This window comes from Pseudomonas sp. H3_C08 (assembly GCF_054669455.1).
The window spans coordinates 3,031,049-3,088,719 of sequence record NZ_CP162803.1; the positions used below are offsets into that span (position 1 = coordinate 3,031,049).

The following is a 57,671-nucleotide window of genomic DNA, read 5'->3' on the forward strand; positions in this document are numbered from 1 at the left end:
CATTGCAATCGACTGAGCAGCATCGGGTGCGGTACATGGATATCGCACATAAAAGGGAGTTTTGTGCATTCTCGTGGAGCCGGCGCAAAAAAACGTCTGCTGCGTCGAACCGTAACATCCTGTCGCTAACCTGTGCCCAAGCCGTTGAAGTTTGCCGCTAAAGTGCCGCGCACTCGTACGGATCGAACCAAATCGGCCCCAAGGGACTCTGAGCTATGGCTTTGTTGCAGAGGAAGCCGTTCACGACAGGGAAAACACCCGGCGCTGGGAGCCCGCGGTGTAAAGGTTTGTCAGCCTTAACCGAATTTGCTGAAGAACCTTTTATTTCATGACGATCCTTATGCGATTCGCCAAACGTTTCAAACACCGCGCATATGTGGCCCTGCCTTCCCTGCTGGCCGTCAGTGCGCTGTTCCTGTCGCTGGAGTCCAGCGAAAGCCGCGCGCAACCGGTGGACGGTACCCAGACGCTGGTGTTCCTGCGCCATGCGGAGAAACCCGAAGGTGGCCTCGGCCAGCTCAACTGTCAGGGCCTGAACCGCGCCATCGACCTGTCGACGCTGCTGCCGGAGAAATTCGGCAAGGCCGATTACGTGTTTGCCGCCAACCCGACGCGCAATGTCGAGGAAGGTGAGCTGGATAATTCCTACAGCTACATTCGCCCGCTGATGACCATCAGCCCCGCCGCGATCAAGCTCGGCCTGCCGGTGAATATTGAGTTCTCGGCCAACGACACCAGCGATCTGGCCCGCGAACTGCTGGAAGACAAGTATCACAACTCGACGATCTACACCGCCTGGTCCCACGGCTATCTGCCGGAGCTGATCAACAAGGTGGCGGGCAACGCGGTCGGCGAGAAACAGAACATCACCGATGACTGGGCGGGCAACGATTTTGACTCGCTGTACGTGCTGACGCTGACCTGGCACAACGGCAAGGCCAGTCTGCAGAGCCACAGCTACAAGCAGGGGCTGGATCATGGCAAGGAAACCTGCCCGACCTGAGTGTTGTGTGGCCTGGCACGGCCCTTTCGCGAGCAGGCTCGCTCCCACATTGGATCGGCGTGAAATACAAATCCCCTGTGGGAGCGAGCCTGCTCGCGAAGGGGCCAGCCGCGACAACCTCAAACTTTCTGGCTGGCCCGCTCTCGCAGATACTCAAGCACCGCCCCACGCTCCCCGGCAAACTCGATCCGCCCGCCCTTCTTCTCGCGCTGAAACACATACATCGGGTCGTAATACTCACGCAGCAAGCCTTCGATCCAGCCGCGATGCAAGTCCACCGCCCCACTCCGCCCCTGCTCGATCAACGCCTCTTCCATCAACAGCAGCATTCGCCGATGACGCTCGCCACCGAGGCGTTTTTGCACATTGTTGAGGCTTTCCAGCAAGCGTTCAGAGAACAACGTGAAGCCCTCTTCACCGTGCACAGCCGTAAATTCCGCAGACAGATCCACCACGTAATCACGCAGAATCCGCTCCACGCGATCGTCAAAACTGTCCTCAAGCCAGACCATCGGGTACTGCTGCATGCCCTGATACAGCGGCAGCGGCAAGGCGCAACTGCCGACCACCCGGCTCTCGTCCTCCAGCACGAACTGCGCAAACCCCGCGTCGCGTTTCTTGAGAATGTCGATGGCCAGGCGGTTTTCAAAATCGATGTTCGACGGCTGTCCGGTGGCGCGTTTGCCGAAGCTTGAGCCACGATGATTGGCGTGCCCTTCCAGGTCCAGGCCATTGCGCAACTGCACCAGCACTTCGGTCTTGCCAGTGCCGGTCATGCCACCGAGCAGGACGAAATCACATTGCGCGATGGCCTGTTCAAGGGTGTCGATGAGGAAGTTGCGCATCGCTTTGTAACCACCGCCGATGCGCGGATAGTCGATGCCAGCCTCGTCACGCAGCCATTGCTGGGTGATCTGCGAGCGCAGGCCGCCACGAAAGCAATACAGATAACCGTCAGGATGGGCGCGGGCAAAATCGGCCCAAGCCTCGATACGCTCGGCCTTCACCGCGCCCGAAACCAGTTGATGGCCCAGCTCGATGGCGGCCTGCTGGCCGTGTTGCTTGTAGCAGGTACCGATCTTCTGCCGTTCGACGTCGTTCATCAGCGGCAGGTTGATCACACCGGGGAACGCGCCCTTGTGAAACTCGACCGGCGCACGGGCATCCATCAGCGGCCGATCGTTGAGGAAAATGTCTCGGTAGTCAGTGCAGTCGCGGAGCATCAAATCACCTCGACTGCGTTCGTCTGTCGCTCAACCAGTTCGCCGATTGGCGCAAGGTTCAAGCCCAGTTCAGCGGCGACGGCGAGGAATTCTTCGTGGCCTTCAGGCGTCACCGCGATCAGCAAGCCCCCACTGGTTTGCGGGTCGCAGAGCACGCGTTTGTGCAGTTCCTGCACGCGGCCCACCTTACTCGCATAGCTGTCGAAGTTGCGCAGCGTACCGCCGGGGACACAACCTTGATCAAGGTAATACTCGACGCTGTCCAGACGCGGCACACGGTCATAGGCGATGCGCGCGGTGAGCTGGCTGCCATCGGCCATTTCCACCAGATGTCCGAGCAGGCCAAAACCGGTGACGTCGGTCATCGCCGTGACGCCGCTGAGTTTGCCGAAGCGACTGCCGGGTTTGTTCAGGGTGCACATCCAGTCGCGGGCCACGCCGACGTCGGCGGCGCGCAATTTACCCTTCTTCTCGGCGGTGGTGAGGATGCCGATGCCCAGCGGTTTGGTCAGGTACAACAGGCAACCGGCGGTGGCGGTGTCGTTGCGCTTCATGTGGCGCTTCTCGACCAGACCGGTGACAGCGAGGCCGAAGATCGGCTCTGGCGCATCGATCGAATGCCCGCCTGCCAGTGGAATGCCCGCCGCGTCGCACACGGCACGGCCGCCGCGAATCACTTCACGCGCCACTTCCGGCGCCAGCACATTGACCGGCCAGCCGAGAATCGCGATGGCCATCAGCGGATCACCGCCCATCGCGTAGATGTCACTGATCGCGTTGGTCGCGGCGATGCGGCCGAAGTCGAACGGATCGTCGACAATCGGCATGAAAAAGTCGGTGGTCGAGACCACACCGCGCTCGGCATCAATTTCGTACACCGCCGCATCATCGCGCGAGGCGTTGCCGACCCACAGTTTCGGATCCAGGTTCTGTGCGCCGCTGCCGGCCAGAATCACTTCCAGCACCTGTGGGGAAATCTTGCAGCCGCAACCGGCGCCGTGGCTGTATTGGGTCAGACGAATCGGCTCGCTCATGGGGGAGTCTCAGGCTGTTGATGGGGGCGATTCTAGCAGAGCACGCCGGGTCTATCCGATCGTTCCCACGCTCCGCGTGGGAATGCAGCCCGGGACGCTCCGCGTCCCTTCCGGAGCCGGAACGCGGAGCGTCCCTAGAGGCATTCCCACGCAGAGCGTGGGAACGAGCAGCTTGAGGCAAGGCAAAAAAAAACCGCCCTCGCGGGCGGCTAAAAGTGCTTCGACCCTAAATCAGAAGCCCAGGCTGAAGCTGATGGTCATCGCATGGTCGTTGCTGTCGTTCGACAGTTGGCCGGAGTAGCCGACCCCGAGTTTGCCGGTCGGGCTGATCTGGAAGTCGACCCCCGCTTCGACGATGGCGCTGTCCTTGGCGATCGGCACGCCTTGGGTGCTGAACGAGGCGCCGCCGTCGATGAAGGTCAGATCAGCGTCAGGCTTGGTGTCACCAAACGCATGGCGCCAGCCGAGCGCCGCGCGCGGGGTGAATTGCCCGCCGTTGGCCAGGGTGATGACTTTGCCGGCACGCACACCGAGGGTCGAGAAGGTGATGTCTTGATCGGCATCGGCCTCCAGGCGCCCTGCTCCGCCTTTTTCCTTGGCTTTGTCGCTGTCGTAGTTGACGTAGGCCAGACCGGCGAACGGCTCAAGGGCAATGCCGCCGGCGTCAATCGTGTAACCGACTTCACCGAACACCTGCGCACTGCGCGCGTCGTAGTTGGCTTTCAAGCGGTCGTTGTAGCTGCCGACGCTGACGTTGCGTTTGGTCTCGATGTCGTGCCAGCTGTAAGCCGCGCCGAGGCGCACGGCCAGGGCATCGAACTGCGAGTTGAGGTACGCGGCCAGATGGTAGCTTTCGACGGTGGCGTCCGAGCGACGATCATGGGCATCAAGGTCGCTGCGGGTGTAACCGGCGGCCATGCCCACGCGCCACTGGTCATCGAGTTGCTTGTCGGTGCCGAGCATGAAGCCGCTGAGGTTACGATCGAGTTTCGCCGCATTGCTGTCGCCATCCGACTCACCCCACGCGCCGAGGGCCCGCGCCCAGCCAACCATTTCGCCGTGGCAACCGTTGCTGCTCAGTTGGTTGTCACTTGGCGCCAAGGCACGGCGTGGATCATCCGCCGCGCTGCACGACGGTTGGCGCATGCGATCGTTGACCGCGTCACGCACGTAGCGCGAATCCTCAAGGATGGCGCTGGCGGTGCTGGCGTGGATCTCACCGGACAGACTGTCGAAGGCATTACGCGCACCGGCGACACTGAGGTTGACGATCTCGTTCTGCAACGCCGCGCCCGCCGGACCATTGTTCGACAGCGCAGTAGCAGTCCGGAACTGGTTGCCGGTGGCGGCGACATCGGCGAACGAATTGCCATTGCGGCTGACCACCAGGTTCACTGCGTTGGCGTCATACACCAGTGCCGTGTTGAGGAACGCGTATTGCGGCAGGTCCGCAGCGCTGAAGGTGCCGTTCACGCCACCGCCTGCGGTGATCAGCGAATACGTGGTGTTGCCGGTGAACGGTGCAAGCGAGTTCACTTGCAAAGCGCCGCCCAGCGTTGCGGTGCCACCGATTGCCAGTGGCGTCGCGGTTGGCGAGCTGACCGTCAGGGCCAACACACCATCGCTGGCGTTGGTCAGGTTACCGGCCACGCTCAGGGTGCCTGCTTCGGAGCCCGAGGCGACAACGCCATGGTTGACCACCGAACCAATGCTGCCGTTACCACTCAACCCCGCGCCGTTGGCCACGGTAACTTGCCCGCCCAACGACGCCCGCGCCGACCGGCTGCCGACTTGCAGCACGCCTTGATCGACTGCGACCGTGCCGCTGAATGGCTGATCACCGGTCAACAGCAAGGTGCCGGTACCGCGTTTAAGCATCGCGCCCAGTCCGCGCAACGATCCATTGAACTGACCGTTGAAGTTCTGCACGAAAAACAGCGAAGCGTTGTTGAGGATATTGCCTTGCAGGCTGGTGGTGTTACCGACCAGCGTACCGCCGCTGACGGTGGTGCCACCGCTGTAGGTGTTGGCGCCGCTCAATACCAGCGTGCCGGAATCAAGTTTCTCGATGCCGCCCGTGCCCACCAGCGGCGCAGAGATTTCCGCGCTCCCTCCGGCATTGACCCGCACTGGCGCGAGGCTGCCGTCCGCACCGTTGACCGGGGTCAGTGAGCCACCGGCACCCGGCGTCAGGCTGTAGCCGCCGGCGAGGAATTGCAGGCCGGTGAAGTTCTGATTGCCCTGCACGGTAACCGTACCTGCCTGACCGCCGAACACCGCGAACTGACCATTTGAAGCCAAGGCCTGCGTCCCGCTCGGATCGGTCCAGTTGGTGCCCGGCCCCCACACACCGCTGCCGCCACCGATGCTGCCGTCCGGATTGGTGGTGCCACCGTTCCAGAACTGCACCTCACCCGGGGTGCCTTGCACCAGCAGGTTGATCTGATTGGCAATCGCGGTTTGCAGGGTCAGATTGGCCGCCGACACCGGCAGGCTACCGTAGACCAGACCGTTGTCGGTCAGGCTGCCGCCGTAGCTGAACAGTTGATAAACCCCAGTGCCGAAACCGCCGGCGTTGCTGATGTTCAACGTACCGTCGAGGGTCAGATTGCCGGCGACATTGACCACGGTGGTCGAACTGGCCGCCGAGCCGAGGCTGAAGTCCAGATTGGTCCCCGACGACAGTGCCAGCGAACCGACTGACAATGGCGTTGCCGTACCGCCACCCAGCAGCGTCGCGCCGCTGGCCAGTTGCACGGCACCCCCAAACTGGCCACCGCCGCCGATGCCCGCACCGCTGGCAACGTCGACATTGGCGCTGTTGAGCACGCCGTTGACGATCAGGTTGCCAGCCTGCACCGAGGTGTTGCCGGTGAAGGTGTTGTTGCCAGTCAGCAGCAACTCTCCAGCCCCGGTTTTGTTCAGCGTGCCGGCACCGGTGAGGTTACCGGTGTAGCTGCCGTCGGCGTTTTGCTCGAAGGTCAGCGTTGCGTTGTTGACGATCGCACCTTGCAGGCTGCTGGTGTCACCGCGCGTCGTGCCGCCGTTCAGCGTGGTGCCACCGCTGTAAGTGTTAGCTCCACTGAGAACGAGATCGCCGCTACCGTTTTTCAGCAGACTGCCGGTGCCGGTCACCGCACCGATCAATGTGGTGTTCTGATTACCGGCCAGGGTCAGTTGAGCGCCAAGGTTGATGGCATTGGCCAGTTGCAGCGCTGAAGTGCTATCGAGGGTGCCATTGCCGATCACATTGAGCGCACCGCTGCTGATCGCACTGTTGTTGCCAAGAACCAGCGTGCCGCCGGCGAGTTGAGTGCCGCCACTGAAAGTGTTGCTGCCGTTGAGGGTCAGGCTCGAGGCGCCGGCCTTGATCAGGCTGCCGCTGCCGCTGACCACGCCGTCGAGGGTCAAGGCGTTGGAGCCTGCGACATTCAAGCCACCGTTGAGCACAACATCGTTGCCCAGGCTGACGGCGGCGTTGCTGTCCAGCGCCGTGCCATCGGCAGCGGTCAATACACCGGTGCCAAGCGCCGCGTTGTTGCCGACCACAATCTTGCCGCCATTGAGCGCGGTGCCGCCGGTGTAGCCGTTGGCCGCGTTGAGCACCAGCGTACCGCTGTCGTATTTGCCCAGCGTGCCGCTGCCGTTGAGCGCGACACCGATGGTTGCCGTGGCGTTCGGGTCAACCCGCACCGTGGCATTGCCCAGTGAACCGTTGACCAGATTCAGCGAGCCCGCCGTGCCATTCACCAAGCTGTAGCCATCGGTGACGAACTGCAGGCCGGTAATGGTTTGCGCGCCGTTGACGGTCACCGTGCCGGCCGCGCCCTGGAACACCGCGAAGCTGCTGCCCCACGCTTGGTTGGTGGTGCCGTTGACGTCGGTCCAGTTGGTGGTGCCAGTGCCCCAAGTGCCGCTGCCGCCCTCTACCGAACCATTGGCCACAAGCTGATTGCCGTCCCAGAACTGCACGGTGACGCCCGGTGCGGTGACCAGCAGGTTGATCTGATTGGCCAGCGCGGTTTGCAGTTGTAGATCGCCCGGGCTGACGCTACCCGGCAACGTGCCGAAGAGCATGCCGTTGTCAGTCAGGCCGCCGGTGTAGTCGATCAGGCGATACACGCCGCTGCCAAAACCGCCGATGTCGCTGACATTGAGGGTGCCGTCGAGGGTCAGGTTGCCGCCGACATTGACCAGCGCATTGCCGCCACCGGACACCGGTGTGCCAAGTCCGACGTCGAAGTTTGAGTTGCCGTTGAACACCAGCGAACTGACGTTCAGCGTACTGCCAGTGACGCCAGCCAGATGACCGCCATCAGCCACCGTCACGGCACCGGTCAAGGTGCCGCTGCCACCGAGGGTACCACCGTTGTTGACCAGCACGTTGCCGCTGGCCAGCGAGCCGTTGACCTGCAAGGTGCCGGCGTTGACGTTGGTGTCACCGGTCAGGTCGCTGATGCCGCTGAGGGTCAGGGTGCCCGTGCCGAGTTTGCTCAGGCTACCGTCACCACTGAGAATGCCGGCAAACGTGCTGCTGACGTTGTTGCCACCGAGGCTCAGCGTATTGCCAGTGCCGACCAGCGCAGTGCCGCTGCCGGTGAGGCTCGCGAGGCTGCCCGAAGCACCGAGATTGAGCGCTGCGCCGCTAGCGAGATTGACCGTGGCGTTGTTGCCCAGCGCCCCGCCACTGAGCGTGGTCAGGCTGCCAGCGAGCACATCGAACGTGCCGCTGAAAGTGTTGCTGCCGCTCAATGTCACGTCGGCCAGACCGTTTTTGCTCAGCGTACCGGCGCCGGCAATCACACCGCCAAGGGTCAGGTTGTTGTTACCGGCCAAGGCCAGATTGGCATTGACGTTGAGGTTGTTGGCCAGCACCAGTGGCGCGGAATTGTCGAGGGTCGAAGCACCCGCCACGGTCAGCGCGCCACTGCCCAGCGACGCGCCCGTACCAAGGGTCAACGTGCCGGCATTCAGCGTGGTACCGCCGGTGAAGGTGTTGATGCCGTTGAGTGTCAGATTCGACGCGCCGTCCTTGATCAAGCCACCCGCACCGCTGACCACACCTGCGACGGTCAGGTTGTTGCTGCCGGTGTTGCTCAGATTGGCGTTGAGCACGACGTTGTTGCCCAGGCTCAGCGCGCTGTTGCTGTCCAACGCCGAGGCGCCGGCTACGGTGAGATTGCCCAGACCCAGCGCTGAGTTACTGCCGGCGGTCAACGTGCCCGCGTTCAAAGTGGTGCCGCCGAGGAAGTTGTTGTTGCCGCTGAGGGTCAGGTTGGCGGCGCCGTTTTTGCTCAGGCTGCCGGCGCCGTTGAGCGTACCGGCCAGAGTCAGATCCGCCGTGCCGCCGATGCCGAGATTGCCGGCCAGGTTGACCGCGTTGTTTACCGAAACCGCCGTGCTGGCATCCAGCGTCGTACCGCCCGCCGCGTTCAACGTGCCGGAGCCGAGCGCCGAGTTCGACGCCAGAACCAGCCCGCCGGCATTCAGCGCTACCGGGCCGAGGAAAGCGTTATTGCCGCCGAGGGTCAGATTGGCCGTGCCGGTTTTGATCAGCCCGCCGGTGCCACCAATCACGCCGTTGAGGGTCAGCGCATTGCTGCCGACCACGGTGAGGTTACCGTTGAGCGTCGCCGCGTTAGCCAGTGTCACCGCCGCGTTGCTGTCCAGTTGCGTGCCGGCATTCGCCGTCAACGTACCGGTGCCGAGTGCGGTGTTGCTGCCGACGATGATCTTGCCGCCATCCAGTTGCGTGCCGCCGCTGTAAGTGTTGGCGCCGTTGAGCACCAAGGTGCCGGCGTCGAGTTTGTTGAGAATGCCGCTGCCATCGATATTGACGCCGATAGTGCCGGTGACGCCCGGATCGACCCGCACTGCTGTGGTGCCGCCAGTGCCGTTGATGGCCGTGAGTTGCCCTGCCGAGCCGTTGACCAGGTTGTAGCCGTCAGTGACGAACTGCAGGCCGGTGAACGCTTGCGTGCCGTTCACCGTCACCGTGCCGGCGCTGCCCTGGAACACCGCGAAGTCGCCGGCCCACGGTTGATTGACCAGACCGTTGGCATCGGTCCAGTTGGTGCCGACCGCGTTCCACGTACCGCTACCGCCATCGACGATGCCGTTGGCAATGGTCTGGCTGCCGTCCCAGTAACGGATGTTGCTGTTCGGCGCGGAGACTTGAATGTTGATCTGATTGGCCACCCCGGTTTGCACCAGCAGATCGCCGAGGCCGTAGCCGACCGGCACGCTGGCCACGTCCAGACCGAGATTGGTCAGGGCGCCGGTGTAGTTGAACAGGCGATACACACCAACGCCAAAACCGCCGGCATCGGTGACGTTGAGATTGCCGTCGAGGGTGAGGTTGCCACCGACGTTCATCAGTGAAGTGGTCGACGGCGTGCCCAACGCCACATCGACATTGCTGCCGGCAGCGAGGGTCAGCGCACCGGCGGACAGTTGATTGCCCGACGACAACGCCAGATGGCCGCCGCTGTTGACGTTGACGCTACCAAGCGCCGAACCGGTGCCGGTGAGGGTACCGCCAGTGTTGACGTTGACCTGTGCACTGCCCAGCGAACCGCTGAGATCAACGGTGCCGCCATTGATCGCAGTGTTGCCGGTGATGCCGCTGATCCCGGTGAGGTTCAAGGTACCGGTGCCGACTTTGACCAGACCGCCGCTGCCACTGAGGTCACCGTCAAACGTACTGGTGACGTTGCCGCTGCCGACGGTCAGGGTGTTGCTGCCGGTCAGTTGCACACTGCCGCTGCCGGTCAGCGCGCCGAGGCTGGCGTCACTGCCCAGATTCAGCCCGGCACCGGCACTGATGTTGACCCCGGAGGTGTTACCCAACGCGTTGGTATTGAGCGTGGTGACGCTGCCCGAGACGATATTCAGCGCGCCGGTAAAAGTGTTGTTGCCGGCGAGGGTCAGATCCGACAGGCCGTTTTTGGTCAGGCTGCCGGCGCCGTCGATGATGCCGTTCAGGCTCAAATCGTTGTTGCCGGCAACCGTCAGCCCGGCGTTCAAAGTGATCGCGTTGCCAATGCCGAACGAGGCGCTGTTATCCAGCGTCGCCGCGCCGCCGACGACCAATGCACCGCTGCCCAGGCCGTTGGCATTGCCCAATGTCAGCGTACCGGCGTTGAGCGTGGTGCCGCCGCTGAAGGTGTTGTTGCCATTGAGGGTGAGATTGGCCGCGCCGTCCTTGATCAACTGGCCAGTGCCGCTGGTGACGCCGCCGAGGGTGAGGTTCTGCGTACCGCCCACGGTCAGCGCGGCATTCAGGGCGACGGCGTTGTTGAGGCTGACCAGCGGCGAATTGCTGTCCAGCGTTGCGGCGCCAGCGACGGTCAGCGCACCGGACCCCAGTGCCGAACTGTTGCCGACGGTCAACGTACCGGCGTTCAGCGTGGTGCCGCCGAGGTAGTTGTTGGCGGCGTTGAGAATCAGATTGGCCGCGCCGTCTTTCACCAGACTGCCGGCGCCGCTGACCAGACCGGTCAGGGTCATATCCGCCGTGCCGCCGATATTCAAGGCACCGGCGAGTGCCACGGCATTGTTCAGGCTGACCGCCGTGTTGGCGTCCAGCGTGGTGTTGGCCGCCGCGTTCAACGTGCCGGAACCCAGCGCGGTGTTGCTGCCGACGGTCAGTTTGCCGGTGTTCAACGCGGTGTTGCCAAAATAAGTGTTGGCGCCGTTGAGGGTCAGATCGGCAGCGCCGTTCTTGGTCAGTCCACCGATACCCGCGACCACGCCGCCGAGGGTCAGCGCATTGGAGCCACCCAGGGTCAGAGTGCCGCCGAGGTTAACGTTGTTTGCCAGCGTTGCCGCAGTGCTGGCATCCAGAGTGGTGCCGTTCGAGGCATTCAGTGTGCCAGTGCCGAGGGCGGTATTGGAGCCGACAATCAGCGAACCGGCGTTCAGGGCGGTGGTGCCGGTGTAGGTGTTGTTACCGTTGAGGGTCAGGCTGGATGCGCCGGTCTTGATTAAACCACTACCGCCACTGATCACCCCGCCAAGGGTCAGCGCATTGGCGCCGCCGGCGGTGAGGTTGGCGTTGAGGGTGATTGCGTTGTTCAGGGTCACCGCCGTGCTGCTGTTGAGGGTACTGGCCCCGGCGACAGTCAGTCCGCCAGTGCCCAGCGCCGCAGCGTTACCGACAGTCAAGCTACCGGCGTTCAACGTGGTCCCGCCAGCGAACGTGTTTACCCCATCGAGGGTCAGGTTGGCGGCGCCGTTCTTGATCAGTTGACCGGCGCCGTTGATGACACCGGAGAGGGTCAGACCGCTGCTGCCGCCGAGGCTCAGGGTACTGCTGTTGAGGTTGATGTTGTTGCTCAGGTTGACAGCGGTGTTGCTGTCCAGCGCTGAGACATCGATGACGTTCAATGCACCACTGCCCAACGCGGCCGCGTTGCCCACAGTGAGCGTGCCGGCGGCCAGCGTGGTACCGCCGAGATAAGTGTTGGCACCGTTGAGAGTCAGGTTGGCAAAACCGCGCTTGGTCAACCCGCCACTGCCGCTGATCACACCACCGAGGGTCAGGTCAGCACTGCCACGCACTTCCAGATCACCGCCAAGGGTCACCGCATTGGTCAACGCGGCCGTGGTGCTAGCGTCGAGTTTGGTGCCTGCCGCTGTGGTCAGGGCACCGGTACCCAGCGCCGTATTGGAACCGACAATCAGCGTACCGGCATTAAGCGCAGTGCCGCCGGAGAAGGTGTTGTTGCCGCTGAGGGTCAGATCCGCCGTGCCATTCTTGATCAAACTGCCGACGCCGCTGACAACGCCGCTCAGGCCCAATGCCTGAGTGCCGCCGATGGTCACCCCGCCCGCCAGCGCAACGGCGTTGGCCAATGTCACTGCGGCAGTCGCATCCAGCGTGGTACCCGCCGCCGCATTCAGTGCGCCAGTCCCCAGCGCGGTGTTGCTGCCAACGAACAGGCTGCCGGCATTGAGCAGCGTGTTGCCGCTGTTGGTGTTGTTGCCGCTCAAGGTCAGGCCGGCGCTGCCGGATTTGGTAATCCCGCCAGTGCCAGACAACACGCCGCCGAGTGTCAGGGCATTGCTGCCGAGCACGTTGAGCGCGCCAGTCATACCGATGTTATTGGCCAAAGTGACGTTGGCGGTGCTGTCCAGACTGGTACCGGCGGCGGTATTCAGCGCGCCACTGCCCAGCGAATCATTGTTGGTCACCAACAGGCTACCGGCGCTGAGGGTGGTGGTGCCGGTGAAACCGCTATTGGCACCACTGACGGTCAGGCTGCCGCTGCCGGTTTTGGTCAGGCCACTGCTGCCGCTGATCAAACCGCCGAGGGTCAGCGCACCAGTGCCGCCGGCCGTCAAGGTGCCGCCGAGGCTGATGGCGTTGGCCAGGCTGATGGTGCCCGGTGCGCTCAGGGTTGTCGCGCCGGTGACGTTGAGGGTGCCGGTACTGAACGCCTGATTGTTGCCCAACTGCACCGTGCCGCCATTGAGCGTGGTGTTGCCCAGATAGGTGTTGGCGGCGCTGAGATTAAGCTGGCCGGTACCGGCCTTGGTGAAACCGCCGCTACCGGAAATCACCCCGCTCAGGGTGGTCGCGTTAGTGCCTTGCACCGTCACGCCGCCAGCGCCGAGGGAAATCAGATTGCTGATGTTCAACCCGGCATTGCTGGCCTGCAGAGTCCCGCCGTTGGAGGTGATTACGCCGCTGCCGAAGGTGGCGTTGTTGTTGAAATTCGCGATACCGCCGTTGAGCGTGGTCGCGCCACTGACCAATGGCCCCTGCAAGGTCCAGGTGCCGCTGTTGAGGGTCAGGTTGTTGAAGTTGATGTAGGTGGCGCTCGATGCTGTGCCAGTCCCGGTGATACCGCCGCCGACGCCGGCCGGGTTTTGCAGGATCAGGCTGTTGGTGCCGCCCGCACCGCCATCCACCGTACCGGTCGGGGCGAAGGTCAGGTTGATGCCGATCAAACCGCCGAGGCCGACGCTGATCTGTACACCGTCACCGACGTTGACGCTGGAGCCGGTCACCGCAGTGAAGGTGTTGGTGCTCGCCGCGCCCATCGACACACCGCCGGTAATCGCACCGGCGTTAGTGAAGGTGTTGCCCGCCGCCGACGTTTCGAACGCGATCCGGCCGTTGATCACACCGGCGCTGCTGTTGGTCATGTTGACCTGCGAACCGCCGTAGACGCCGACCACCGGGGTATCCGCCAAGGTGATGCCGCCGATCGAGAGTCCGGTCGAGGTGATGGTGCCGTTGTTGGTGATGCTGGTGGTGCCGGTTGCCGCGTTGTTAACCGAAAGGGCCAGGCCGTCGATGCTGGTCAGGTTGAGCCCGAGCAACATACCCGTGCCGCGAATGATCCCGCTGGCATTGTTGAGCACACTGACCGTACTGGTCGCACCGGTGCCAATGAATGCGCCGCCACTCAACACCGAGACCAGGCCCAGTAGCGCCGGGTCGAGGGTGCCGGAGTTGTTCAGGGAGATGTTCACCCCGGTCAGGTCCATCACATGGCCGCCGAGGGTCGCGTTCATCTGCGCGCCGCTGTTGACGTTGACCGTCAAACCGCTGGTGGCACTGGAAAAGTTATTGAGAAACAGCGGCAGACTCGGCACGCCGGTGCAGGTCACGGTGGAACCTGCCGTGGAGCACGTGGCCAGCGCAGGTGCGCTGACCCCGCCGAACAACAGCCCGGCGACGCTCAGGTGCACAGCAAGGGAAAGAGGGGAAAAGCGCGAAACGAGGGCGACACCAAACCTTGCTTCCACGGGCTACTCCTTGTCGTGGCCAATTTCTTCCTTGAGCGGCGTGCACAAGCAGCGGGCTTATTCGACACGCGAATCAAGACTGCGACGGTCATTACAAAACCGTTCTATTCCTGACACACGCTAGTCGACGCCCTGCGATGGGGCATTGGTTAAATGGCATTAATACTTTGGTGCTAGAGGCCTCTGGATTCAACGTTTCAACCACGCAGCTATTAGCCTCGACGAGATTCAAAACTGTGGGAGCGAGCTTGCTCGCGAAGGCGTCGTGTCAGCTTGCGGATACTTTTCCGCCCCCCTGCCTCCGCGAGCAAGCTCGCTCCCACAAGGACCTGCAGGGTGCGCAAAACCGCATCTGACCGATCAAGCAGGAAATGCAGCAAAACGATCTATTTTTCAGCTTGTTGAAGATTTTGGTACGTCTTGTGCAAACGTTTGCGCAATGGCAATTCCAGCGTTTTCGTAACAAAACCGTACAAGCCCACGGAATCCGGGCCCTGATCCGCAAAAAAGGACTTTGAATGCCCATCGCATGCCCTTTTCGCGCACCTTTCCCGTGCACGCTCGCTGTTTCCCTGCTACTGACCGGCGTTACCGGACTTCTCAGCCCCAGCGCTCTGGCGCAACCGGTCGCCAAGGAAGAATCCGCCCAGGGCGAAGCCCTCAGCCCCGAAGCCAGCCCGCCGAAAAAAGGCGCGTACCTGTCGGACTGGTACAACCAGGATCTGATGCTGATCGGCAGCAAGGACATCAGCTTCGGCCCGCAACCGGCTGATGACATCTATCTGGAATACGAGTACTTCGGCCGCAAAGGCCCGTTCGAGTTATACGGCTACGTCGACATTCCGAAGATCTTCAACATTGGCAATAGCCACGACAAAGGCGTGTGGGATCACGGCTCGCCGGTGTTTATGGAGCACGAACCGCGCATTTCCATCGACTACCTCGCCGGCCGCAGCCTGGCCATCGGCCCGTTCAAGGAATGGTATGTGGCGTTCGACTGGATCTATGACCACGGCAGCCGCAAAGAGAACCGCGCCAACACCCTCTACAGCGGTTTCGGCACCGACATCGACACCCATTCGCGGGTCAATCTGTCGGCCAACCTGTACGGTCGCTATCAGTGGGAAAACTACGGCGCGAGCAACGAATACTCGTGGGACGGCTATCGCGCGCAACTGAAGTACATCGTGCCGATCGACAAATTCAGCAACGGCGCTTCGCTGACCTACATTGGTTTCACCAACTTCGATTTCGGCTCGGACATCCACAAGGACAACCCTGCGCGCACGGCCAACGCAACAGTGGCGACCAACGTCTTGCTCTACTCGTTCACTCACTTGCGCTTCACCCTGGTCGGCCGTTATTTCCACAACGGCGGCAACTGGGAAGACGGCAGCGAGCTGAATTTTGGCGACGGCAATTTCCGCGCACGTTCCAACGGCTGGGGTTACTACGCCGGCGTCGGTTATCAGTTCTGAATCAAGGAGTTTTCCATGCAAGCAATGATGCGTTTGACCCTGGCCGGTGCGGCCCTGCTCTCCTCCACCGCGTGGGCCGCCGAAGCACCGATGCAGCCGAAAGTCGTGCTGATCACCATGTTCGCCCCCGAGGCGCAGCATTGGATCGATCGCCTGGAGCTGAAGCAGGAAATCCGCGTGCCGGGCCTGTCCGCCGAGTACCCGAGCATCCGCTGCAACACGCAGCAGGTGTGCCTGCTGACCACCGGCATGGGCCAGACCAACGCCGCCGCCTCGACCCTGGCCTTGGCCTTGTCGCCGAAATTCGACCTGCGCAAAAGTTACTTCCTGATCGCCGGTATCGCCGGCATCAGCCCGAAACACGGGACTATCGGCACCGCCGCGTGGGCGCATTATCTGGTGGAGTTCGGCACGCAATGGGAGATCGATTCGCGCGATGCACCGTCGAGTTGGCCGACCGGCTACCTGGGCATCAACACCAAAGGCCCGAACGAAAAACCACCGTTGGACTACAAGACCGAAGTCTTTGAACTCAACCCGAAACTGCAGGCCAAGGCATTCGCCCTGAGCCACAAGGTCGAGCTGAGCGAAAGCAGGGAATCCGCCGCGTGGCGCCTGAAATACCCGTCGGCCCCGGCCAATCAACCACCGGTGGTGACCCGTTGCGACACACTGGCCGGAAACACCTGGTTCTCCGGCACGCGCTTGAGCGAACGGGCCGAGGTCTGGACCAAGTTGTTGACCGATAACAAGGGCGAATACTGCACGACGCAGCAGGAAGACAACTCCACCTATGAGGCCTTGCTGCGTGCCAGTCGCGAAGGTCTGGTCGACGTGCAACGTCTGGCCGTGGTGCGTGCCGGCTCCGATTTTGATCGTCCAGAGCCGGGCGGCAGTGAAGTGGACAACCTGCTCAAGTACGCCGATCAGGGCGGCTTCGTGCCGGCGCTGGAGAACCTCTATCGCGCGGGGAATCCGCTGGTGCAGGACATCCTGAAAAACTGGTCGGCGTGGGAAAACGGTGTCCCGCAATCCTGAGCCCGACACCGATCTACTGTAGGAGTGAGCCTGCTCGCGATCGCGGTGTGTCAGTTGATACATGGGTGACTGATACACCGCGATCGCGAGCAGGCTCACTCCTACAGGGGTTTTGCGGTGTTTCAGGGGATGAGGATGACCTTGTCACCGCTGCCCTGATTCACATCGGCGTAGCGCGCCAGGCCTTCGGCCAACGGCGCTTCGACCAACCCTTGCGGCAACGGCAGCAAGCCTTCATCAAAGAACCGCCCGAACTGCTCAAGCATCGCCGCACACGCTTCAACGCCATACAACAACGAATTGATCCCGACCACCGACCCGCCCTTGCGATACAACGCCAGTGCCGGCAGTTGCACGTGCCCGTCCACCGGCGCGGCGATGATCGCGATCCGGCCGAAGGTGGCCAATCCCGCCACCGACGCTGGCAACCAGAAACCGGTGGTGTCGAAAATCACATCGGCGCCGCCGCGATACACCGCGTTGACCTGCGCGCCGAGGTCTTCGGGTTTATCCAGCTGGATCGTCTGATAACCCTGCGCCTGTAACTCCGCCACCTGCTCCGGGCGGCGCGCCGCTGCCAGCAACTGCGCACCACGCACTTTCGCCAGGGCCAATGCCGCCGAGGCCACCGCACCGCCACCGATCACCAGCAAACGTGTTTCAGCCGTCACCAGACTGCGTTCCAGCGCATCCCACGCCGTCGTGTACGGCACGCCGAGGCTGGCGGCTTGGGTGAAACTCAGATGCGAAGGTTTGTGCGCCACGCCATTGGTCGACAGTTTGACGAACTGCGCATGGGAGCCGTCGGCAAAAAAGCCCAGCTCACGACCAGTGCCCCAGACTTCCTGACCGATCAAGGCCTGCGGGCCTTCGACAACGACACCGGCAAAATCCCGACCGGGAATCCGTGGCAGCGTGGTGTAGGGGAAACGACCCAGGACGTTTTTCACATCACTGGGATTCAGGCCGGCAGCCTTGATCTGCACCAGCACTTCGTCAGCGCCGGGTACCGGGGTCGGCACCTCGACGTAGCGCAGGGAAGACAGATCGCCGGTTTTATCGAATTGCAGTGCTTTCATGGGGACATCCACCGAAGGAGAAAAAGAGTTCAGGACAGCCAGCCCGTCACCAGTTGCCGGCCCATCGGCCATAACTGTTCACCGGCAAGCATGCCGAGCAAACCGACCAGTGCGATGGCCGGTGGCGCCGGGGAACGGAAATCCAGCGCGCCATACAGCAGGCCGACGCCCAGACCAATGGCCAGTGAAATCAGGTAGTTCATGGGGAGGAACTCCGCCGTTTGAAGGGAATGGGCAGAGTTTAGGGAACCGGCGGGGATGGCATCGGCCAAGGACTTCTGAATTTCGGACAAGTATCGGATGCACACCACAGAACCCTGTGGGAGCGAGCCTGCTCGCGAAAGCGGTGTGTCAGTGAAGGATGAGTCAACTGATCCACCGCATTCGCGAGCAGGCTCGCTCCCACATTGGATTTATGCAGGTTTGGTTAATCGTGTTCCACTGCAAATTGTGAGGGCGCCACGCCAAGTTCGCGGCGAAACATGTCGCTGAAACTACTGGGTGAATAGCCGAGCTCCCGGGCAATCACACTCACCGCCACGCCCTGAATCAGTTCCGCCACCGCCGTCGCCAACTGCACCTGCCGCCGCCACTCAGCGAAGCCCATGCCGAGGCTGTCCTTGAACAACCGCGCCAACGTGCGCACGCTGGCCCCGGCATTTGCCGCGTGCTGCTCGAACGGAATCTCCAGCGACGGCGCTGCCATTACCGCCTGGCACAGGTTCATCAAACGCCGATCGGAATCATCCGGCATCGGGATCTTCAACTGTGAACGCCTGGCGCGTTTGAGTTCCAGCAAGGCCAGCCCGACCAACGCCTCGTAGTAGGCCGGTTCACCACTGTCGCCCTGCTCCACCAGCCCGACAATCAACTCGCGCAGCAAACCACCGACTTCGATCACCTGCACCGTCTGATCCAGCGTCGCCGCCAGCGCCGGACGCAGGTAGATATTGCGCATCTGCAAATCCGACACCACCCGAATCCCGTGCGGCACCCCCGGCGGCAACCACACCGCGCGCTGCGGCGGCACCACCAGCGCTTCGTGCGGGGTCTCGACCCACATCACCCCGCTCATCGCATACAGCAACTGCCCCCAGACATGCTCGTGCGGCTCGATAAACAAGCCGCGCGGATACGTGCGTGCCAGCGGTTGCACGGGCACATCGGTATCGCTGAGATCGGGCGGTGCGGCAAGGGCCATGGCGAGCATTCATTGGGGTTGGCGGGGAAACCATGGTAACCAGTGCGCCACGGCGTCGCCAACGATAGAGACCGTCGGACAATCCGAATGAATTTTCCCGGTGCGCCGCGATCCCTCTAATACTACAGGGAGGAATACGGGCTTTATGAACAACGCAAAACTCTATGTCATCGAATACACCCTCCACGGCACGCCCAAGTCCTTCATTATCCGCTCGGACAAGATGGACAATGTCGAGGCGTGGCACTGGGCGAGCTGCGACGCCGGCGTCGGTCGCATCCCGCGCTTTGGCCGTGAGAAGGTGCAGAAGACCAGCAAGCCGATGGCAGAAAAATTCGGCGTGGAAAACGTCGTGTGGCGACCGACCAGCTAAGCTCAGCCTGGCGATCGGCATCATTCGGGGGGAATGCACCATGACCAACATCAACAGCCCGGCGCATCTGGACTATGGCCTTGATACGTTGTTCGGGCGTATCACCAAAAGCGTGGATTGCCGCGTTGGGCTGGAGGCGGTCATAGATGATCCGTTTCGCTTCGCGTTGCGAGTGCCGGCACCGCTGCCGGAAGATCTTGATCAGGCGAAAACCGTCGTGGTCAGGGTTGAGGGGCGAAGGCTGCAGGGCACGGTGCGGCATACCGAACGGATGGACGATGAAAGTCTGAAACTGGAAGTGGAGCCTGATTAGGCTCCACTTTTTTATGCGTCGTTCGTCATCCGTGGGCGCATTTACAGCCCTTGGTTGAACATTCCTCACCACTCTTGTGGTGGTGAGCGCAGGCCTCGCAGCAATAGTGTTTGCCGTGGACGGCGTAGGAATGATCGCCTTCCTTGATCGTGCACTTGCAGCTGGGGCAGTCGCATTTTTTATCAGGCATGGGACAGACTCCTTGGGTGGGGGTTGTCTGGGGCTTGAAGGGCAAGCCCTAACACCCAGTGTAGGAGCTGCGGCAGGCTGCGATCTTTTGATTTTTTTTGCGATTGGGATTGGGATTGGGATTGGGAGCATATCCGTGGCTGCGGGTGTTGCCGCTGGCGGTTTCGCTCTTACAGCGAGTCCCTTTTTCAAACGCCAAAAAGGAACCAAAAGGCTTTGCCCCGGCGTACGGCACTTCGCTGAGGCTCAGTGTTCCCTCGCTACGGTGTTCATCCGGGGGCATCGCCTACGGTTGGCTTCGCTGCACCTCCTCTCGATGTATGCGGCTACGCCGCACGGCGCTGCGCGCCTAACCCCCGGATGAACACCTACGCTCGGCCTGCCGATGGGGCAAAAGATCAAAAGCCGAAGCAAGATCAAGAGCCAGATCAAGAGCCAGATCAAGAGCCAGATCAAGAGCCAGATCAAGAGCCAGATCAAGAGCCAGATCAAGAGCCAGATCAAGAGCCAGATCAAGAGCCAGATCAAGAGCCCCTCACCCTAGCCCTCTCCCAGAGGGAGAGGGGACTGACCGTGGTGTTTGGGAGAGCTACGCCGACGTGCGATACCGCGTTGAACTCAGGCTCTAAAAAGCAAAAAAAACAGCCCCTCGCCATGAGGAAAAGGGGACTAATCGAGGTGATTGGGCGAGCTACGCCGACGTGCGATACCGCGCTGAACTCAGGCTCTAAAAAGCAAAGAAATCAGCCTCTCACCCTCCGAGAAAGAGGGGACTGACTGAGATGTTTGGGAGAGCTACATCGAAGTGAAATACCGAGTCGAACTCAGATTTTGAAAAGCCCACAAATCGGCTCCCTCTCCCTCGGGAGAGGGCTGGGGTGAGGGGTGAATCCAACACCAATCCAAAGCCGAACACGCTGTTGCTCCTCACCACTCAACAGGATGAGCGTTAGCTCGGCTGCAGCTTTTGATCTGTAAAGCGACGTCGGAAGGCTGAGTGGAGGGATTGATCCGGGCGTGGGAGCGCAGCGACCGTTTGGCGCAGCCAAACACAGCGGGAGTAGGTGCAGCGAAGCAAACCGGAGACGCTGCGCCCGGATCGATCCCGCAGCGAAGGAACCCCGAGCCCCAGCGAGCGGGCCGCACGTAGGAGCAAGCGTTTTTTTGCTTACTTTTTTTAGGCGTTTGTAAAAAAAGTGAGTCGCCGTAAGGGCGAAACCCTAATCAGCCGTTACCGCAGCAATGGATATGTACTCAACCCAGATCAACCCAGATCACCCAGCCTGACGCGAACTCCGATACATAAACACCAAAGCCAACCCCAAACACCCCATCGCCAAAATCCGACTGGAAGAAAGCTCAATCGCCGGATTCCCCAGCCAGCCAAAATTATCAATCAACATCCCCATGCCCAACTGCCCGACAATAACCGCCACCGTCGCCACAGCAGTCCCCACCACCGGCACCGCCCCGACCATCACCATCATGTAGACCACACCAAACAGCGCCCCGGTCAACTGCCACTTCGGCACATCCAAAAGACTCACCGCATGCGCCGGCTCAAAAAACAAAATCAACAACCCGGTCGACACCGCACCGACAACGAATGTCAGCAAACTACTGCGCAACACCCCGACGCTCTCACCCAAACGCCCGTTGATCGCCGCCTGCACACTCAACACCGCACCGGCCAACACCACTACCGCCAACAAAATAACCAGACTCATCACTCACCCCCGCGCAATCAAAACAAGTGCCGCCACAATCAACCCCAACGCCAGCCACCGCTCGGCATTGACCTTCTTGCGCGTCGCGCCGAACCAGCCGAAATGGTCGATCAACACACTCTTGCCAACCTGCCCGGACAGAATCGCAATCATCGTCATGGCGATACCGATGTGCGGCGTTGCCAGGGTCAACACCACCACATACATCGGCCCCAGAAATCCGCCGATCAACTGCCAGCGCGGCAGATCAGTCAGCGCTGGGCCCTTCTGTGGCCCGGCAAACAACAACAGCAAAAACAGAATCGCCGAGCCGACCCCGAAGATGCTCAAAGTTGCCCACAGATGCCCGACCTGCACACCCAACGGCCCAAGCAATCCCGCCTCCACCGACAAACCCATGCCCGCCAGAATCACCAGCGGCAGCAACAACAGGCGCAACCCCGACTTCTTCACCGGCGCCCCGACTGCGACCTCCTCCAACGTCTGCATAAACAACATTCCACTCAAGTAAACGATGGCGCGGATTATCGGCTGGCGAAGCTGTGCGATAAATGGGAGCATCCGGACAACACTTTTGCGCAACCCGCACAGCAGGACACATCATGCACGGGCTCAATGAACTCGGATTCAAGGCACTCAGGCTGTTTGTGGCGGTGCTCGATCACGGCAGCTTTTCCGAAGTAGCCCGCCGTGAAGGCGTGGCGCCCTCCTCGATTTCCCGGCAGATCCAGTTGATGGAACAGGCGCTGAATCAGCAATTGCTCTATCGCCACACCCGAGCGGTGACGCCAACCGAAGCCGGGCGCATGCTCGGTCACCATGCGCGGCTGGTGCTGGTGCAACTGGAGGAAGCCGAACAGGCGCTGCAGGAACAGCAAAGCGAACCCACCGGCCTGGTGCGCATCAACGCCCCGGTAGTATTCGGTCAGCGCCATCTGACGCCGTGGTTGGGGAAGTTGTGCGCGCGTTATCCAAAGCTGCAACTGGATATCCAGCAGACCGACCATTACATCGACCCGTTGCAGGAAGGCGCCGACCTGCTGTTTCGCATCGGCCCGCTGCACGATTCGAGTATGCAGGCACGGATTCTGGCGCCGCACCGCTTTCAGGTCGCGGCCAGCCCGGCGTATCTCAAACGCCACGGCACACCGCAAAAACCCGAAGATCTCGCGCAACACCATTGCCTGGCCTACAAAGGCGCGGCCGGCCAGCAGCGCTGGTTTTTCCGCCGCGATGGCGAAGACTGGACGCCGTACTCGGTGAAAGGCCCGATCACCGGCAACCACGCCGACACCCTCACCCAAGCCGCCGAGCAAGGCCTGGGGCTGGTGATGTTTCCGTCATGGCTGATTGGCGAAGCGGTGCGCGACGGCACGCTGGTGCCGGTGCTGCGGGACTATCAGGTGTCGAACAGCCTGGAGCCGCAGCAGATTGCGGTGTTGTGGCCGGGGAGCCGCAGGTTGTCGGTGAAGGTGCGGACGGTGATTGATTTCTTTGTCGAATGTTTTGGTGAAGTGCCTTACTGGGACAGGCCTTGATATGCGTGAAGATCAAGAGCCCCTCACCCTAGCCCTCTCCCGGAGGGAGAGGGGACTGATTGGGGGATATTGCAGGTATGCACCGACCTGAAATCTCTGCTGTGAATCCATAATCGACTCGATTTCTCAGGTCGATGTATGGCGCAAGACAACTCGGTCAGTCCCCTCTCCCTATGGGCGGTCCGACGTTTCGGGAGGGTTAGGGTGAGGGGCTTTTCAAGCGGTCAAATACGGAACTGACCCACGAGTTTGCCCAGTCGCTGCCCCAGTTCCGCCAAACTACGCGAAGTCTGCGCCCCCAACTGCGTCTCATCGGCCACGCTGTCCACCGCCACCGCAATCTGATGCACGCTGCGGTTGATCTCCTCCGCCACCGCCGTCTGCTCTTCCGCCGCACTGGCAATCTGCGCGTTCATCGAGTTGATCGTCGCGATCAACTCGGCCATTGCATCCAGCGAAGCCCCGGCCTGATTGGCCTGCTGTGAAGTGCCGTCGCCCGCCTCACTGGAACGACGCATGGCTTCAACCGCTTGCTGCGTACCCGCCTGCAAACGATCGATCATCCCCTGAATTTCCTGCGTGCTGATCTGCGTACGGCTGGCCAGCGCCCGCACCTCATCCGCCACCACGGCAAAACCACGTCCGGCCTCACCGGCCCGCGCCGCTTCAATTGCGGCGTTGAGCGCCAGCAGGTTGGTCTGCTCGGCGATCGAACGAATCACCCCGAGCACGCCGACAATCGACGTCACGTCTTGCTGCAGGCTGTCCAGCGACACGCCGCTGCTGCGGATGTCATCGACCAGCGCATGAATCTGCTTGATGCTGCCGGCCACCACGCGTTTGGCGCTCTGGCCTTCTTCGTCGGTCTGCTGAGCGGCGACGGCGGCGTTCTGTGCGCTCTTGGCCACTTCCTGCGCGGCGGCAGACATCTCGTTGATCGCCGTGGCAACCTGATCGGTCTCGTGGCGCTGACGCTCCATCGCCTGATCCGAACGCTGGGCCTGATCGGACACTTGCGTCACCAGACCGGTCAGTTGCGTGGTCATCTCGGTGATCTGCCGCACCAGACCATGAATCTTGTCGACGAAACGGTTGAACGAGCCCGCCAGTTCGCCAAGTTCATCCTGGCTGGTGATGTTCAGGCGACGCGTAAGGTCGCCCTCACCCGCTGCAATGTCGTCGAGGTTGGCTTTCATCAGGGTCAACGGACGCAAAATGGTATTGGCCAGCAGCATCCCCGCCGCCGCGATCACCAACAGCACCACCACCGCGACGCCGACGATGCTCAGCACCACGCCTTGCATACGTTCCTGCACCTGCGCTTCGACCAGCGCCACTTGCGCTTCGATGCCGTCGAGGTTGACCGACGTACCGACCGCCATGTCCCACTTCGCCAGGTATTCGGTGTAACCGAGCTTTGGCACCAGCACGTTGGCGTTGCCCGGCAGTGGCGAGCTGTATTGCAGATAGTGGGTGCCGTCCTTCGCCACACTCACCAGACCACGATTGACGTAGACGCCATTCGGGTCGCGGTTGTCCTTGAAGCTTTTGCCCACGCCTTCGGGGTCGTTGGCCTTGAACAGGCGCACGGTCTCGGAGTCGTAGCCGAAGAAGTAGCCGTCCTTGCCGTAGCGAATGCCTGAGAGCAATTTGATCGCCTGCGCCCGCGCCTCAACGTCACCCGGCGCGGCCGCGTCGTACAGCGGCTTGATCGTGGTCATGGCCACGGCGACGTAGCTTTGCAGAGTGGCTTTGGCATCGCCGAGCAGACGCTCGCGGGTCTGGTCGACCTCTTTGTGCGCTTGCTCCTGGAGGATGAACAGCGTGGTCAGGCTGATGACCAGGGCAAAGAGCAACACCGGGAGAACGGCGAGGGAGAGGACTTTAGCCTTGAGGCTCAGGCGCATTGTGGGAGCTCACTCTTTTGGTTTTATTGGCGTGGTTAAAGGCTTTAACGGCACGTCATTACAAAAGTTGAGCAAAGGTATTACCCCATTCCCCTGTGGGAGCGAGCTTGCTCGCGAAGGCGTCGTGTCAGTCAACCATCAAGTCGCTGATACACCGCTTTCGCGAGCAAGCTCGCTCCCACAGAAGATCGGCGGGGTTCAGAGGACCATCGCGGCCACCCAGCCGAACGCCAGCAACGGCAGGTTGTAGTGCAGGAACGTCGGCACGACGGTGTCCCAGATATGGTGATGCTGGCCGTCGATGTTCAGGCCGGAGGTCGGGCCGAGGGTCGAATCCGACGCTGGCGAACCGGCGTCGCCCAACGCACCGGCGGTACCGACGATGCAGACAATGGCGATTGGGCTGAAGCCCAGTTGCACGCACAGCGGCACGAAAATCGCCGCCAGAATCGGCACCGTGGAAAACGACGAACCGATGCCCATGGTTACCAGCAACCCGACCAGCAGCATCAGCAACGCGCCGACGCCTTTGCTGTGATTGATCCACGACGCCGACGACTCGACCAGGGTCTGCACCTCACCGGTGGCCTTCATCACCTCGGCAAACCCGGACGCGGCGATCATGATGAAGCCGATCATCGCCATCATCTTCATGCCCTCGGTGAAGAGGTCATCGGTCTCGCGCCATTTCACAATGCCCGACACCGAGAAGATCAGAAAACCGACCAGCGCCCCGATAATCATCGAGTCCAGCAGCAGTTGCACGATGAACGCAGCAGCAATCGCCACACCGGCAATCATCAGGCTCAGCGGGTTGTACTGCACCGCCACTTGCTCGACCTGCTCGATCTTCGCCAGGTCGTATACGCGCCGCTTGCGATAGGTGATGAACGCCATCGCCAGGCCGAAGACCATGCCCAACGCCGGAATGCCCATGGCGTGGGTGACATTGATACCGCTGATGTCGACACCGCTACGGGCAACGTTGGCCAGCAGGATTTCATTGAGGAAGATGTTGCCGAAGCCCACCGGCAGGAACATGTACGGCGTGATCAGACCGAATGTCATGACACAGGCGATCAAGCGGCGGTCGAGTTGCAGCTTGGTCAGTACATAAAGAAGCGGCGGCACCAGCAGCGGAATGAACGCAATGTGGATCGGCAGAATGTTCTGCGAGGCAATCGCCACCACCCACAACAGGCCAATCAGCAGCCATTTGACGCTGCCACCGCCGGTCGAGTGCTGGCGATCGACCATTGCCAGCGCCTTGTCGGCCAGCGCATGAGCCAGGCCGGACTTGGCAATCGCCACGGCGAAAGCGCCGAGCAAGGCGTAGGACAACGCCACGGTCGCGCCGCCGCCCAAGCCGCTGTTGAACGCCTTGAGCGTGGCGTCGATGCCCAGACCACCGGTCAGGCCGCCGACCAGCGCGCCAACGATCAGAGCGATCACCACATGCACGCGGGACAGGCTGAGCACCAGCATGACGCCGACCGCCGCTATGACTGCATTCATTTCACTTCCTCGAAAAACACTGCGGTGGAAAACCGACCGCCAGACAGAATGAGTCCGCCAAAGCTTAACCGGCGGATTTGCAAAGAGGGTCTTATTAGAAGGGCGCGCACTGTGCCGCAGAGTGGCGGCGGTGTCAAAGCGAGCGCTCCCGGGTGCGTCAATCCGCCATATTGTGTTTCAACGATAAAGAAAGCCGAAACGCGGCCGTTACAGTGCAAAGTCTCAGATATTTATCGAATAAGGACGTCTCCATGTCGCTCAGACAACTTTCCATCCAATGGAAAATCACCCTGCTCGCCGGCCTCTGCCTGGCCGGTATCGTGACCCTGTTGGTAGGTCTTTCGCTGTATCGCATGGAGCACAGTTCTGAACTGGTGAAAGCTTCGAGCATGGAAATGCTCACCGAGTCGGCGCAGGCGCGCATCGAATCGCAAGGGGAAGTGCAGGCGGCCGGCATTCGCCAGCAGTTCATGGACGCCTATCAGTACGGTCACGGCTTCTCGCGGCAGGTACTGTTTCTGCGCGAGCAGGCCGAGAAGCGTTTCCTCGATGCCTTCGACCTGCGCGAAGACATGACCCGTCAGGTCAAATCCGCGCTGCAAGCCAACCCTGACCTGCTCGGCCTGTCGCTGGTATTCGAAGCCAACGCACTGGACGGCAAGGATGAACTGTTCGCAGGTCAGGCTGAACTGGGCAGCAACGACAAGGGCCGCTTCGCCCTGTACTGGTCGCAACCAACGCCAGGCAAAGTCACCTCGATGGCCCTGCCGGAAAGCGACATGGCCGACACCAGCACCGGCCCCAGCGGCCAAGCGGCCAATGCCTGGTTCACCTGCCCGCGCGCCACACTCAAGCCATGCGTGATCGAACCGTACTTCTATGTGATCGACGGACAGAAGGTGCTGATGACCAGCATCGTCTTCCCGTTGATGGTCAACGGCAAAGTCATCGCCTCGCTGTCGGTCGACATCAACCTCAACAGCCTGCAAGCGATCAGCCAGGGCGCGAGCAAAAAGCTCTACGACGGCCAGACCGCCGTGAGCATCATCAGCCCCGCCGGCCTGCTCGCCGGGTACAGCCCGGATGCCGGCAAACTCAGCCAGCGTCTGGATGCTGTCGACAAAATCAGCGGCGCCGAACTGCTGAGCAAGCTCGCCTCAAGCACCAGCGTGAGCAGCCTGCACAGCAACGGCCAGTTGAAAGTGCTGTCGCCGTTCCAGCCGATTCCCGGCGGCCCGTCGTGGGGCGTGCTGCTGGATGTGCCGGAAAAAGTCCTGGTCAGCCGCGCCGAAGCGCTCAAGCAACAGCTGGACGCGAGCAATAATTCCGGCACGTTGATCGAACTGAGCCTCGGCGTGCTGGCCGCGTTGATCGGCCTGCTGCTGGTGTGGCTGATGGCACGCAGCGTGACCAAGCCGATCCTCGGCGTGGCGCACATGCTCGAAGACATCGCCAGCGGCGAAGGCGACCTGACCCGCCGTCTGGCCTATGACAAAAAGGACGAACTCGGTCAATTGGCCGGTTGGTTCAACAAGTTCCTCGACAAGTTGCAGCCGATCATTGCCGAGGTGAAACGCTCGGTGCAGGACGCCCGCAACACCGCCGACCAGTCCTCGGCCATCGCCACCCAGACCAGCGCTGGCATGGAACAGCAATACCGTCAGGTCGATCAGGTCGCCACCGCGTCCCACGAGATGAGCGCCACTGCACAAGACGTCGCCCGTAGCGCTGCGCAGGCTGCCGAGGCCGCCAAGGATGCTGATCGCGCTACCCGTCAGGGCCTGACCGTGATCGATCGCACCACGGCGAGCATCGACACCCTCGCTGCCGACATGAGTGCGGCGATGGTGCAAGTCGAAGGGCTGGCGGCCAACAGCGAGAAGATCGGCGCGGTGCTGGAAACCATTCGCGCCATCGCCGAGCAGACCAACCTGCTCGCGCTCAACGCCGCGATCGAAGCGGCGCGTGCTGGTGAAGCCGGACGTGGATTTGCCGTGGTCGCCGATGAAGTCCGCAACCTCGCCCGCCGCACGCAAGAGTCGGTGGAAGAAACCCGTCAGGTGATCGAGCAACTGCAAACCGGCACGCAGGATGTAGTCGGTTCGATGGGCAACAGCCACCGCCAGGCTCAGGGCAGTGTCGAACAGGTTGGCCAAGCGGTGACCGCGCTGCGCCAGATCGGCGATGCGGTGACGGTGATCAGCGATATGAACCTGCAGATCGCCAGCGCCGCTGAAGAGCAGAGTGCGGTGGCCGAGGAGATCAATAACAACGTGGCGACGATCCGCGATGTGACCGAGTCGTTGTCCGGGCAGGCGAATGAGTCGGCACGGGTGAGCCAGTCGCTCAATAGCCTGGCGAATCAGCAGCAGAGTTTGATGGATCAGTTTCGCGTTTGATTTGAAGGTAGTGGGGTGTCAGGTAGATCCTTACCCCCTCACCCCAGCCCTCTCCCCCAAGGGGGCGAGGGGAAAGGGAGCCGATCTTCGTGCCATTCAAAACTTGAGTCCGTCTCGATATTTCAGGTCACGGGAAAGCTTTCAAAACCTGAGTTCGGCACGATATCTCAGGTCGGTGTACCTCGAACAAACACCTCGGTCAGTCCCCTCTCCCTCTGGGAGAGGGTTAGGGTGAGGGGCTTTTAGAGGCTCACCGCCGAGGCAACTCAATCACCACTTTCAACCCGCCCCACTCACTCTCGCCCAACACCAGCAACCCGCCCCACGTATCGACGATGTCGCGCACAATCCCCAGCCCCAACCCATGCCCGTGGGTCTGCTCATCCAGCCGCGTGCCCCGGCTGAACACCTCAGCGCGCTGCTGTTCGGGAATCCCCGGGCCGTCATCTTCCACGCTCAGTGCAAAACCATCCGAACGTTCAATCACACTCAGACGCACCTCGGCGTCCGCCCACTTGCAGGCGTTATCCAGAAGATTCCCCAACAGTTCGAGCAAATCCTCGCGATCCCACGGCAGTTGCAATCCCGCTGGCGCGACATAACTCAAGGCCAGATGCTCGCCATGAATCATGTTCAGCGTCGCCAACAACCCCGGCAGTTCCGCATCACAATCAAACAACGCACCCGGTAGCGCATCACCGGACAGCCGGGCCCGGTTCAGTTCGCGGTTGAGCCGCTGCTGCACTTGCTCCAGCTGTTCCTTGAGCACCTTGCGTAACTCGGGATGCGCATCGAGTTTTTCGCTGGAGGCCAGGCTCAACAACACCGCCAACGGCGTTTTCAATGCATGCCCGAGATTGCCCAAGGCATTGCGCGAGCGCTTGAGGCTGTCTTCAGTGTGCGCGAGCAAATGGTTGATCTGCGCCACCAGCGGTTCCAGTTCCACCGGCACCTGATCATCGAGTTGCGAACGCTGGCCTTGCTGCAATTGCGCGATCTGCTCACGAGCCCTTTCCAGCGGTTTCAGCGCGCGGCGCACGGTCAATCGCTGCAAAAACAGAATCAGCAACAATGCCGCCAGACCGAGACCGAGGCCGATCTGGCGCATGCGCTGAAAGCTCTCGCGCACGGGGGTGTAATCCTGCGCGACGCTGATCGAAATCGACTGGCCCAGGCGCCGATAATCCGAGCGCAGCACCAGCAACTGCTGACCGTCCGGCCCCAGTTGCAGATTGCTGTGCAACCCGGGATGGTCGAGCAGCGGCAGGTCCTGATCCCACAACGAGCGTGAACGCCAGTGGCTGTCGGCAAAATCGATACGGAAGTAGTGCCCGGAAAACGGCCGCTGATAGGCCGGGGACAGATGTCTTTCATCCAGTTGCAGCCCTTGCGGGCCACGGACCAGCGCCACCAACAGGCTCTCGCTGTCGTTGCGCAGGCCGGCTTCGAGGTAGCGCTGCAAACCCACTTCGAACAACCACAGACTGGTTTGCGCCACCACCACACCGACGACCACCATCACGCTGATCAGACCCAGGCTCAAGCGGCGCTGGATCGACCTCACGAAGCTTGTCCGCCAAACAGGTAACCCTGGCCGCGACGGGTTTCGATCACGCTTTTGCCGAGCTTGCGCCGCAGGTGGTTGACGTGCACTTCGAGGACGTTGGAATCACGCTCGGTTTCACCGTCGTAGAGGTGTTCGGCGAGGTGGCTTTTGGAGAGGATCTGCTCCGGGTGCAGCATGAAATAACGCAGCAGACGGAACTCGGCGGCGGTCAGTTGAATATCGGCGCCGTCGCGAACCACGCATTGCCGACCCTCGTCCAGATGCAGACCGGCCGCCTGCAATGTCGGCTGATTGGCCTGGCCTTTGGAGCGGCGCAGCAGCGATTGAATGCGCAGTTGCAGCTCTTCGGGGTGAAACGGTTTGGTCAGGTAATCGTCGGCACCGGCCTTCAGTCCTTCGATGCGCTCGGCCCAGGAATCGCGCGCCGTGAGAATCAGCACCGGAATCGCCAGACCGCCGGCGCGCCATTGCGCCAGCACCTCAAGCCCCGGCACGCCGGGCAGGCCGAGGTCGAGAATGATCAGGTCATACGGCTCACTACTGCCCTGATACAACGCATCACGACCGTCCGCCAGCCAATCGACCGCGTAACCTTGCCGTTGCAGGCCGGCGAGCAATTCGTCGGCCAGCGGTACGTGGTCTTCCACCAATAGCAAACGCATCGATCAATCTTCCTTGTCTTTCACAAGTTCGCCGGTATCGGCCTTCAAGTGCAGCTCACGGGCGACACCTTCAAGGGTGAGCAACTCGACTTCATAAATGTAGACGTCGTGTTTTTCTTCCAGCTCGACTTCCAGCAGTTTTGCGCCGGGATAGCGATCCATCGCCTGCTGCAGCACTTGCTCCAGCGGCAGGATCACGCCCTTCTCACGCAGACTCAGGGCTTCGTCCTGATCGAGGTCACGCGCCATCGCGGCCGAGCAGAAAATCACCAGCGCCAATGCCGTACGGCTGGTGGCGCGAACATTAACCTTCATTACTTATCCTGATGATCCTTGAGAACCTGCCCAGTCACCGCGTCTAATTCCAGATCCCAATCGACGCCCTGCGGATCGCGCATTTCGATCTGGTAGCTGTACTTGCCGTACTCTTCTTCCAGCTCGGTTTCAGTGATCGTCGAACCCGGGTGTTTGGCCAACGCGGCGGCGTTGAGCTTCTCGAAGGAGACGATAGTACCAGCGTCGCGCAGACGCAGGGCTTCGTCAGGGCCGAGATCGCGGGCATGGGCGAGGCTGGCAGTGAAACCGATAATCGAGGCAATGGACAGGGCAGTCAGGGTTTTCATGGTGTCTCCATATTTTTATGTGTTGCTTACGGTGAGCACCTTAGCGGGATGAACTTAACTGAAACTGAATTGCCATCATTGCTCCAGCTCAACACATGCCCCCCTGTGGGAGCGAGCTTGCTCGCGAATGCGGTGTATCAGACACATCATCGTTGACTGACCCTACGCTTTCGCGAGCAAGCTCGCTCCCACAGGGGACATCATCGTTCTATAATCCTTCGCTTGCTAACGATCGAGACCGGTATGACCGCCATCCACATCAAATTCCCCGCCCTCACCCTCAAGGCCGGCCCGCGGGCCATGGCGCGCATTCGTGCGCAAGGCTTGAATGCCGCCGACGTCGGCACCCTGCCCGGCGCCGCCGGTGGACCGAAGGCGTTGGGAATTCAGGGGCTGGATCTGGCGCTGTTCGGTGAATGGCTGCCCAGCGCGCCGCGCGAGCGTTCGCTGATCGGCGCCTCGGTCGGTTCCTGGCGTTTCGCCAGCGCTTGCCTGCCGGACGCCGCCGAAGGCATCCGCCGTCTCGGTCATCTGTACGCCGAGCAGAACTTCAACAAAGGCGTGACCATGGCCGAGATCAGTCAGAGCTCGCAGCGCATGCTCCATGACCTGCTCGACGGCCGCGACGCGAGCATCCTCGACAACGCGCATTACCGCCTGAACATCATGGTGGTGAAAAGTCAGGGGCGTCTGGCCGATGACCATCGCGGTCGCCTGGGTCTGGCGCTGGGTTCGGTGATCGCCGACAACTTGCGCGGTCGCGCGCGTCTGTCGCGACACTTCGAACGCTTGATCATCCACGACCCACGCCTGGCCCCGCCGGTGAATGCGCTGAACGACTTCCCGTCGCGCTTCGTCGCCCTGAATACCAGCAATCTGCGTCAGGCCTTGCTCGCCTCGGGTTCGATCCCGATGGTCATGGAAGGTGTACGGGATTTGCCGGGCGCCGGTGCTGGCACTTTCCGCGATGGTGGTCTGCTCGATTATCACCTCGACCTGCCCTACAGCGGCGACGGCATTGTGCTCTATCCGCACTTCACTGATCGGGTGATTCCCGGCTGGTTCGACAAGACCCTGCCATGGCGCAAGGCCTCGGTGGAGCGCTTGCAGGACGTGCTGCTACTCGCGCCGTCGAAGGAATATCTGGCGCGCCTGCCCTACGGCAAATTGCCTGACCGCAACGACTTCAAGCGCTTTATGGGCGATGCACCGAGCCGGCAGAAATACTGGCACGCAGCGATGGACGAGAGCCGCCGCCTGGGCGATGAATTCCTTGAACTGACTGCCAATGGTCGCCTCGCCGAGCGCTTGCTGACCCTTTAGTCAGCACGCTCAAACACAAGCTGATAAACTCGCCGCCTGCCCGAATCGCTGCGGCGAACGCCATCTGAACAGAGCCGAAAATACCGTGGAAATCTTCAAAGAGTTTACTTTCGAATCCGCCCACCGCCTGCCGCACGTCCCGGACGGCCACAAGTGCGGGCGTCTGCACGGTCACTCGTTCAAAGTGGCGCTTCACCTCAGCGGCGATCTCGATCCGCACACCGGCTGGATCCGCGATTTCTCCGAGATCAAAGCGATTTTCAAACCGCTGTACGAGCGTCTCGACCACAACTACCTGAACGACATTCCCGGCCTGGAAAACCCGACCAGTGAAGTGCTGGCCAAATTCATCTGGAATGAAATGAAGCCGTTGCTGCCGGAACTGAGCGCGATCCGTATTCACGAGACGTGCACCAGCGGTTGCATCTATCGCGGTGAGTAATCCGATCCAGAAATCACTGCATAACCCTGTGGGAGCGAGCTTGCTCCGGGCGGCGTTCCGACGAATGCGGTTTGCCAGTGAAATAAATATTGACTGACACAATGCCTTCGCGAGCAAGCTCGCTCCCACAGGGATAAGCGGCGTGTCAGTGAATGAATAAACAGCCTTCACGGCTGTTTTTTTACGCCTATGCTTTTTGGCTCCCACCCGCCAAGAGGACAGGCCCATGACAGACTGGCTGCTGGATCAGGTCTTTGACTTCAACGGCCGACAGGTCCGCTACGCCGTGCGCGGCGACGGCCCCCCGCTGGTGTTCGTGCATGGCACGCCGTTTTCGTCGTACGTGTGGCATCGGATTGCGCCGCACTTTTTCACGACTCATCGCGTGTATTACTTCGATCTTCTCGGCTACGGGCGCTCCGAGCAACCGGACGCCGATGTCTCCCTCGGCGTGCAAAACCAACTGTTGGCGCAGTTACTCGACCACTGGAATCTGCAACGCCCGGATGTCGTGGCTCACGACTTTGGCGGCGCCACGGTGCTGCGCGCACATCTGCTCGACGGCAAGGGATTACCGCAGCCTGACCCTGATTGATCCGGTCGCGCTGACGCCTTGGGGTTCGCCGTTCGTGCAGCACGTGCGTCAGCATGAAGCGGCGTTTAGTGGCATCCCCGACTACATTCAGCGCGCCATCGTGCCGACCTATATTCGCGGGGCGATCCACCGCGAGATTGCCGATCACGAACTCGCACCCTATGTGCAGCCGTGGCTTGGCGATCCGGGGCAAGCGGCGTTCTATCGGCAGATTGCGCAGATGGATGAGCGCTATACCCGTGAAGCAGAAAGCCTGTATCCAACGATCCGCTGCCCGGTACAGATTCTCTGGGGCGAGCAGGATCAGTGGATTCCCATCGAACGTGGCCGCGCGTTACAGCAGATGATCCCGGGGTCACGATTCCACCCGATTGCCAACGCCGGACACCTCGTCCAGGAAGACGCCCCGGAAGCCATCGTTGCCGCCCTGCTGCGCTTCCTCTGAGCCAACACCTATCCCTTGTGGAAGCGAGCCTGCTCGCGAAAGCGGAGTATCAGCCACTGCAGATGTCGCCTGACACGCCGCCTTCGCGAGCAAGCTCGCTCCCACATTGGGCTTGGGTCTATTCAGGTGCACCGCTTTCGCGCCAATCCGCGCGACTCGTCTATACATAACCCGCGCCATCCGGCATTTGGCACGACCACTGCAACCCTCCCCCGCGTCTCCTCCACTCCAGCAAGGGCCGCCCCATGACGCAGAACGATATCGGCAACGATTACCCCCTCAGCGAAGTCCCCATGCATGCACGCAAAGGCCTGGCCTCGACGGCGATGGTGCTGCTCGGTTTCACGTTTTTCACCGCAACCATGTTTGCCGGCGGCAAGCTTGGCGTGGCGTTCAGTTTCGCCGAGATGATGGCGGTGATCGTCGTCGGCAACCTGCTGCTCGGCCTGTATGCGGCGGGCCTGGGTTATATCGCCTTCAAAAGCGGCCTCAACTCAGTGCTGATGGGCCGCTTCTGCTTCGGCGAAGTCGGCAGCAAGCTCAGTGACCTGATCCTCGGTTTCACCCAGATCGGCTGGTACGCCTGGGGCACGGCGACGGCTGCCGTGGTGATCGGTAAATATTTCAATCTCGACGAAAGCACGGTACTCGGCCTGATGGTGCTGTTCGGTCTGCTGTTCTGCGCCACGGCCTACGTCGGTTATCGCGGGCTGGAAATCCTCTCGTACATCGCCGTGCCGGCGATGATGTTGTTGCTCCTGCTGTCGATGTGGGTGGCGACGGTGAAAGTTGGCGGGTTCGAAGGCTTGCTCAGCGTAGTGCCGACGGGCTCGCTGGATTGGTCGACGGCAATCACCCTGGTGTTCGGCACCTTCGTCAGCGGCGCCACGCAGGCGACCAACTGGACACGCTTCTCGCGCTCGGCGCGGGTGGCGGTGCTGGCCAGCCTGATCGGTTTCTTCATCGGCAATGGCCTGATGGTGCTGATCGGTGCGTACGGCGCCATCGTCTACCAACAGCCGGACGTGGTTGAAGTGCTGCTGTTGCAAGGTTTCGCCATGGCCGCAATGGCCATGCTGTTGCTGAACATCTGGAGCACCCAGGACAACACCATCTACAACTTCGCCGTCGCTGGTTGCAATCTGCTACGCACTGGCCGACGCAAGACCGTGACCCTCGCCGGTGCGGTGATCGGCACCCTGCTCGCTCTGCTGGGCATGTACGACATGCTGGTGCCGTATCTGATTCTGCTCGGCACGGTGATTCCGCCGATCGGCGGGGTGATCATGGCGGACTTCTTCTTCCGTTGGCGCGGGCGTTATCCGCGCCTGGCCGACGCACGGTTGCCGGCGTTCAACTGGCCGGGACTCGGGGCCTATGCGGTGGGTACCGTTGCCGCGTTCAGCTCGCCGTGGGTCGCGCCGCTGGTAGGCATCGCCGCTGCCGCGCTAACGTATGTCATCGTCACCGGCGTGCTCGGCGCTCGCAGCGCAACCGCGCCACTACAAGACCTATAAAAAAGGATTCGCCTGATGCACATCATCAACGCCCGTTTGCGCAACCAGGAAGGTTTGCACGAGTTGCACCTTGAAGACGGTCTGATCCGCAACATCGCCCGGCAGACCGAAGCGCCGACCCTTGGCCCGGATGACCTCGACGCCGGCGGCAATCTGGTGGTGCCGCCCTTCGTCGAACCGCACATTCACCTCGACGCCACGCTGACCGCTGGCGAGCCGCGCTGGAACATGAGCGGCACATTGTTCGAAGGCATCGAGTGCTGGGGCGAGCGCAAGGTCACCATCACCGAAGAAGACACCAAGACCCGCGCCAAGAAAACCATTCAAGCGCTGGCCGCTCACGGCATCCAGCACGTGCGCACCCACGTTGATGTCACCGACCCGCAACTCACCGCACTTAAAGCCATGCTCGAAGTGCGTGAGGAAAGCAGCCACCTCATCGATCTGCAAATCGTCGCGTTCCCGCAGGAAGGCATCGAGTCGTTCCGCAATGGCCGCGAGCTGATGGAAGAAGCAATCCGCATGGGCGCTGACGTGGTCGGCGGCATTCCGCATTTCGAGTACACCCGCGATCAGGGCGTCAGTTCGGTGAAGTTTCTGATGGACCTGGCCGAGCGCACCGGTTGTCTGGTCGACGTGCATTGCGACGAAACCGACGACCCGCATTCGCGCTTCCTTGAAGTGCTCGCCGAAGAGGCGCGCAGTCGCGACATGGGCGCGCTGGTCACCGCTAGCCACACCACGGCGATGGGCTCCTACGACAACGCCTACTGCGCGAAACTGTTCCGCTTGCTGGGCCATTCCGGAATCAGTTTTGTCTCGTGCCCGACCGAGAGCATTCACCTGCAAGGGCGCTTCGACAACTTTCCCAAACGCCGTGGCGTGACCCGCGTGAATGAGCTGCTCGAAGCCGGCATGAACGTGTGTTTCGGTCAGGACTCCATCGTCGATCCGTGGTATCCGCTGGGCAATGGCAACATTCTGCGGGTGCTCGAAGCCGGGCTGCACATCTGCCACATGCTCGGTTACCGCAACCTGCAAAGTGCACTGGATCTGGTCACCGACAACAGCGCCAAAGCCATGCACCTGGGTGAGCGTTATGGTCTGGAACAGGGGCGCCCGGCGAATCTGCTGATTCTGTCGGCGGACAGCGATTACGAGGTGATCCGCAGTCAGGGCTTGCCGCTGTATTCGATTCGTGGCGGCAAGGTGTTGATGAAGCGGCAGATGCCGGTGGTGGAGTTTGCCTGAGGTCCCGGCATCGGCGTCCCTCGGGCGCCGACTGGCACTCTTCAATAAAGAACACTTGATCGATCGTGTGCAAGGTTATGGTTGGCGAGACTTTTATCGCCAAATAATCGAGCAAACCTGTCAGATCTGACAGGCGACACACGCTACGAACAGACTCACAGTGTCCTCTGGAATCAACAGATTCAGGAGGACAACCATGAAGCGCCTTTTACTGTTCACCCAGGTTTTATGGCTTTGCCTGACGCTAAGTGTGACCTTCGCGACGAACGCCACAATGCGAAATGGCAGCGGCGAAGAAATCATGCTCCAGGGCTTTCACTGGAATTCCAGCCGTAATGCCGTAGCGTGGTACTCCGTTCTTGCACAACACGCGTCCACGATCAGCAGCGACGGGTTCACGCTGATCTGGTTGCCACCCGTCTGGACCGACACCTCCAGCTGGAGCGAACCGACTGGCAAATCCGGTGGTGGCGAGGGCTATTTTTGGAGCAGCTTCGACAAAAACAGCCGTTATGGCAGCGATCAACAACTCAAACAGGCCGCGGCGGCACTCAACACTGCCGGTGTTAAAGTCGTGTACGACGTGGTGCCCAATCACATGAATGACGATAGGGTCAACCAGTCCATGTTTCCCCGAGGGCGCAATGAATGGCGCCATGATTGCCTCCAGTGTGATGAGGGCGATGCATTCATGGATGGCGCGGCAGACCTGAATACCGCTGACCCCAAGGTTTTCAATGCATTCAAGAACGAATTCATCAATTTGCGTGACAACTATGGTGCCCAGGGCCTGCGCTTCGATTTCGTTCGAGGTTACGCCCCGGAGACAATCGACCGCTGGATGAACGCTTTTGGCAGCCAGCAGTTCTGCGTCGGGGAAAACTGGAAAGGCCCCGACGAATATCCGCAAGGTGACTGGCGCCATTCAGCCAGTTGGCAGGATATACTCAAGGACTGGTCTGATCGTTCGCACTGCGCGGTGTTCGATTTTGCTCTCAAGGAACGCATGCAAAATGGCTCAATCGCCCAATGGCGCCACGGCCTGAATGGCAATCCGGACCCTGCCTGGCGTGCGATTGCGGTAACGTTCGTTGACAATCATGACACCGGCTATTCGCCCGGCGCCAATGGCGGCCAACATCATTGGGCGCTGCCCGATCCGCTGGTCAATCTGGCTTACGCCTATATCCTCAGCAGCCCCGGAACACCGACGGTCTATTGGCCGCATATGTACGATTGGCAGCGCGACCAGCTGATCCGGCAACTCATCAAACTTCGCAAACATGCTGCTATCCGGGCCGACTCGCCTATCCGCTTCAACACCCAGTATTCGGGGCTGGTGGGGACCACTTCAGGAGCGCGTGGCACGCTGGTGATAGCGCTCAAATCCGACCTGCAACGCTTGCCCGAAGGCATGGGGGTACCGACGCTGACCTGGGACAACGGTGATATTCGCATCTGGAGCACACCCGTGCAGTCTGCAGCAGTCAACATTAGCCTTCATTGCGACAATGCTAACCCGCAATCCGGTGAAGGGGTTTACGCCGTTGGCTCATCACTGGAGCTGGGGGCGTGGGATCCGCTGCACGGGGTTGCGCTGACTTCCGCCGGCAATCGCTGGAGCACGAACATCGAAGTACCAGGGCAGCAGGCGCTCGAATGGAAATGCGTTGTGCGCGGACGGAATGGTTCGCCGGTCTACTGGCAACCCGGCCCGAACAATTCGTTCACCAGCGGCGATGTCAGCGACACAGCCGGACGTTTTTGATTAAGACTTGTCGGCGCTCACCCTGCACACGCTGGCAAGGTACTCGCCTCCGAATACTGATCGGGCATCGACACAGCTGGAGTCTTTGCGATTGAGGCATCCGTAAACTGTAAGAACTAACAGGTTCGCGCCCGCAAACATTGAGCTAAGGTGTGAAGGCCGCCATCGCAACGGGCCGCCCCCCCTCCCGGATGTACGCTTTTTCATGCTGAAGTTCGTGCGTAGTTGATCAGCCGCCATCCTCATTTGCTTGAGGATTTCTCATGAACAACAAACCTTCGCCCATGGCCACGCTGTACCACGGAGGCCGATATATCTTTACCGAACTTGTACCCGATGGCGGCGCTCGACTAGATGCGCTGTTTCACACCGTGCCCGCCCTGGGCGAGTTGGCAGTGGGTGTGGTTTACGGGCATTTGCATGCGCCCCCGGCCTCGATCCGCGTTTGCGTGAAGCAGTGTCGTTTGCAGCAATCGTCGCCTCGGGGATGGTCGCCCGCCGCTGAGTGTGCACTTAAAGACAGGCTTGGCCTCGGGGTTGGCGCCCGGTGAAATGACCGAAGTGCTGTTGCAGGCGTCGGCATTCGCGGGGTTTCCTCGGGCGGTCAGCGCGGCGGAGCAACTCAATCGACTGTTCGAGGAAGCCGGCCTGACCTCACCGCCCGCACCGACACCCCGTGAAATCGCGCTGTCCTTCTGTGAGCAAGTGCGCGCCGGGCATGCACCGATTCCTGTCAGTGCAGCGGTCAAACGCCAGTTGAAACATGCGGGCCGACTGGCGGTGCAGGCCAGTTCGGCGCAATCGGTGCTGGTTGAATGCTTTGAGGATGAACCCTCGCCACTGGCACTGCTGCGGTTGACGGTACAGGGTGATCAGGTGATGTCGGTGACTTTGTTCAAGGCTCACTGACGGGCTAACTCTGAGGGCCTCATCGCTGGTAAGCCAGGCTCCCACAGGGTTTTGTGTGAACACATTATTCGTGCCCACCTGAATCCAATGTGGGGGCGAGCCTGCTCGCGAAGAGGTCGGCACATTCGGCATCATCGCGTCAGACAGACCGCTTTCGCGAGCAGGCTCACTCCTACAGGGTTATGTGTTTGAACATACTATTTGTGTTCACCACAAAACCCTGTGGGAGTCTGGCTTGCCAGCGATGGCGGTTTTGAATTCAGTCCATCAACCGCGCCGTACCGAACAGTCTGACACGCAGCAATTCTCCGTGCGCTTCTTCGAGCAAAATCGGCGCCGTGCCGCCGGGCATGACCACCTGCACTTCACCGGCCGCCACCCAACCCACACGCCATGCCGCGCAGGCCACTGCGCTGGCACTGGTGCCGGATGACGCGGTCGGCCCTTCGCCGCGTTCGAACACTCGGGCAAGGATTCTCTGCGGTGACTCCAGCACCGCCCATTGCAGATTGACGCCCGCCGCGCATGGATCACCAGCGCCGACAGGCATGGCGTAGGCAACCTGGGTCAGGCGTTCGCTCAGCGGCGATTCACGCATCCGCTCATTACTTGGCAATGCCGCTGCATCACCGAGCAGCGTGACGCAATGCGGATTGCCAATGCGCACAAATTGGCTGTGTGCCCAGTCGGGATCAAGTTGTGCCAAGGGCTGGACGTGGCTCACGTCCCGAGCATTGAACTCAATGCCTTGAACAGTCTGCGCAGCGACCGCATCCGGTCCGAATCGCGGTTGACCGAGATCAAGCCAGAAACCTTCAACGCCTTCGACTTCGGCCGGTTTCACCGAGGTCTCCACGGCGTCACCCTTGTCGTGATGCACGCGCAACAACGCGCCCTCCTCCGGCATCAAGCCTTGCTCGATCAGCGCTTGCGAGAAAATCGTCAAGCCATTGCCGCTGCGCTCGGCGAGGGTGCCGTCGGTGTTGACGATCAACACGTCGAATGGCGGCGATGTCTGGAACGGGCCGATCAGCAGGCCGTCGCTACGGTGGGATTTGCTGTTCGCCGGGCGTTGGCCTTCGGGCCAGTCGCAGCAGAGCGTGATGGCGGCGCGGCTCCAGGCCTGTCTCGACGCAGCACACTGCGCGGCACTGGCCGGCAAATCAATGCCCGCCTCGCGCAATGACTGCGGCGAAATCACCCCGTAAATATTGCCCCGTGCATCGTAGAACTGCGTCATCACCGGCCCTTGCTGTTAGATTCCCTCAAGCCTCCACTGTAAAACGCAATCCCTTGTGGGAGCGAGCCTGCTCGCGAATGCAGTGTGTCAGCCGATATTTTCTTTATCTGACACACCGCCTTCGCGAGCAAGCTCGCTCCCACAGGAATCGGTGCATGACCGCTGATTAGTGAGCCCGCTCCATTCAATGTGGGAGCGAGCTTGCTCGCGAAAGCGGTGGGTCAGCCGATATTTTTTTAGCTGACACTGCGCCTTCGCGAGCAGGCTCGCACACAGGTTAGGATGTTGCTTGTACTTCCCCGAATGGCCGGCGATCGAACCTCGTCGCTGAATCACTGTCCTTCGGGGACGCGAAGTTTTTTGCCAAGGATCGATATGACCAGCCTCAACCCCCAAGACACTTTCGTCCCCGGACGCCTGCAACAGATGTCCACGCGCATCGCCTATTTCATCGCCGGGCTCGGCATCGCCGCGTGGGCGCCCTTGGTGCCGTACGCCAAGGCCCGCGCCGGACTGGATGAAGGCACGCTGGGGTTACTTTTGTTGTGCCTCGGGGTCGGTTCGATTCTGGCGATGCCGCTGGCGGGGATTTTGGCCACACGGTTTGGCTGTCGGCGCGTCGCTACCGGCGGCACCTTGTTGATCTGCGCGGCGCTGCCGTTGCTGGCCACGGTGTCGTCGATACCGGCGCTGATCGCCACGCTGTTCATGTTCGGCGCTGGCCTGGGCACGGTGGATTCGACGGTAAACCTGCAAGCGGTGATCGTCGAGCGCGCCAGCGGCAAGAACATGATGTCGGGTTTCCACGGCTTGTTCAGTCTCGGCGGGATTGTCGGCGCGGCGGGTGTCAGTGCCTTGCTCGGCCTGGGTTTGACGCCACTGGCCGCCATGCTGGTGGTAGTTGTCGTGCTGATCGCGGCATTGTTCAAATGCGTGCCGCACATGCTGCCCTACGGCAGTGAAAGTTCCGGACCGGCATTCGCCATCCCTCATGGCATCGTGCTGTTTATCGGCGGAATGTGCTTCATCGTGTTCCTGACTGAAGGCGCGGCGCTGGACTGGAGCGCGGTGTTTCTGGCGCAGGAACGCGGGATCGACACGGCGTACGCAGGGCTGGGTTATGCGGCGTTTGCATTGACCATGACGGCCGGACGTTTGATGGGTGACCGGATTGTGCGGATGGTCGGTGCAACACGGATCATTTTGTTTGGTGGTCTGTTGGCAGCGGCCGGCCTGTTTCTGGCGACATTCGCGCCAAGCTGGGAAGCGGCGCTGGTCGGTTACGCGCTGGTCGGCGCTGGTTGCTCGAACATCGTGCCGGTGCTGTACACGGCAGTGGGCAAGCAAACGGTGATGCCGGAGAGCATCGCGGTGCCGGCCATTACCACGCTGGGTTATGCAGGGATTCTGGCCGGGCCGGCGGTGATCGGCTTTGTCGCCCATGCCAGCAGTTTGAGTTTTGCCTTTGGCTTGATGGCGGTGCTGTTGGTCGCGGTGGCCATTGGCGGGAAAGTTCTTAAAGTCTAAAAGCTTCGCGAGCAGGCTCGCTCCCACAGGATTTCAGTGATCCATGTGGGAGCGAGCCTGCTCGCGAAGAAGCTGATGCGGTCTATCAGAAACCGACACTGGCCTGCACAAAGAACGTGCGCGGCGCGCCGACATACATCCCCGAGTTGTTGTCGCTGGAGCGGGTGAAGTACTGCTTGTCGAAGACGTTCTTCACCCCGGCGCCAAGCTTGAGGTTCGACACCTGCGGTCCGAAGTCATAGCCGCCACGCACGTTCCAGGTCACGTAACCCGGGATGTCGCCATACTGCCCGTCCGCCGTGCCATCGGTGATGTAGTTGCCGTTGAAGCTGCCGTCGGCATTCACACCGGTGCCCGGCGAGCGCTGTTTCGACTGAGCGAAACCGTCGATGTTGTAAGTCCAGCGGTTGATGTCGTAACGCAAACCGACGGTCGCCACCTGCCGCGAATAGAACGGCAGATCACGGCCCTTGAAGCCCGGAATCTCACCTTCATAAGTAGCGCGGGTGTAAGTGAAACCCGCGTTGGCGGTCAGGCCGTCGAGGCGCGGATCCAGCGCCGCCATGTCGTAGTGCACCGAGGCTTCGATGCCCTGGTGCTTGGTTGCGCCGAGGTTGGTCCAGCCCACGTCATTGCTGATGTATTGCAGCTCGTCGTCGAAGTCGATGTAGAACAGCGTCACTTCGCCGCCCCACACGTCATCGTTGTAGCGCGTGCCGATCTCGTAGGTCTTGGCCTTTTCCGGCTCCAGACCATTGGCAGTCTGATCACCCGAGCCGCCCTGGCCGAGCTGGAAATACTGCAAGCTGCCGAACGAGGTTTCGTAGTTGGCGAACAGTTTCCAGGCGTCCGACAGGTGATACATCACGCTCAGCGCCGGCAGCGGTTCGTTGCTCTCGATGCTGCGGTTTTTCGCCTGCACCGGTTTGCCAGCCGTGTCGAGCACGGCGCGGTCATGCCAGTCGGTGCTGATGTGTTCGAAGCGAATGCCCGGGGTGATGGTCCAGTTGCCGACGTCGATTTTGTTGTCGAGGTAGACCGAGTTGGCCTCGGTGCCGCCCGTGCGGTCCTGGAACACATGGCCGTCGGAGGTCGGCGTGAGCACCGGCTGGTTGTTGACCAGCGCCACACGGCTCGACGATTCGTGCATCGCCTCTTTCAGGTAGCGATAACCGACGCTGACTTCCTGCGTGGTCGGGCCGACATCGAAAACCCGCGACACCCGTGGCTCGATGCCGAGGGTGTAGTAGGAACGCGGGTAGGAGCTGAGGGTTTTCTGGTCGCGGGCGGCGATGGTGCTGCCACGGAAACTGTCGGTGTAGTAGGTGAGGATTTCCGCCTGAGTGCGCTCGTCGATCTGGCGGATCCACTTGAACGACACGTCTTTGCGCCGCCCGGTGAATTGGTCGTAGTCCCGCACCGAGTCGTACGGTTTGGCGTCGTACTGCTTCTGTGTCAGACCGCCAGGCATGTCGGCCGTGGCGTCGTAGTAGTGGAAGTTGAGGCTGAAATCGTCCTGATCGGTCGGCGCCCAGTGGGTCTTGAGCAGCACGTCGTCGATGTCGTTGCCGTTGTTGCGCTCGCGGTAACCGTTACCGTTGACGCCGGAATACAGCAACGCCACGCCCATGCCATTGTCGGCGGTGCCGCCGAGGAACGCGGTGTCGATGTGTTTCCAGCCACCGTACTGAGTGGTTTCCAGCGTGGTGCCGATTTCGCCAGTGGCTTTTTCCGGAATCGCCCGGGTGACGAAGTTGATCACCCCGCCGACGTTTTGCGGCCCATAACGCACCGAACCGGCGCCGCGTACCACGTCGATGCTGTCAAGATTGCCCGAGGAAATCGGCGCCATCGACAGTTGCGGCTGGCCGTAAGGGGCAAACGCCGCCGGCACGCCATCGATCAGCACGGTGGAGCGCGGCGACAGACGCGAGGTCAGACCGCGTACGCCGACGTTCAGCGAAATATCACTGCCGCCGGTGCCGTTGGAATCCTGCACTTGCACGCCCGGTACGCGCTTGAGCACATCGCTGACGTTCATTGCGCCCTGTTCAACCATCGCTTCGCGGCGGATCACCGTGCGCGCCCCGGGGTGGTTCTGCACCACGGCAGCGTTGGCATCGCCGAGCCAGTCGCCGACCACTTTGATGTCGGTGACGCCCAATTCCAGCGGGCCATTGCCGGCGGTGGAGGTTGCGGCCGGCGACAGCGTCACCGAACCTTCGTTGATCTGATAATCCAGACCACTGCCCTGCAGCAATTGGCTTAGCGCCTGCTCCGGGGAGATGTCGCCGTCGACCGCCGGGGCCTGTTTGCCGGCGACCAGATCCGGGCTGAAAAACACTTGCAGCGATGTCTGCTGGCCCAGTTCGCTCAAGGCCTGGCCCAGCGGCTGCGCACGGATATGAATGGCTTCACCGGCGAACGCCAGCGGCATGCCAGCGTTGACCGCCAACGCAAGAGCCAGCGGCAGCCAAGAGAATTTTTTGTTGTTGGCAGGGGTGTATTTCACGTCGTACGTAGTCCTGTGGATCGCAAGAGTGTGCGGCTGTTAATGCAAACCAGTTGCAGTTGTACAGGAAGACGCTGAACTCGAAAAAAACCTGAATTTTATTTTGCGATTATTTCCTGACTGCCATCGGCAAGGGTGCGAACGGCCACCGGCAGGATGCTCGGCAAGGCTTTGAGCAAGGCATCGGTGTTGTCGGATTTGAACACGCTGGTCAGGCGCAGACTGGCCACGGCCGGATTGGTCACGGTCAACGGCTTTTCACGATAACGCGACACTTCGGCCGCGACTTCGCTGAGGCTGGCGTTGTTGAACACCAGTTTGCCGCTGCGCCATGCCGTCAGTTCTGCCGGGTTGACCGCATAGGCGGCGGCGACCTGGCCTTGGGCATCGACGTGGGTGCCGAGGCCGGCGCTCAGGCTGATGAACTGATCATCCGCTGCATCACGGCCCTGCACTTTCACCGTGCCCTGCTCCACCGCCACGCGGGTCTGCGCGACATCGCGGCGCACATCGAAACGCGTGCCGGTGACCGTGACCTTGCCGCTGCCGGCCTCGACCACGAACGGTCGTGAAGTGTCGTGCGCGACGCTGAACATCGCCTCACCTTCACTTAACTCGATCAGCCGCCGATCCTGTTCAAAGCGCACCTGCAAGCGACTGCGGCTGTTCAAATCGATCACCGAACCGTCCGGCAGCGCCACATGTTTACGCTCGCCCAACGCCGTGGCGAACTCGGCGCGGTAACCGCCCGGATGATTCAAACCACTGAACAAGCCCAGCCCGAGCGCCACCGCCAGCACACTCGCAGCCACCGCATAACGCAACAACGGACGGCGTTGGCGACGGTTCGGCGGGGTTTCAGCGAGGGCTTCGAGGCGCGGCGCCGAAAGCAAATCGGCGGCTGACCACAAGCCCTGCAGCAACTGAAATTCGTCACGGTGCTGCGGATGTTCATTCAGCCAGGCGTCGAAGCGCTGCTGCTCGTCGGCCTCAATGGCCGGCTCCTGCAAACGCACAAACCAGCGAGCCGCGTCATCGCGCACCGTTGTTTGCCCGCACGCGCAAGCACGCGTCTCCATCATGGAATGTCCTGTTGGGCTGAAGATGAAAGGGGGCAGCGGCTCATGACTGTAACCCGTCGAGGCGATCACGCAGATGGCGCAGGGTGCGGATCATATACTTTTCGACCATATTCTTGGACAGCCCCAGGCGTTCGGCGATTTCCGCCTGAGTCAGGCCTTCGATCTTCTGCCAGACAAAAATCTTCCGGCAATTGATCGGCAACTCGCTGAGCGCCCGTTCGATGGAATCGGCCAGCTGGATCGCATGCATGTAATGCTCAGGGTCGCCGATTGACGACTCAGTGTGATCGATGTCCTGCGACTCCAAAGCGCCGCGCCGATCCTCACGCCGATAACCGTCGACCGCGATATTGCGCGCGGTCTGGTGCAAATACGCCCGTGGCTGCTGCACCGCCGCCGAATCGGACTCAAGCACCCGCACAAAGGTGTCGTGCGCCAGATCCTCGGCCTGCGCGCGATTGCGCAGGCGGCGAGTCCAGGTGCCGATCAACTCTTCGTAGTGCTCGAAAAAGCCGGGTCTGCGGGGACGCATGGGGGTTTTGGCGGCGTGCTGAGGAAAGGGGCGTGAATAGTAATGCTTCCTATTAAGCCGAAGCAATGGATTCCTCGACCGACCGTCCGGGTCACCTGTGCAGCTCAGCGTTTTATCGAAATCACACCACTCATGTATTCATGCAGATCGCGCAGATCCTTAACACTCCAGGCATGCGGCGGTATTTTTACCCCGTTTTCCTTCAGCGTTTTCGGTATCAGGTTGCCGTTCGGGCGAAGGATGATCGACGACACAATCACCCCCGGATATTCATGCAGTCGTTGCTTGAACGTGGAGGTTGTCAGGTCAGGTGTGGGCGGATTGCTTTTGTGCGCCAGCGGCCCTGTTCCTTTGATATCGGCGCCGTGGCACACAGCGCAGCGCTGCACATAGAGGTTTTTGCCGTTGCTGTTATCCGCGAAGGACACGGATGGTTGGGCGATCAACAAAGCCCCGAGTACAGCGACGAATGCTGTTTTCATTGTTTGCCTCCCTGGCGTCTTTAAGGTCGCGCATGATGCGCGAGATTTAACGTCTGGCGCAAAACAATGTGGGAGCGAGCTTGCTCGCGAATGCGGTTCACCAGTCACTTACTGCATTGACTGAATGGACGCTTTCGCGAGCAAGCTCGCTCCCACATTGTTCGGTGGTGGATGGCAGATCTGGCACATCCACTACCGTTTGTTTTAGCCTTTTTCGTCGATCCCGGCTTGCAGGGTCTGGGTGTCCAGATGCCCGCTCAGGGTGACCGGGCCGACTTTCAGGTTGCCGTTTTCCAGGGAAACCTTCGGTGCGTTTTCCTCAGCTTTATGCGGCAGATCAAGGCCCGCTTTCACGCCGTAGTCACGGTTACTCAGATCCGTGCTGCTGACCTTCGAACCACCCAGATCGACCTTCTCTTGCGGCGCCGAAATCCGCGCGCCGGTCAGTTGCGTGGCGCCGCCGACTGCGAGATTCACGCTTTGGTTGGCACTGATCCCGGAGGCCTGCACCACGCTGTCCTTATGCGCGTACTCACCCTGCGCTTTCAGCGTTGGTTTGTAGTCGGTACCGGCAAGTTTCTCCTTGTCACTCGGCGGGTTTTTCTTCGCGGTCAGGCCCAGATCGACATCGACCTTGGCGTGGTTGCTCGAGTCTTGACGGCTCTCGACGGTCAAATCACCCGCGACCTTGCCGCTGACAGTTTTCGCGTCAATCCGCGCACCCTCCAGCAGTGCATCAGCGGCGCTGTTCAACACCACGCTGTCAGCCTTGATCTGACTGTTCTGCTGGGTGCTGCCCTGCAGGTAATCCACGCCGACTTTGGCCCCAGCGTTGAAGCCGTGATCGCTGCTGGCCTTCTCATCTGCGGCGGTCGGGGTTTTGCTGCTCAGGTTGCCGCCGGCGTTGAGCGCGACATTCCAGTTATTGCGGTGGTCGGTGGACTGCGCCGATTCCTGCACATAGCCGCCCTTCTGCGCGTCGATGCTGACGTTCGGTGCGCTGACCTGAGTGCCTTGCAGGTGGATCGAATCACCGCTCAACACGATGCCGTTCTGGCTGTTGATCTGGCCACCGCTGAGGGTTTTCGAATCCTCGTTGACCCGACCGATATTGAAATTACCACTCAGATTGCCGCCCTGATCACGACTCTTCTCGCTGCTGGTTTTGCTGCCGCCGCCCTTCAAACCACCGCCGAGATTACTGCCGCTGGCGGTGTGGGTGTCGGTGGCTGCTTGCAGATCAAGCTTGCCGTCGGCGTGCAGATCGATGGCGCCCGCGCTGTCGATTTTCGTGCCTTGCTGCAGCTGATTGCCGCCGCTGCTCAACTGCACCGGACCGTTGCCGCTGATGCTCGCAACGTGAGCCTGGGTGTCAGTGCTTTGCTTGCCGGTGTGATCGAGCTGGAAACCGGCGCCGAGATCGACGTTGGTGCCATCGGTACCCGGCAAGGTGCCGACCGTCAGCGAGCCAGTGCCGCGCAGGCTGGTGTCATTGCTGGTTTGACGGTCATTGGCTTGATTCAGCGCCAGGTCACCACCGGTGTTGATGCTCACACCACCCTGCCCGCCATCGAAACGGCTGCCTTCGAACTGCGCATCGCCGCCGATCTTGATGTTCACACCCTGGCTGCCGGCATAAGCGCCGACGACGGCGGTGGAATTGTCCTTGCTCGACGCACTGCTACCACCCGCGCCGCTGCCAGCGACGTTCACGTCTTCGCCGGTCTTGGTGTAGACGCGCACGTCGACCTTGGCATCCACCGCGTTAGCGCTGCTGTTGTGCGTGTTGCTCGCAGCGTCGGCAAGCAGTTTGTCAGCGCTGATGTTCACTTGGCCGGCGCTGGCGTTGTATTGCGTGCCTTGGTCATGCAGCGTGCCAGTGGTTTTCACATCGACGGTGCCGCCATCAAAACGGCTGACCACGGCGTTGCTGCTCTGCTCGGTTTTGCTCGCGTTGCCGTGACCGACCGCAACGTCGATACCGACATTCGGCTGACCGAGGTTGGCCAGTGCGTCCTTGTCCGGCACCTTGCCGTTGAGCACATCCTTGACCGCGCCGGCGATCGGCCGAGTAATGTCTTTGTATTCGACGTTGGCGCCGATATCCGCCGACCAGTTGCTGTCATTGTGCGTGCTGCTGTCAGTGTTGCTGGCCGCACGGTTGTCGATCTCGTTGGCGGCGACGCTCAGACCATTGCCGGCCTTGAGTTGTGCGCCCTCGGTAGCGAGTTTGTCGGCATTGATGGTCAAGCCGCCGCTGCTCTGCACACTGGTGGTCTGTGCGGTGGTTTTGCTGGTGGAATCCTGCGCTGTGCTGTGGGCGAAATCGACGCCGCTGCCAGCACGGTCGAGACCGCCGGTGTAGTAGAAACCACCGCCGGTGCTGGAGGTGTCGGTGGAGGTTTTGTGGCTGTCAGCTTCGGCCAGCAACGACACGTTTTGGCCGCTCAATGTCGTGTCGCCAGCGGTGGATTTCACCTCTGCGCCTTTGAGCGTAACGTCACCGCCCGCCTTCACCTGCACACTGCCACCGCTGAGGCTGGAGCCCTGCTGGGTGACGTCGTTGCGAGTAACCGTTTGCTGTTTGTCCTCGTAATGAATCCCGGCGCGATACTGCTCTGGCGTTTGCTCTTTGGCGTACGCATCGAAGCCACGGGTTTGCTTGGTGTCAGTGCTGTCGTGAGTGTTCTGCGCCGAATGCACATTGACGTCACCCGCTGCGTCGGCCGTCAGCGCACCGTCAGCCTTGACCGTCGAGCCAGCCACCTCGATGTCCTTGGCGCTCTTGAGCTTGAGGTTGCTGTCGGACACCAGTTCGCTGCGCACGGTGCTGCTGTCTTTACTGTTCTGCCGCGACTCGTCCTTGGTAATGCCGAAGAATTTGCTGTCCTTGTCGTGGTTGTTGCTGTGCGAGGTGTCCTGCACACCATCGATCACCAGCGAACCCTTGTCGCTGATCACGCTGGCGTCGCTGCCGCCGCGCACCTGGCTGCCGCTGATGCGCACGTCGTCAGCCTTGACGATCAGTTTGCCGGTGGCGTTGATTTTGCTGCCCTGATGCTGGGTCTTGCCCTTGTCGGCATCGCCGGTCTTGCCGAAGAAACCACCGCCGACCAAATCACCCGAATAGCGATTGTCGCTGCTGCGATTAGTCCGTGTGGCGGTGGCGATTTCCACTTGTTTGCCGCCCAGTTGCAGGTCGCCGGCGCTGCTCAACTCGGCGCCTTCGGAGCGCAACAGCGCGGCGGTTTGCAGGGCGATATTGCCAGCCTTCAACTGGCTGGTGACGCTGCGCTGTTCTTCGCTGCTGCTGTTCCAGTCGGCTTTCCACAGGTGTTTGCGGTGGTTGCCTTGATCGGTCTGCGTGTGGCTTTCGGTAGCGGCAGTCAGGCGCAGATCGCCAGCGCTTTGCACGCTCAGATTATTCGCGGCTTCGACTTTGGCGGCTTTCAGTTCGGTGTCTTTGCCGGAGGCAAGTTTGGCGTCGCGGCTGGCAATGATCTGGCTGCCGTGCTGACGGGATTCGCTATCGGTCTGGGTACGGTCGTAGGTTTCCCAGGTGATGCCGATGGTGCTGTTGTTCCAGTTTTCGCGCTTTTCCTGAAGCTTGCGGCTTTCGACCGTGGACAAAGTCAGGTTGCGTTTCGCCTCGACGGTGACGTCGCGAGCGCTGACATCGGCAGCGGCCAACGTCAGATCCTTGCCGCTGTGCAAGCCGACGTCGCCCTGACTACTGCGGATACCGGCGCGGGTCACGTCGAGGCTGTTGGCCACGGCTTCACCGCTGACACTCAAGTCACCGGCCGAGCGAATCTGCACGCCGTCACGCCCGGCGACTTGCACCGCGCCCACCCGCACGCCCGCGCCTTCGGCGGTGCTGACAATATTGATGCGACCGGCCTGCATCGCGCCGAACAGGCTGGCGTCGATGCGTTGATCAGACGTGTTGCCCGCCGGATCCACGGCTTTCACCTGACCGCTGGCGTAATCCACCTGATTGCGTCCCACCGTGAGGTTCAACTGATCGCGTGCAGTGATCGCGCCCTGGCTGTCGATACGCGGCGCGATGAGGTTGATCGAGCCCTCACCGTTGCGCAGGCCACCGCCCCGAATCTGCAACTGACCGCTGGCATCGCGGCTGTTCAGACTTTGCAGTTTGCCGTCATTCAATTCCGGGCGACCGACCACCAGATTAGCGTTCGGCGTGTTGATGAAACTGCCGCCATTGACCGAGATGCCGTTGGGGTTGGCCAGCACATAATCGGCTGCGCGGCCGAAGATTTCCTGCGCACCGTTGATCGCGGACGGATTGCGACTGATCACTTCGTTGAGGATCACGCTCGCCGCTTGGCCTTGCAGTTGCGGGTTGGCCGCCAGTTGCCCGGCCAGTTGCGACTGCCCGGCCTGCAAGGCGTTGTTCAGCACCAGGCCTTGGCGGTCGACGTTGTAGTCGAGGAACTGGTTGTGCGACAGGCCCGAACCGTTGGGCGCGACGATGTTGACGATGGGCACACCGCCCTGGGTCTGCAATTGCGCGGTGCCGCCGGGCCCCGGTGCGACCACGACGCCGCCGGCCATCGCGCTCGGCAGGTGCACGGCGAAGAACAGGCTGGCAATCGCCCAGCGCAATTTGCCCCGAGGGGAAAGATGAAATGCAAAGGTGTGTGCTGGCATAAAAACGTCTCCATGTGAGTACGGCATCACGTTGCGCGTTTAGTCTTAGCCGTGGCTGACGCGCTCAGATCCGACGGCTGTTTGTTCACTGCGTTGTTCAGATTTGCAGGCCCACGCGCATTAGCCAGGTTTCAGGCTCGTGCTGCAGACCGTTCGGGGTGTTGAGGGCGCGCTGGTAATCGACGTCCACTTGCAGGTTCTTCCAGCCCAGATTCAGACCGACACTGGCACCGCTCAGGCGTTGCCCCTGCGCACCGTGATCAGCCTTGATCCAGCCATGGTCGAGGCCCACCCGCGGGGTGATCTGCAACGGCCATTCGCTGCGCAGCGGCAGGCGCAAGGTGTTGCGCCAGATCGCGCCGCTGGCGCCGGAGGCACTGCTGACCCGATAGCCGCGCACCGCCGAGTCGTCGGTGCCGAGCAACTGTTCGATGGCCGGCAACGGGTCCGGGCTGTACTGCAAATTGAGTTGGCTCTGCCATTGCCAGGCCTGCGCGCCGAACTGACCGTTACGCCATTGGCTGAGGCCGGCGCGGTACTTACGAAACTGCGCTCTGGGCAGGTTATTGATCTGATGTTGCGAGTCATCGTCGGCGCCAAACCAGCGCAAGCCTTGGGCGTAATTGACGTCAAGGTTCCACACCGCGCGGTCGAGCCAGAACAGATTGAGCCCGGCCTCGGCCACGGTCAGGGTCGGGCTTTGAATGCCAAGGCGAACGTCTTGCAAGTAGCTGTCGACATCTTTGTGCGCCAGTTGCAGGTTGGCGCTGAGCTGACGGCTCTGGTCGCGCCACAACACACGGTCGGCGCGCAGGCTGACCTGATCGGTGATGCCCGTGCTATGAAAGGTCACGCTCGGCAGTTTGAACGGCGCGCGATATTCGGCGTGGCTGGCGAACACGCTGTAGGTCCAGTAGCCGTAAGGGATCGCGTAATACAGGCTGGCGTTGCGGCTGTAGCGGTCACCCTGATTGAGGGTGTCGCTGGCACTGAGACTCAACAAGTCGTTGAGTTGCAGTGGGCTGTCGAGGCTCAGGCTGAAGGTGTCGCGATCACGTCCAGTGCTGGCGCTGCCGAGGTTGTCGAACCCCGCGTTCAAGGCCCAGCGCGAGTGCGCAGAGGTGCGCGACCGCAGGATGATCCGCGAGGCACCGGGCTGGCTGCCGGGGGCGATGTCGGCGGTGAGATCGATCGAGCGCAGGCGATTCAGTTGATCGAGGCCCTGCTCCAGATCGCGCAGATTCAGCGGCTCGCCGAGCATGTCTGGAAACGCGCCTCCGAGCGACACCGGCAGGCTCTGATCGGCCAGTTCGATGGACTCGATGTAGCCTTCGTCAATGCGGATATCCAGCAACTGCCCCGCTGCCGGTGCGCTGAGCAGATACGGACGACTGGCGATGTACCCCTTGTCGACGTAGCTCGCGGTGATGGTGGCCAGCAGATGATTGATCTGGCCGACGCCCATGCACGGCGCCAACAACGGTTTGATCTGCGCGTTGAGCTGGTCGCTGTCGATCAGCGTGACGCCGCCGATGCGCGCACCGCTCAACGGCCAGCAACGTTCATCGGCGGTGACGGTTGGCGGGATGGCCGGGGTGACCGGCGCCGGGCCGAACGCGCCGCGTTCCAGTTGCCGCTTTCTTTGCTCAAGTTGCAGTTGTTGCAGATCGCGCTGCTGCTGTTGCTGCTGGCGCAGCACTTCCTGGCCCGGCGCGACAGGTTCGGCAGCTTCAATCGAGGAGGCACAGACACTCAACACAAAGGCCGACAACAGCGGGCAGCGCGTGGAACAACGACGAAAAACAGCGCGAAACGGAAACGGCACGCAACTTCCTTGCGATCATAAAATGGCGTAATGCCATGTCATCAATGATCGTGATAGTCGGAGCCATCCCACACAAAAGCAAGACGCTTCCTACAGCGCTTACATTTCTTAAACAATTGCTTTGCCTGGCTTTATTGTCAGCAGCAAGGCCACGGCGCTGCACGTTATCAGGGTTTCCCCGAGGGCCTGAAACCAGCCGGCGAGCATCAGCCCGGCGCCGATCAGCAGGTAATACATCAAGCCCAACAACGCCCCGGCAGTGCCCAATCGATCAGCGTAATCGGCCAGGGCCGAACCGAGAATGTTCGGGATCGCCAGGCCAAACGCCAATACCACCAACAGCATCGGCAGGACGAACGCGACACTGTTCTGCAGCGACCACACGCCCACACCACCGAGCAAGGCGATGCCAGCCGCGAGGCGAATCAACTGCAATGCCTTGAACCCGGCCGTCAATAAACGCCGGTTCAGCCATGCTCCAAAACCTGAGCCCAGCGCAAGGATCACACCGCTGTAGCCGAACCCGCTGGCTTCCACACCCAGCCGCTGAAACATGAACGGAGCGAGGCTGTAATAGCTGAACAGCGCCACGTTGAATGAGGCGATCCACAGCGCCGAACGCCAGATTCCCGGGTCACGCAACATGCGCCCGAGGGTTTCGAACAGACCGACATGGCACGTTGGCTGGGACCGGGTTTCCGCCAAGGTGTACCAACTCCACAGCCACAACAGCGTTGCCAACAACAGCAACGCGCCAAGCACACCGCGATAACCGAAGGCCTGAACCAGACTAGCCCCCGTGAACAAGCCAAGCGCCGGGCTGGCCGCCAACGCGATGCCCACCAACGAAAACACCTGCGCCAGTTCGGCGCCTTTGAAGCGGTCGCGCAACACGGTCTGCGTAACCACCGAACCCACCGCCGCACCGAAGGCCGCCAACATCTGCGTCAGTAACAAGCCGTTGAAACTGCTGACCCGCAGGCCTGAAAGCGTGGCAATCGCATAGATGGCCAGGCCCGCGAGCATCGCCGGGCGCCGACCGATGCGATCACATAAACGCCCCCACACCACCACCCCGACGGCAAACGCGAGGAAATACACCGACAACGTCTGCGCGGCGGCTTGCGGGCCAACGTTAAACACCCGCCCGATATCACCGAGCGCCGGGCTGTACAGGGTTTGCGCGATCTGCGGAAACATCAGCAGCGCAATCGCCAGCCACAAGAAATGTCTGTTGTTCATGCTTCATCACTCCTCTCATAAACCGCCGAGGAGTTTAAGAATCGCTGACTGGCGTATTATCCAGATCCTGCCAATTTATCGCTGAAACCGGACAACCCATGGCTTGGCTCGACGCCCACGCAACGTTTGATGCAGATCGCTATGACGCACCAGTGATCGGTATCGCCTCGACCTTGGGCGATCACGATTCCGGTCTGCACCGTCATCAACGCGGCCAACTGCTGTACACGCGCCAAGGCTGCACGCGGATTACCCTGGCGCAGCAACTGTGCCTGCTGCCGCCGTCGCGGGCGGCGTGGATTCCACCGGGTGTCAGCCATCGCGCGGTGATGCAACAGAGCGTCGACTACCGCTCGATCTACTTGATCCCCGAGCTGTGCGCTGCACTGCCGCAGCAGGTTTGCGTGATTGAAGTCAGCCCGCTGTTGCGTGCGGTGCTGGAACCGATGGCGCTGGCGGATTTCGCCAGCGATTGGCAGCAGGGCAAACTCTCCCACCTGCTCGGCCTGTGTCTGAGCGAAATCGCTGAAGCGGCGCAGCAACCGATGCTGCTGCCGTTACCTCAGGACAAGCGCCTGGCACCACTGCTGAAAACGCCTGAACGTCTGCCCCCGGAGTTGCAAGTGCTGGAGCAGCAGGTCGGCGCCAGCAGCCGCACCATCGGGCGAATCTTCCAGCGCGAAACCGGCATGAGTTATCAGCAATGGCGCCAGCAGTGGCGCTTGATGCGCGCAATGGAATTGCTCGCCACCGGGCGCAGCCTGAGTTACTGCGCGTTCGAATCGGGTTTTGCCAGCGACAGCGCTTTCATCGCCTTCTTCAAAACCATGACCGGCAGCACACCGGGCCACTGGCTCAAGTGAACAACTGACGATTGGCACCAGAAATAATTTGCCACTAAATATTACCTGCGTCATATTACAGCCGTAATAACGATCCGCTTACGCAGGTAATCCGCCATGACCAGCATGCCCACCCTCGAACCTGTTGTGGTAAAGACCATGCCGTCCCTGCTTAAACGCGTTTTGCTTCCGGGCGTCGGATTGCTCGCGCTGATCTTTGCCGGTATTTACGCCATGCACTGGTGGGGCGCGGGGCGTTTTCTTGAAGAAACCGACGATGCCTATATTGGTGGCGACGTCACGGTGATCGGGCCGAAAGTCGCCGGTTACATCGACGAAGTGCTGGTCACCGACAACCAGCACGTGAAGGCCGGCGATGTGCTGATCCGCCTCGACGCCCGCGACTATCGCGCCAACCTCGCCAAGGCCGAAGGCGCCGTTGCCGCCGAAGAAGCCCTGCTGGCCAACCTCGACGCCACCGAACAACTGCAACAAGCGGTGATCGGTCAGGCCCGCGCCGGCATCGACGCCGCTGGCGCAGAAACCGCACGCTCGCGGGATGACAACGCGCGCTACAAACGCCTGGTGACGACCAATGCGGTGTCGGTGGAAAGCGCACAACGCGCCGACGCGACCTTCAAAACAGCGCAAGCCCTCAGTGCCCGCGCCCAGGCCGAACTGCTCGCCGCGCAACGCCAACTGGCGGTGATCGATACGCAAAAACAACAGGCCCGCGCCGCCCTTCAACAAGCCCGCGCCGAACGTGATCTGGCGCAACTGAACCTCGGCTACACCGAACTTCGCGCGCCGGTCGATGGGGTGATCGGCAATCGCCGCGCGCGGGTTGGCGCTTACGCTCAGGCCGGTTCACAACAGTTGTCCGTGGTGCCGGCCAGCGGCTTGTGGGTCGATGCCAACTTCAAGGAAGACCAATTGGCGCGGATGAAACCCGGGCAGCGCGTAAGCATCCGTGCCGACGTGCTCTCCGGCCAGGAATTCCACGGTCGCCTCGACAGCCTCGCCCCCGCCACTGGCTCGCAGTTCAGCGTGCTGCCGCCGGAAAACGCCACCGGCAACTTCACCAAAATCGTCCAGCGCGTGCCGGTGCGGATCCTCCTCGACCCGGCTGACGGCGTACTCGGCCACTTGCGTCCGGGCCTCTCGGTGACGGCAGAAGTCGACACCCGCGCGCAACCGGAAACCAGCGCCGTGGCTGTCGCGCCATGAGCACCACCCTCGCCGCCCCGGCGCAGCCATTCAACGCGGCGGACATGGCGACCGCGACCAAGGTGTTCGCCTTCGCGACCATGTGCATCGGCATGTTCATTGCGCTGCTGGATATCCAGATCGTCTCGGCGTCGCTGCGCGATATCGGCGGTGGGCTGTCCGCCGGCACTGATGAAACCGCATGGGTGCAGACCAGTTACCTGATCGCCGAAATCATCGTGATTCCGCTGTCGGGCTGGTTGTCGCGAGTGTTCTCCACGCGCTGGTTGTTCTGCGCTTCGGCGGTCGGTTTCACCCTCGCCAGCCTGCTCTGCGGCGTCGCCTGGAACATCCAGAGCATGATTGCTTTTCGGGCGCTGCAAGGTTTTCTCGGCGGCTCGATGATTCCGCTGGTGTTCACCACGGCGTTCTTTTTCTTCACCGGCAAACAGCGGGTGATCGCTGCGGCAACCATCGGCGCCGTTGCGTCATTGGCACCGACCTTGGGACCGGTGATCGGCGGCTGGATCACTGATATTTCTTCGTGGCACTGGTTGTTCTACATCAACCTGGTGCCGGGGATTTTCGTCGCTGTAGCGGTACCGATGCTGGTGAAAATCGACCAGCCGG

Annotated in this window: 42 protein-coding genes and 3 pseudogenes (1 of these 45 cut by a window edge); 21 read left to right on the top strand and 24 right to left on the bottom strand. The window is 61.3% G+C overall.

Going from position 1 to position 57,671, the window contains the following annotated elements; translation table 11 throughout:
* The first annotated feature begins 328 nt into the window (after positions 1–328).
* Positions 329–1,003 carry a histidine phosphatase family protein gene (locus AB4N74_RS13900; protein WP_093433895.1) on the top strand — a complete coding sequence of 225 codons (675 nt, stop codon included), beginning with the start codon at positions 329–331 and terminating at the stop codon, positions 1,001–1,003.
* Positions 1,004–1,122: 119 nt separating this feature from the next.
* Here the strand turns inward: AB4N74_RS13900 and mnmH are convergent, their stop codons facing one another.
* The 3 genes from mnmH to AB4N74_RS13915 form a co-directional block, all read right to left on the bottom strand.
* Complete coding sequence (gene mnmH / locus AB4N74_RS13905; RefSeq protein WP_460100820.1) at positions 1,123–2,226, bottom strand: tRNA 2-selenouridine(34) synthase MnmH; 1,104 nt, start codon at positions 2,224–2,226, stop codon at positions 1,123–1,125.
* Entirely contained in the window at positions 2,226–3,260 is a 1,035-nt protein-coding gene (gene selD / locus AB4N74_RS13910; RefSeq protein WP_257355619.1) for a selenide, water dikinase SelD, read from the bottom strand. Before selD ends, mnmH begins: the two co-directional genes overlap by 1 nt.
* 231 nt (positions 3,261–3,491) lie before the next feature.
* Positions 3,492–14,018, bottom strand: a complete 10,527-nt coding sequence (locus tag AB4N74_RS13915) for an autotransporter-associated beta strand repeat-containing protein (protein WP_460100823.1) — start codon at positions 14,016–14,018, stop codon at positions 3,492–3,494.
* 518 nt (positions 14,019–14,536) lie between these two features.
* Between AB4N74_RS13915 and AB4N74_RS13920 the strand changes: the two genes are divergently transcribed.
* Both AB4N74_RS13920 and AB4N74_RS13925 read left to right on the top strand, forming a co-directional pair.
* Positions 14,537–15,496, top strand: coding sequence for a nucleoside-specific channel-forming protein Tsx (locus tag AB4N74_RS13920; RefSeq protein ID WP_093433884.1), 960 nt, complete (start codon positions 14,537–14,539; stop codon positions 15,494–15,496).
* Between the two features lie 15 nt (positions 15,497–15,511).
* Positions 15,512–16,534, top strand: a complete 1,023-nt coding sequence (locus AB4N74_RS13925) for a purine-nucleoside phosphorylase (RefSeq protein WP_093433881.1) — start codon at positions 15,512–15,514, stop codon at positions 16,532–16,534.
* Between the two features lie 122 nt (positions 16,535–16,656).
* Here the strand turns inward: AB4N74_RS13925 and AB4N74_RS13930 are convergent, their stop codons facing one another.
* The 3 genes from AB4N74_RS13930 to AB4N74_RS13940 form a co-directional block, all read right to left on the bottom strand.
* Positions 16,657–17,613 carry a quinone oxidoreductase family protein gene (locus tag AB4N74_RS13930; protein ID WP_460100827.1) on the bottom strand — a complete coding sequence of 319 codons (957 nt, stop codon included), beginning with the start codon at positions 17,611–17,613 and terminating at the stop codon, positions 16,657–16,659.
* A 29-nt stretch (positions 17,614–17,642) separates the two neighbouring features.
* The gene (locus AB4N74_RS13935; protein ID WP_093433877.1) at positions 17,643–17,816 is read right to left on the bottom strand and encodes a DUF1427 family protein; all 174 of its coding nucleotides are present in this window, start codon (positions 17,814–17,816) and stop codon (positions 17,643–17,645) included.
* Between the two features lie 224 nt (positions 17,817–18,040).
* Positions 18,041–18,823, bottom strand: coding sequence for an AraC family transcriptional regulator (locus tag AB4N74_RS13940; protein ID WP_093433875.1), 783 nt, complete (start codon positions 18,821–18,823; stop codon positions 18,041–18,043).
* Positions 18,824–18,959: 136 nt separating this feature from the next.
* On the opposite strand from AB4N74_RS13940, the gene AB4N74_RS13945 reads away from it, so the two are divergent.
* A complete protein-coding gene (locus AB4N74_RS13945; RefSeq protein ID WP_093433873.1) occupies positions 18,960–19,187 on the top strand; it encodes a DUF6555 family protein in 228 nt (75 codons plus the stop codon).
* Between the two features lie 40 nt (positions 19,188–19,227).
* The gene (locus AB4N74_RS13950; protein ID WP_116255995.1) at positions 19,228–19,500 is read left to right on the top strand and encodes a hypothetical protein; all 273 of its coding nucleotides are present in this window, start codon (positions 19,228–19,230) and stop codon (positions 19,498–19,500) included.
* 25 nt (positions 19,501–19,525) lie between these two features.
* Here the strand turns inward: AB4N74_RS13950 and AB4N74_RS13955 are convergent, their stop codons facing one another.
* The gene (locus AB4N74_RS13955) at positions 19,526–19,690 is read right to left on the bottom strand and encodes a metallothionein (RefSeq protein ID WP_093433869.1); all 165 of its coding nucleotides are present in this window, start codon (positions 19,688–19,690) and stop codon (positions 19,526–19,528) included.
* Positions 19,691–20,074: 384 nt separating this feature from the next.
* Between AB4N74_RS13955 and AB4N74_RS13960 the strand changes: the two genes are divergently transcribed.
* Positions 20,075–20,233 carry a hypothetical protein gene (locus AB4N74_RS13960; protein WP_460100833.1) on the top strand — a complete coding sequence of 53 codons (159 nt, stop codon included), beginning with the start codon at positions 20,075–20,077 and terminating at the stop codon, positions 20,231–20,233.
* A gap of 730 nt (positions 20,234–20,963) precedes the next feature.
* Here AB4N74_RS13960 and AB4N74_RS13965 read toward each other — a convergent pair.
* On the bottom strand, positions 20,964–21,416 hold the full coding sequence (locus tag AB4N74_RS13965; protein WP_093433867.1) for a DMT family transporter: 453 nt from the start codon (positions 21,414–21,416) through the stop codon (positions 20,964–20,966).
* A 3-nt stretch (positions 21,417–21,419) separates the two neighbouring features.
* Positions 21,420–21,905 (bottom strand): DMT family transporter, encoded by a 486-nt coding sequence (locus AB4N74_RS13970; protein ID WP_093434363.1) that lies wholly within the window; start codon positions 21,903–21,905, stop codon positions 21,420–21,422.
* A 113-nt stretch (positions 21,906–22,018) separates the two neighbouring features.
* Here AB4N74_RS13970 and AB4N74_RS13975 point away from each other — a divergent pair, with 113 nt between their 5' ends.
* Positions 22,019–22,954, top strand: a complete 936-nt coding sequence (locus tag AB4N74_RS13975; RefSeq protein ID WP_460100837.1) for a LysR family transcriptional regulator — start codon at positions 22,019–22,021, stop codon at positions 22,952–22,954.
* Between the two features lie 224 nt (positions 22,955–23,178).
* On the opposite strand, the gene AB4N74_RS13980 is transcribed toward AB4N74_RS13975, so the two are convergent.
* The 3 genes and pseudogenes from AB4N74_RS13980 to AB4N74_RS13990 form a co-directional block, all read right to left on the bottom strand.
* Positions 23,179–24,000 carry a methyl-accepting chemotaxis protein gene (locus tag AB4N74_RS13980; protein ID WP_371748313.1) on the bottom strand — a complete coding sequence of 274 codons (822 nt, stop codon included), beginning with the start codon at positions 23,998–24,000 and terminating at the stop codon, positions 23,179–23,181.
* An 84-nt stretch (positions 24,001–24,084) separates the two neighbouring features.
* Positions 24,085–24,861: pseudogene (locus AB4N74_RS13985) on the bottom strand (cache domain-containing protein); the annotation flags it as partial.
* A 198-nt stretch (positions 24,862–25,059) separates the two neighbouring features.
* Positions 25,060–26,376, bottom strand: a complete 1,317-nt coding sequence (locus AB4N74_RS13990; protein WP_093433861.1) for a Na+/H+ antiporter family protein — start codon at positions 26,374–26,376, stop codon at positions 25,060–25,062.
* 1,436 nt (positions 26,377–27,812) lie between these two features.
* Between AB4N74_RS13990 and AB4N74_RS13995 the strand changes: the two are divergent.
* Positions 27,813–27,869 (top strand): annotated as a pseudogene (locus tag AB4N74_RS13995) (hypothetical protein); the annotation flags it as partial.
* Between the two features lie 201 nt (positions 27,870–28,070).
* Entirely contained in the window at positions 28,071–28,775 is a 705-nt protein-coding gene (locus AB4N74_RS14000; RefSeq protein ID WP_409373136.1) for a methyl-accepting chemotaxis protein, read from the top strand.
* Positions 28,776–29,025: 250 nt separating this feature from the next.
* Here the strand turns inward: AB4N74_RS14000 and AB4N74_RS14005 are convergent, their stop codons facing one another.
* The 4 genes from AB4N74_RS14005 to AB4N74_RS14020 are packed head-to-tail and all read right to left on the bottom strand — an operon-like array spanning position 29,026 to position 31,627.
* Complete coding sequence (locus AB4N74_RS14005) at positions 29,026–30,339, bottom strand: sensor histidine kinase (protein ID WP_093433857.1); 1,314 nt, start codon at positions 30,337–30,339, stop codon at positions 29,026–29,028.
* Complete coding sequence (locus tag AB4N74_RS14010) at positions 30,336–31,004, bottom strand: response regulator transcription factor (protein WP_007915592.1); 669 nt, start codon at positions 31,002–31,004, stop codon at positions 30,336–30,338. Before AB4N74_RS14010 ends, AB4N74_RS14005 begins: the two co-directional genes overlap by 4 nt.
* 3 nt (positions 31,005–31,007) lie before the next feature.
* Positions 31,008–31,319, bottom strand: coding sequence for a PepSY domain-containing protein (locus tag AB4N74_RS14015; RefSeq protein WP_093433854.1), 312 nt, complete (start codon positions 31,317–31,319; stop codon positions 31,008–31,010).
* Positions 31,319–31,627: a PepSY domain-containing protein gene (locus tag AB4N74_RS14020; protein ID WP_093433852.1), complete on the bottom strand. Its 309-nt coding sequence runs from the start codon at positions 31,625–31,627 to the stop codon at positions 31,319–31,321. Before AB4N74_RS14020 ends, AB4N74_RS14015 begins: the two co-directional genes overlap by 1 nt.
* A gap of 243 nt (positions 31,628–31,870) precedes the next feature.
* Between AB4N74_RS14020 and AB4N74_RS14025 the strand changes: the two genes are divergently transcribed.
* From AB4N74_RS14025 to AB4N74_RS14060, 8 genes and pseudogenes are all read left to right on the top strand, one after another.
* A complete protein-coding gene (locus AB4N74_RS14025; RefSeq protein ID WP_414926333.1) occupies positions 31,871–32,950 on the top strand; it encodes a patatin-like phospholipase family protein in 1,080 nt (359 codons plus the stop codon).
* Between the two features lie 85 nt (positions 32,951–33,035).
* Positions 33,036–33,392: a 6-carboxytetrahydropterin synthase QueD gene (gene queD / locus AB4N74_RS14030; protein ID WP_007915588.1), complete on the top strand. Its 357-nt coding sequence runs from the start codon at positions 33,036–33,038 to the stop codon at positions 33,390–33,392.
* 226 nt (positions 33,393–33,618) lie between these two features.
* Positions 33,619–34,432: pseudogene (locus AB4N74_RS14035) on the top strand (alpha/beta fold hydrolase).
* Between the two features lie 245 nt (positions 34,433–34,677).
* A complete protein-coding gene (gene codB / locus AB4N74_RS14040) occupies positions 34,678–35,949 on the top strand; it encodes a cytosine permease (protein ID WP_093433843.1) in 1,272 nt (423 codons plus the stop codon).
* Between the two features lie 15 nt (positions 35,950–35,964).
* Positions 35,965–37,200, top strand: coding sequence for a cytosine deaminase (gene codA, locus AB4N74_RS14045; protein WP_460100843.1), 1,236 nt, complete (start codon positions 35,965–35,967; stop codon positions 37,198–37,200).
* 196 nt (positions 37,201–37,396) lie between these two features.
* Positions 37,397–38,968, top strand: coding sequence for a glucan 1,4-alpha-maltotetraohydrolase domain-containing protein (locus AB4N74_RS14050; RefSeq protein WP_460100846.1), 1,572 nt, complete (start codon positions 37,397–37,399; stop codon positions 38,966–38,968).
* 263 nt (positions 38,969–39,231) lie between these two features.
* A complete protein-coding gene (locus AB4N74_RS14055) occupies positions 39,232–39,519 on the top strand; it encodes a hypothetical protein (protein ID WP_460100848.1) in 288 nt (95 codons plus the stop codon).
* Between the two features lies 1 nt (position 39,520).
* Entirely contained in the window at positions 39,521–39,877 is a 357-nt protein-coding gene (locus tag AB4N74_RS14060) for a carboxymuconolactone decarboxylase family protein (RefSeq protein WP_306674151.1), read from the top strand.
* Between the two features lie 259 nt (positions 39,878–40,136).
* Here the strand turns inward: AB4N74_RS14060 and AB4N74_RS14065 are convergent, their stop codons facing one another.
* Positions 40,137–41,117: a diaminopimelate epimerase gene (locus AB4N74_RS14065; protein WP_460100851.1), complete on the bottom strand. Its 981-nt coding sequence runs from the start codon at positions 41,115–41,117 to the stop codon at positions 40,137–40,139.
* A 375-nt stretch (positions 41,118–41,492) separates the two neighbouring features.
* Between AB4N74_RS14065 and AB4N74_RS14070 the strand changes: the two genes are divergently transcribed.
* Positions 41,493–42,644, top strand: coding sequence for an MFS transporter (locus AB4N74_RS14070; RefSeq protein ID WP_460100854.1), 1,152 nt, complete (start codon positions 41,493–41,495; stop codon positions 42,642–42,644).
* A gap of 85 nt (positions 42,645–42,729) precedes the next feature.
* On the opposite strand, the gene AB4N74_RS14075 is transcribed toward AB4N74_RS14070, so the two are convergent.
* The 7 genes from AB4N74_RS14075 to AB4N74_RS14105 all read right to left on the bottom strand — a co-directional run bounded on the left by AB4N74_RS14075 (position 42,730) and on the right by AB4N74_RS14105 (position 54,993).
* The gene (locus AB4N74_RS14075; protein WP_460100856.1) at positions 42,730–45,156 is read right to left on the bottom strand and encodes a TonB-dependent siderophore receptor; all 2,427 of its coding nucleotides are present in this window, start codon (positions 45,154–45,156) and stop codon (positions 42,730–42,732) included.
* Positions 45,157–45,254: 98 nt separating this feature from the next.
* Positions 45,255–46,238 carry a FecR family protein gene (locus tag AB4N74_RS14080; RefSeq protein ID WP_093433831.1) on the bottom strand — a complete coding sequence of 328 codons (984 nt, stop codon included), beginning with the start codon at positions 46,236–46,238 and terminating at the stop codon, positions 45,255–45,257.
* Between the two features lie 40 nt (positions 46,239–46,278).
* Positions 46,279–46,770: a sigma-70 family RNA polymerase sigma factor gene (locus AB4N74_RS14085; RefSeq protein WP_099756744.1), complete on the bottom strand. Its 492-nt coding sequence runs from the start codon at positions 46,768–46,770 to the stop codon at positions 46,279–46,281.
* A gap of 104 nt (positions 46,771–46,874) precedes the next feature.
* On the bottom strand, positions 46,875–47,252 hold the full coding sequence (locus AB4N74_RS14090) for a c-type cytochrome (protein WP_116255985.1): 378 nt from the start codon (positions 47,250–47,252) through the stop codon (positions 46,875–46,877).
* 204 nt (positions 47,253–47,456) lie between these two features.
* The gene (locus tag AB4N74_RS14095) at positions 47,457–51,926 is read right to left on the bottom strand and encodes a hemagglutinin repeat-containing protein (RefSeq protein WP_460100860.1); all 4,470 of its coding nucleotides are present in this window, start codon (positions 51,924–51,926) and stop codon (positions 47,457–47,459) included.
* Between the two features lie 97 nt (positions 51,927–52,023).
* Positions 52,024–53,751, bottom strand: coding sequence for a ShlB/FhaC/HecB family hemolysin secretion/activation protein (locus AB4N74_RS14100; protein ID WP_460100863.1), 1,728 nt, complete (start codon positions 53,749–53,751; stop codon positions 52,024–52,026).
* A 108-nt stretch (positions 53,752–53,859) separates the two neighbouring features.
* A complete protein-coding gene (locus AB4N74_RS14105) occupies positions 53,860–54,993 on the bottom strand; it encodes an MFS transporter (protein WP_460100865.1) in 1,134 nt (377 codons plus the stop codon).
* Between the two features lie 98 nt (positions 54,994–55,091).
* Here AB4N74_RS14105 and AB4N74_RS14110 point away from each other — a divergent pair, with 98 nt between their 5' ends.
* The 3 genes from AB4N74_RS14110 to AB4N74_RS14120 form a co-directional block, all read left to right on the top strand.
* Entirely contained in the window at positions 55,092–55,856 is a 765-nt protein-coding gene (locus AB4N74_RS14110) for an AraC family transcriptional regulator (protein WP_460100867.1), read from the top strand.
* A gap of 96 nt (positions 55,857–55,952) precedes the next feature.
* A complete protein-coding gene (locus AB4N74_RS14115; RefSeq protein WP_460100870.1) occupies positions 55,953–57,062 on the top strand; it encodes an HlyD family secretion protein in 1,110 nt (369 codons plus the stop codon).
* Positions 57,059–57,671: the 5' end (the start) of a DHA2 family efflux MFS transporter permease subunit gene (locus tag AB4N74_RS14120; protein WP_427120291.1), read on the top strand. 980 nt of this gene lie beyond the right edge of the window; the window shows 613 of its 1,593 coding nt (coding positions 1–613); the start codon lies at positions 57,059–57,061; the stop codon falls past the right edge of the window. The genes AB4N74_RS14115 and AB4N74_RS14120 overlap by 4 nt, the downstream gene beginning before the upstream one ends.

Bases quoted from the DNA above. Each gene is read 5' to 3' on its own strand.
- AB4N74_RS14085 (WP_099756744.1), bottom strand. From the start codon at position 46,770: ATGCGTCCCCGCAGACCCGGCTTTTTCGAGCACTACGAAGAGTTGATC.
- AB4N74_RS14090 (WP_116255985.1), bottom strand. From the start codon at position 47,252: ATGAAAACAGCATTCGTCGCTGTACTCGGGGCTTTGTTGATCGCCCAA.
- AB4N74_RS14095 (WP_460100860.1), bottom strand. From the start codon at position 51,926: ATGCCAGCACACACCTTTGCATTTCATCTTTCCCCTCGGGGCAAATTG.
- AB4N74_RS13900 (WP_093433895.1), top strand. From the start codon at position 329: ATGACGATCCTTATGCGATTCGCCAAACGTTTCAAACACCGCGCATAT.
- AB4N74_RS13980 (WP_371748313.1), bottom strand. From the start codon at position 24,000: ATGACCACGCAACTGACCGGTCTGGTGACGCAAGTGTCCGATCAGGCC.
- codA (WP_460100843.1), top strand. From the start codon at position 35,965: ATGCACATCATCAACGCCCGTTTGCGCAACCAGGAAGGTTTGCACGAG.
- AB4N74_RS13945 (WP_093433873.1), top strand. From the start codon at position 18,960: ATGAACAACGCAAAACTCTATGTCATCGAATACACCCTCCACGGCACG.
- AB4N74_RS13925 (WP_093433881.1), top strand. From the start codon at position 15,512: ATGCAAGCAATGATGCGTTTGACCCTGGCCGGTGCGGCCCTGCTCTCC.
- AB4N74_RS14050 (WP_460100846.1), top strand. From the start codon at position 37,397: ATGAAGCGCCTTTTACTGTTCACCCAGGTTTTATGGCTTTGCCTGACG.
- AB4N74_RS14015 (WP_093433854.1), bottom strand. From the start codon at position 31,319: ATGAAGGTTAATGTTCGCGCCACCAGCCGTACGGCATTGGCGCTGGTG.
- AB4N74_RS14010 (WP_007915592.1), bottom strand. From the start codon at position 31,004: ATGCGTTTGCTATTGGTGGAAGACCACGTACCGCTGGCCGACGAATTG.
- AB4N74_RS13955 (WP_093433869.1), bottom strand. From the start codon at position 19,690: ATGCCTGATAAAAAATGCGACTGCCCCAGCTGCAAGTGCACGATCAAG.
- AB4N74_RS14000 (WP_409373136.1), top strand. From the start codon at position 28,071: ATGAGCGCCACTGCACAAGACGTCGCCCGTAGCGCTGCGCAGGCTGCC.
- AB4N74_RS14055 (WP_460100848.1), top strand. From the start codon at position 39,232: ATGAACAACAAACCTTCGCCCATGGCCACGCTGTACCACGGAGGCCGA.
- selD (WP_257355619.1), bottom strand. From the start codon at position 3,260: ATGAGCGAGCCGATTCGTCTGACCCAATACAGCCACGGCGCCGGTTGC.
- AB4N74_RS13940 (WP_093433875.1), bottom strand. From the start codon at position 18,823: ATGCTCGCCATGGCCCTTGCCGCACCGCCCGATCTCAGCGATACCGAT.
- AB4N74_RS14110 (WP_460100867.1), top strand. From the start codon at position 55,092: ATGGCTTGGCTCGACGCCCACGCAACGTTTGATGCAGATCGCTATGAC.
- AB4N74_RS14020 (WP_093433852.1), bottom strand. From the start codon at position 31,627: ATGAAAACCCTGACTGCCCTGTCCATTGCCTCGATTATCGGTTTCACT.
- AB4N74_RS13965 (WP_093433867.1), bottom strand. From the start codon at position 21,416: ATGAGTCTGGTTATTTTGTTGGCGGTAGTGGTGTTGGCCGGTGCGGTG.
- AB4N74_RS14115 (WP_460100870.1), top strand. From the start codon at position 55,953: ATGACCAGCATGCCCACCCTCGAACCTGTTGTGGTAAAGACCATGCCG.
- AB4N74_RS14105 (WP_460100865.1), bottom strand. From the start codon at position 54,993: ATGAACAACAGACATTTCTTGTGGCTGGCGATTGCGCTGCTGATGTTT.
- AB4N74_RS14070 (WP_460100854.1), top strand. From the start codon at position 41,493: ATGACCAGCCTCAACCCCCAAGACACTTTCGTCCCCGGACGCCTGCAA.
- AB4N74_RS13970 (WP_093434363.1), bottom strand. From the start codon at position 21,905: ATGCAGACGTTGGAGGAGGTCGCAGTCGGGGCGCCGGTGAAGAAGTCG.
- AB4N74_RS13960 (WP_460100833.1), top strand. From the start codon at position 20,075: ATGGGGCAAAAGATCAAAAGCCGAAGCAAGATCAAGAGCCAGATCAAG.
- AB4N74_RS14025 (WP_414926333.1), top strand. From the start codon at position 31,871: ATGACCGCCATCCACATCAAATTCCCCGCCCTCACCCTCAAGGCCGGC.
- AB4N74_RS13935 (WP_093433877.1), bottom strand. From the start codon at position 17,816: ATGAACTACCTGATTTCACTGGCCATTGGTCTGGGCGTCGGCCTGCTG.
- AB4N74_RS14060 (WP_306674151.1), top strand. From the start codon at position 39,521: ATGACCGAAGTGCTGTTGCAGGCGTCGGCATTCGCGGGGTTTCCTCGG.
- AB4N74_RS13975 (WP_460100837.1), top strand. From the start codon at position 22,019: ATGCACGGGCTCAATGAACTCGGATTCAAGGCACTCAGGCTGTTTGTG.
- AB4N74_RS13930 (WP_460100827.1), bottom strand. From the start codon at position 17,613: ATGAAAGCACTGCAATTCGATAAAACCGGCGATCTGTCTTCCCTGCGC.
- AB4N74_RS13990 (WP_093433861.1), bottom strand. From the start codon at position 26,376: ATGAATGCAGTCATAGCGGCGGTCGGCGTCATGCTGGTGCTCAGCCTG.
- AB4N74_RS14080 (WP_093433831.1), bottom strand. From the start codon at position 46,238: ATGATGGAGACGCGTGCTTGCGCGTGCGGGCAAACAACGGTGCGCGAT.
- AB4N74_RS14065 (WP_460100851.1), bottom strand. From the start codon at position 41,117: ATGACGCAGTTCTACGATGCACGGGGCAATATTTACGGGGTGATTTCG.
- AB4N74_RS13920 (WP_093433884.1), top strand. From the start codon at position 14,537: ATGCCCATCGCATGCCCTTTTCGCGCACCTTTCCCGTGCACGCTCGCT.
- codB (WP_093433843.1), top strand. From the start codon at position 34,678: ATGACGCAGAACGATATCGGCAACGATTACCCCCTCAGCGAAGTCCCC.
- AB4N74_RS13950 (WP_116255995.1), top strand. From the start codon at position 19,228: ATGACCAACATCAACAGCCCGGCGCATCTGGACTATGGCCTTGATACG.
- mnmH (WP_460100820.1), bottom strand. From the start codon at position 2,226: ATGCTCCGCGACTGCACTGACTACCGAGACATTTTCCTCAACGATCGG.